The 57,671-nt window shown below is 62.7% G+C and carries 44 protein-coding genes and 2 tRNA genes (2 of these 46 cut by a window edge); 20 read left to right on the top strand and 26 right to left on the bottom strand.

Annotated elements, in window-relative coordinates:
* The 3 genes from BGK68_RS27440 to rpoD all read right to left on the bottom strand — a co-directional run.
* Nucleotides 1-48, bottom strand: partial view of a hypothetical protein gene (locus tag BGK68_RS27440; protein ID WP_143433017.1) — the start only. 159 nt of this gene lie to the left of the window's left edge; the window shows 48 of its 207 coding nt (coding positions 1-48); its start codon is at nucleotides 46-48; its stop codon lies off the left edge, out of view.
* A 1,271-nt stretch (nucleotides 49-1,319) separates the two neighbouring features.
* A tRNA-Ile gene (locus BGK68_RS10625) sits at nucleotides 1,320-1,398 on the bottom strand.
* A gap of 55 nt (nucleotides 1,399-1,453) precedes the next feature.
* Nucleotides 1,454-3,679: an RNA polymerase sigma factor RpoD gene (gene rpoD / locus BGK68_RS10620; RefSeq protein WP_233149289.1), complete on the bottom strand. Its 2,226-nt coding sequence runs from the start codon at nucleotides 3,677-3,679 to the stop codon at nucleotides 1,454-1,456.
* A 115-nt stretch (nucleotides 3,680-3,794) separates the two neighbouring features.
* Here rpoD and BGK68_RS28290 point away from each other — a divergent pair, with 115 nt between their 5' ends.
* A complete protein-coding gene (locus BGK68_RS28290; RefSeq protein WP_231944428.1) occupies nucleotides 3,795-4,025 on the top strand; it encodes a hypothetical protein in 231 nt (76 codons plus the stop codon).
* A 137-nt stretch (nucleotides 4,026-4,162) separates the two neighbouring features.
* Here the strand turns inward: BGK68_RS28290 and BGK68_RS10615 are convergent, their stop codons facing one another.
* The 9 genes from BGK68_RS10615 to BGK68_RS10575 form a co-directional block, all read right to left on the bottom strand.
* Entirely contained in the window at nucleotides 4,163-4,453 is a 291-nt protein-coding gene (locus tag BGK68_RS10615) for a hypothetical protein (protein WP_143433016.1), read from the bottom strand.
* Between the two features lie 54 nt (nucleotides 4,454-4,507).
* Nucleotides 4,508-6,304, bottom strand: coding sequence for a DNA primase (gene dnaG / locus BGK68_RS10610; RefSeq protein WP_075257069.1), 1,797 nt, complete (start codon nucleotides 6,302-6,304; stop codon nucleotides 4,508-4,510).
* A gap of 49 nt (nucleotides 6,305-6,353) precedes the next feature.
* Entirely contained in the window at nucleotides 6,354-6,800 is a 447-nt protein-coding gene (locus BGK68_RS10605) for a GatB/YqeY domain-containing protein (RefSeq protein WP_075257068.1), read from the bottom strand.
* 297 nt (nucleotides 6,801-7,097) lie between these two features.
* Nucleotides 7,098-7,310: a 30S ribosomal protein S21 gene (gene rpsU, locus BGK68_RS10600; protein WP_006462949.1), complete on the bottom strand. Its 213-nt coding sequence runs from the start codon at nucleotides 7,308-7,310 to the stop codon at nucleotides 7,098-7,100.
* 189 nt (nucleotides 7,311-7,499) lie between these two features.
* Nucleotides 7,500-8,708 carry a BaiN/RdsA family NAD(P)/FAD-dependent oxidoreductase gene (locus tag BGK68_RS10595; protein WP_075257067.1) on the bottom strand — a complete coding sequence of 403 codons (1,209 nt, stop codon included), beginning with the start codon at nucleotides 8,706-8,708 and terminating at the stop codon, nucleotides 7,500-7,502.
* Nucleotides 8,709-8,904: 196 nt separating this feature from the next.
* Nucleotides 8,905-10,134 (bottom strand): YbdK family carboxylate-amine ligase, encoded by a 1,230-nt coding sequence (locus BGK68_RS10590; protein WP_075257066.1) that lies wholly within the window; start codon nucleotides 10,132-10,134, stop codon nucleotides 8,905-8,907.
* Nucleotides 10,131-11,339: a cation:proton antiporter gene (locus BGK68_RS10585; RefSeq protein ID WP_075257065.1), complete on the bottom strand. Its 1,209-nt coding sequence runs from the start codon at nucleotides 11,337-11,339 to the stop codon at nucleotides 10,131-10,133. Before BGK68_RS10585 ends, BGK68_RS10590 begins: the two co-directional genes overlap by 4 nt.
* A gap of 357 nt (nucleotides 11,340-11,696) precedes the next feature.
* Nucleotides 11,697-15,182: a UvrD-helicase domain-containing protein gene (locus tag BGK68_RS10580; RefSeq protein ID WP_198937186.1), complete on the bottom strand. Its 3,486-nt coding sequence runs from the start codon at nucleotides 15,180-15,182 to the stop codon at nucleotides 11,697-11,699.
* On the bottom strand, nucleotides 15,179-17,968 hold the full coding sequence (locus BGK68_RS10575) for a PD-(D/E)XK nuclease family protein (RefSeq protein ID WP_075257063.1): 2,790 nt from the start codon (nucleotides 17,966-17,968) through the stop codon (nucleotides 15,179-15,181). The genes BGK68_RS10580 and BGK68_RS10575 overlap by 4 nt, the downstream gene beginning before the upstream one ends.
* A gap of 446 nt (nucleotides 17,969-18,414) precedes the next feature.
* Between BGK68_RS10575 and trxA the strand changes: the two genes are divergently transcribed.
* The 5 genes from trxA to BGK68_RS10550 all read left to right on the top strand — a co-directional run bounded on the left by trxA (nucleotide 18,415) and on the right by BGK68_RS10550 (nucleotide 24,047).
* Entirely contained in the window at nucleotides 18,415-18,741 is a 327-nt protein-coding gene (gene trxA / locus BGK68_RS10570) for a thioredoxin TrxA (RefSeq protein ID WP_075257062.1), read from the top strand.
* A gap of 131 nt (nucleotides 18,742-18,872) precedes the next feature.
* Nucleotides 18,873-20,135, top strand: coding sequence for a transcription termination factor Rho (gene rho, locus BGK68_RS10565; RefSeq protein WP_008325783.1), 1,263 nt, complete (start codon nucleotides 18,873-18,875; stop codon nucleotides 20,133-20,135).
* A 274-nt stretch (nucleotides 20,136-20,409) separates the two neighbouring features.
* Entirely contained in the window at nucleotides 20,410-20,679 is a 270-nt protein-coding gene (locus BGK68_RS10560; protein WP_008325780.1) for a type B 50S ribosomal protein L31, read from the top strand.
* A gap of 234 nt (nucleotides 20,680-20,913) precedes the next feature.
* Entirely contained in the window at nucleotides 20,914-22,638 is a 1,725-nt protein-coding gene (locus BGK68_RS10555) for an ArnT family glycosyltransferase (protein ID WP_075259778.1), read from the top strand.
* Nucleotides 22,639-22,661: 23 nt separating this feature from the next.
* Nucleotides 22,662-24,047, top strand: a complete 1,386-nt coding sequence (locus BGK68_RS10550) for an MATE family efflux transporter (protein WP_075257061.1) — start codon at nucleotides 22,662-22,664, stop codon at nucleotides 24,045-24,047.
* On the opposite strand, the gene BGK68_RS10545 is transcribed toward BGK68_RS10550, so the two are convergent.
* The gene (locus tag BGK68_RS10545) at nucleotides 24,031-26,151 is read right to left on the bottom strand and encodes a putative bifunctional diguanylate cyclase/phosphodiesterase (protein WP_075257060.1); all 2,121 of its coding nucleotides are present in this window, start codon (nucleotides 26,149-26,151) and stop codon (nucleotides 24,031-24,033) included. The two genes, BGK68_RS10550 and BGK68_RS10545, sit on opposite strands and share 17 nt — an antisense overlap.
* 971 nt (nucleotides 26,152-27,122) lie before the next feature.
* Here BGK68_RS10545 and BGK68_RS10540 point away from each other — a divergent pair.
* The gene (locus BGK68_RS10540; protein ID WP_041310197.1) at nucleotides 27,123-27,575 is read left to right on the top strand and encodes a hypothetical protein; all 453 of its coding nucleotides are present in this window, start codon (nucleotides 27,123-27,125) and stop codon (nucleotides 27,573-27,575) included.
* Between the two features lie 232 nt (nucleotides 27,576-27,807).
* Here BGK68_RS10540 and ybiB read toward each other — a convergent pair whose 3' ends face one another.
* Nucleotides 27,808-28,818, bottom strand: coding sequence for a DNA-binding protein YbiB (gene ybiB, locus BGK68_RS10535; RefSeq protein WP_075257059.1), 1,011 nt, complete (start codon nucleotides 28,816-28,818; stop codon nucleotides 27,808-27,810).
* 140 nt (nucleotides 28,819-28,958) lie between these two features.
* Between ybiB and tsaD the strand changes: the two genes are divergently transcribed.
* Nucleotides 28,959-30,023 (top strand): tRNA (adenosine(37)-N6)-threonylcarbamoyltransferase complex transferase subunit TsaD, encoded by a 1,065-nt coding sequence (tsaD, locus tag BGK68_RS10530; protein ID WP_075257058.1) that lies wholly within the window; start codon nucleotides 28,959-28,961, stop codon nucleotides 30,021-30,023.
* Between the two features lie 85 nt (nucleotides 30,024-30,108).
* Here the strand turns inward: tsaD and plsY are convergent, their stop codons facing one another.
* The 4 genes from plsY to BGK68_RS10510 all read right to left on the bottom strand — a co-directional run bounded on the left by plsY (nucleotide 30,109) and on the right by BGK68_RS10510 (nucleotide 32,773).
* Nucleotides 30,109-30,726: a glycerol-3-phosphate 1-O-acyltransferase PlsY gene (gene plsY, locus BGK68_RS10525; RefSeq protein WP_075257057.1), complete on the bottom strand. Its 618-nt coding sequence runs from the start codon at nucleotides 30,724-30,726 to the stop codon at nucleotides 30,109-30,111.
* A gap of 31 nt (nucleotides 30,727-30,757) precedes the next feature.
* The gene (locus tag BGK68_RS10520) at nucleotides 30,758-31,258 is read right to left on the bottom strand and encodes an aminoacyl-tRNA deacylase (protein ID WP_013232885.1); all 501 of its coding nucleotides are present in this window, start codon (nucleotides 31,256-31,258) and stop codon (nucleotides 30,758-30,760) included.
* 78 nt (nucleotides 31,259-31,336) lie between these two features.
* Nucleotides 31,337-32,260: a site-specific tyrosine recombinase XerD gene (xerD, locus tag BGK68_RS10515; protein ID WP_075257056.1), complete on the bottom strand. Its 924-nt coding sequence runs from the start codon at nucleotides 32,258-32,260 to the stop codon at nucleotides 31,337-31,339.
* A gap of 9 nt (nucleotides 32,261-32,269) precedes the next feature.
* Nucleotides 32,270-32,773, bottom strand: a complete 504-nt coding sequence (locus BGK68_RS10510; RefSeq protein WP_075257055.1) for a methylated-DNA--[protein]-cysteine S-methyltransferase — start codon at nucleotides 32,771-32,773, stop codon at nucleotides 32,270-32,272.
* A 105-nt stretch (nucleotides 32,774-32,878) separates the two neighbouring features.
* Here BGK68_RS10510 and BGK68_RS10505 point away from each other — a divergent pair, with 105 nt between their 5' ends.
* Nucleotides 32,879-33,529, top strand: coding sequence for a VOC family protein (locus tag BGK68_RS10505; protein ID WP_075257054.1), 651 nt, complete (start codon nucleotides 32,879-32,881; stop codon nucleotides 33,527-33,529).
* Between the two features lie 497 nt (nucleotides 33,530-34,026).
* On the opposite strand, the gene BGK68_RS10500 is transcribed toward BGK68_RS10505, so the two are convergent.
* From BGK68_RS10500 to BGK68_RS10490, 3 genes are all read right to left on the bottom strand, one after another.
* Nucleotides 34,027-35,307 carry a TRAP transporter large permease gene (locus BGK68_RS10500; protein ID WP_075257053.1) on the bottom strand — a complete coding sequence of 427 codons (1,281 nt, stop codon included), beginning with the start codon at nucleotides 35,305-35,307 and terminating at the stop codon, nucleotides 34,027-34,029.
* On the bottom strand, nucleotides 35,304-35,864 hold the full coding sequence (locus BGK68_RS10495) for a TRAP transporter small permease (protein WP_075259777.1): 561 nt from the start codon (nucleotides 35,862-35,864) through the stop codon (nucleotides 35,304-35,306). Before BGK68_RS10495 ends, BGK68_RS10500 begins: the two co-directional genes overlap by 4 nt.
* Before the next feature lie 123 nt (nucleotides 35,865-35,987).
* Nucleotides 35,988-36,992, bottom strand: coding sequence for a TRAP transporter substrate-binding protein (locus tag BGK68_RS10490; RefSeq protein ID WP_075257052.1), 1,005 nt, complete (start codon nucleotides 36,990-36,992; stop codon nucleotides 35,988-35,990).
* A 213-nt stretch (nucleotides 36,993-37,205) separates the two neighbouring features.
* On the opposite strand from BGK68_RS10490, the gene BGK68_RS10485 reads away from it, so the two are divergent.
* Genes BGK68_RS10485 through BGK68_RS10475 form a run of 3 tightly spaced genes read left to right on the top strand, consistent with a single transcriptional unit; the run spans nucleotide 37,206 to nucleotide 40,780 of the window.
* Entirely contained in the window at nucleotides 37,206-39,230 is a 2,025-nt protein-coding gene (locus BGK68_RS10485; protein ID WP_075259776.1) for a two-component system sensor histidine kinase NtrB, read from the top strand.
* Between the two features lie 53 nt (nucleotides 39,231-39,283).
* Nucleotides 39,284-39,874, top strand: a complete 591-nt coding sequence (locus BGK68_RS10480; RefSeq protein ID WP_075257051.1) for a response regulator transcription factor — start codon at nucleotides 39,284-39,286, stop codon at nucleotides 39,872-39,874.
* 15 nt (nucleotides 39,875-39,889) lie between these two features.
* A complete protein-coding gene (locus BGK68_RS10475) occupies nucleotides 39,890-40,780 on the top strand; it encodes an AEC family transporter (protein WP_075257050.1) in 891 nt (296 codons plus the stop codon).
* A gap of 12 nt (nucleotides 40,781-40,792) precedes the next feature.
* Here BGK68_RS10475 and queG read toward each other — a convergent pair whose 3' ends face one another.
* Nucleotides 40,793-41,941, bottom strand: a complete 1,149-nt coding sequence (gene queG, locus BGK68_RS10470) for a tRNA epoxyqueuosine(34) reductase QueG (RefSeq protein WP_075257049.1) — start codon at nucleotides 41,939-41,941, stop codon at nucleotides 40,793-40,795.
* A gap of 67 nt (nucleotides 41,942-42,008) precedes the next feature.
* Between queG and tsaE the strand changes: the two genes are divergently transcribed.
* A complete protein-coding gene (tsaE, locus tag BGK68_RS10465) occupies nucleotides 42,009-42,494 on the top strand; it encodes a tRNA (adenosine(37)-N6)-threonylcarbamoyltransferase complex ATPase subunit type 1 TsaE (RefSeq protein ID WP_075257048.1) in 486 nt (161 codons plus the stop codon).
* Nucleotides 42,458-43,819 carry an N-acetylmuramoyl-L-alanine amidase gene (locus BGK68_RS10460; RefSeq protein WP_075257047.1) on the top strand — a complete coding sequence of 454 codons (1,362 nt, stop codon included), beginning with the start codon at nucleotides 42,458-42,460 and terminating at the stop codon, nucleotides 43,817-43,819. The genes tsaE and BGK68_RS10460 overlap by 37 nt, the downstream gene beginning before the upstream one ends.
* A gap of 87 nt (nucleotides 43,820-43,906) precedes the next feature.
* Here the strand turns inward: BGK68_RS10460 and BGK68_RS10455 are convergent, their stop codons facing one another.
* The gene (locus tag BGK68_RS10455) at nucleotides 43,907-44,569 is read right to left on the bottom strand and encodes a VTT domain-containing protein (protein ID WP_075257046.1); all 663 of its coding nucleotides are present in this window, start codon (nucleotides 44,567-44,569) and stop codon (nucleotides 43,907-43,909) included.
* Nucleotides 44,570-44,915: 346 nt separating this feature from the next.
* On the opposite strand from BGK68_RS10455, the gene BGK68_RS10450 reads away from it, so the two are divergent.
* From BGK68_RS10450 to BGK68_RS10425, 6 genes are all read left to right on the top strand, one after another.
* Complete coding sequence (locus tag BGK68_RS10450) at nucleotides 44,916-47,924, top strand: sensor domain-containing protein (protein ID WP_075257045.1); 3,009 nt, start codon at nucleotides 44,916-44,918, stop codon at nucleotides 47,922-47,924.
* 353 nt (nucleotides 47,925-48,277) lie between these two features.
* Nucleotides 48,278-50,251: a methyl-accepting chemotaxis protein gene (locus tag BGK68_RS10445; RefSeq protein WP_075257044.1), complete on the top strand. Its 1,974-nt coding sequence runs from the start codon at nucleotides 48,278-48,280 to the stop codon at nucleotides 50,249-50,251.
* Nucleotides 50,252-50,368: 117 nt separating this feature from the next.
* Nucleotides 50,369-52,294, top strand: coding sequence for a DNA mismatch repair endonuclease MutL (gene mutL, locus BGK68_RS10440; protein ID WP_075259775.1), 1,926 nt, complete (start codon nucleotides 50,369-50,371; stop codon nucleotides 52,292-52,294).
* The gene (gene miaA, locus BGK68_RS10435) at nucleotides 52,295-53,242 is read left to right on the top strand and encodes a tRNA (adenosine(37)-N6)-dimethylallyltransferase MiaA (RefSeq protein ID WP_075257043.1); all 948 of its coding nucleotides are present in this window, start codon (nucleotides 52,295-52,297) and stop codon (nucleotides 53,240-53,242) included.
* A gap of 69 nt (nucleotides 53,243-53,311) precedes the next feature.
* Nucleotides 53,312-53,388: transfer RNA gene (locus BGK68_RS10430), tRNA-Met, on the top strand.
* Between the two features lie 166 nt (nucleotides 53,389-53,554).
* Entirely contained in the window at nucleotides 53,555-54,784 is a 1,230-nt protein-coding gene (locus BGK68_RS10425; RefSeq protein WP_075257042.1) for a tyrosine-type recombinase/integrase, read from the top strand.
* Nucleotides 54,785-54,870: 86 nt separating this feature from the next.
* Here BGK68_RS10425 and BGK68_RS10420 read toward each other — a convergent pair whose 3' ends face one another.
* The 3 genes in view from BGK68_RS10420 to BGK68_RS28280 are tightly spaced (at most 40 nt apart) and all read right to left on the bottom strand, a layout consistent with a single transcriptional unit that may run on beyond the window.
* On the bottom strand, nucleotides 54,871-56,733 hold the full coding sequence (locus BGK68_RS10420) for a GmrSD restriction endonuclease domain-containing protein (RefSeq protein WP_075257041.1): 1,863 nt from the start codon (nucleotides 56,731-56,733) through the stop codon (nucleotides 54,871-54,873).
* 16 nt (nucleotides 56,734-56,749) lie between these two features.
* Entirely contained in the window at nucleotides 56,750-57,391 is a 642-nt protein-coding gene (locus BGK68_RS28285) for a restriction endonuclease (RefSeq protein ID WP_233149288.1), read from the bottom strand.
* 40 nt (nucleotides 57,392-57,431) lie between these two features.
* Nucleotides 57,432-57,671, bottom strand: the final stretch of a protein-coding gene (locus BGK68_RS28280; protein WP_233149287.1) for a DEAD/DEAH box helicase family protein. Its footprint extends 447 nt past the window's final position; the window shows 240 of its 687 coding nt (coding positions 448-687); its start codon lies off the right edge, out of view; it ends in the stop codon at nucleotides 57,432-57,434.

Below are 57,671 nucleotides of genomic sequence, written 5' to 3'. Positions count from 1 at the left end.
CTGAATCTGATCAATGTCACTTTGATCGACACCTTCCAGAATGGACATATTATTTTCCCGGGATAACTACGGAAGCCAACGTAAGAACTGTTGCGCAGACCCTATTTGCTGCAGCAGGTCGTTATGATTGGACTCAAAGTGGGGGAAATGGGCTATACGACAGGCCATACCAAGGTCGCACCGTTCGTTTAGTGTGGTCAACCGAAGGGAGGGGGATCACGTCATGTTTTGTCAGGGAAACTAGGTCAGAAAGCGCGCAACGAGTCGCTGCGCAACAAGCTGCGGTCGTTGCCGCGCAAGCACCACAACCTAACGTACAGGCGCAATTGGGACAGCCCGCTCAAGCACCAGCGCCAATAGGGCCGCAACCTCAAGTACAGGGGCCACAACCGCAAGCACTAGCGCCAATAGGGCCGCAACCGCAAGCACCAGCGCCAATAGGGCCTCAACCTCAAGTACAGGGGCCGCAACCGCAAGCACCAGCGCCAATAGGGCCTCAACCTCAAGTACAGGGGCCGCAACCGCAAGCACCAGCGCCAATAGGGCCTCAACCTCAAGTACAGGGGCCGCAACCGCAAGCACCAGCGCCAATAGGGCCGCAACCTCAGGTACAGGGGCCACAACCGCAAGCACACGTGCAAGTGGGGCCGCAGCATAATGCACAAGTGCCGACAGCTGCACCGAACGTGCCACAGCAACAGTACATTTTTCACGCGGGATACTATTGGGCTGCGGACTACTCGTATTGGCTGGATCATCAACAGGGAAATATGGTGCGACAAAGGGTCGAATTACAAGCGAATGGCATCAGATACGACTGGCTTTACTTGCAATATGTGCCTTAGATTGTTTGGTGTTTAGATGCCGTGCTCTTATTAGGCACATTGATGTTCAAATGGCATTGATCTACCCACAGACTGACAGCTTCCAAAAGCCACTGGATCCATTCCACTTCAGCAACGAGTTGACCCTTGAGGTGCTGCCATTTGATCTGGAACAGTAGAGCTTAGATCGATTAAATCTTCCAGCTCGCCCGATCCGCCCGGCTATATAAACCGGGCAATTAAGCAGCTACTTTCGGCGAAATTAAGGCGTTGTAGCGCCTGCGCTTGATCACAAACGACCTAATTCGTCCGAAGCGGTCTAGGGTGATCCAACAAAAAACCCGGCAATATTCTGGCAATCTCACGTAAAAAAGAAAAAGGCTTTCAGCGAGATTTTCGCTGAAAGCCTTTTCAGTACTGGTAGTCATAAAGCTTACATGAGTTAAAAACAAAAAAGGGTTGCAGACCTCGTTAGTCTGCAACCCTTTCAATTAATGGTAGCCCCCCCGTGAGTCGAACACGGCACCAACGGATTATGAGTCCGCTGCTCTAACCAAGCATGAGCTAGGGGGCCAAAAAATCAGCCGGCGATTTTAACATTTCCGCCGGCTGATGATGATGCCCTTCTATCAATTCCCTTCGAGGAAACTCTTCAACTTGTCAGAGCGCGACGGATGACGCAGCTTGCGCAAGGCCTTGGCTTCGATCTGACGGATGCGCTCGCGGGTCACGTCGAACTGCTTGCCCACTTCTTCCAGCGTATGGTCGGTCGACATCTCGATGCCGAAACGCATGCGCAGCACCTTGGCTTCGCGCGGGGTCAGGGAATCCAGGATGTCCTTGACCACGTTGCGCATCGAAGCGTGCAACGCCGCATCAGCCGGGGCCAGCGTGTTGTTGTCTTCGATGAAGTCGCCCAGATGCGAATCGTCGTCGTCACCGATCGGCGTTTCCATGGAGATCGGTTCTTTGGCGATCTTCATGATCTTGCGGATCTTGTCTTCCGGCATTTCCATCTTGATCGCCAGAGTCGCGGGATCCGGCTCGGCGCCGGTTTCCTGCAGGATCTGACGCGAGATGCGGTTCATCTTGTTGATCGTTTCGATCATGTGCACCGGAATACGGATGGTGCGCGCCTGGTCAGCGATGGAGCGGGTGATGGCCTGACGGATCCACCAGGTCGCATAGGTCGAGAACTTGTAGCCGCGACGATATTCGAACTTGTCCACTGCCTTCATCAGACCGATGTTGCCTTCCTGGATCAGGTCCAGGAACTGCAGGCCACGGTTGGTGTACTTCTTGGCGATCGAGATCACCAGACGCAGGTTGGCCTCGGTCATTTCACGCTTGGCCATGCGCGCCTTCTTCTCGCCGGCGCCCATCTTCTTGTTGATCGCGCGCAGGTCTTGCAGCGGCAGCACCACGCGGGCCTGCAGGTCGATCAGCTTCTGCTGCAGTTCCTTGATGGCCGGCACGTTGCGGCTCAGCACGGCGCTGTAGTCATGGTTGGCGGCCACTTCGCCGTCCACCCAGTCCAGGTTCACTTCATTGCCCGGGAACACCTTGATGAAGTGAGCGCGCGGCATGTTGCACTTGTTGACGGCCACGTCCAGGATCTGGCGTTCCACGGTGCGCACTTCGTCCACCTGGGCACGCAAGGTGTCGCACAGCTTCTCGACGATCTTGGCGGTGAAGCGGATGCCCAGCAGCTCGTTGGAAATGATTTCCTGCGCCTTGACGTAGGGCTTGGAGTTGTAGCCTTCCTTCTCGAAGGCCTTGCGCATGTTCTCGAACTGGGTGCCGATGACGGCGAACTTGCCCAGCGCGTCGCGCTTCAACTGTTCCAGCTGTTCGGCGGAGAAGCCGGCGGCGCCAGAGCCGGTGCTCTCGCTTTCCTCTTCTTCTTCGTCTTCTTCCTCTTCTTCTTCGTCCTCGTCGTCTTCATCGGAGTCGGAAGCAGCGGCGTCGACCTGCTGCTCGCTCTCGTTGGGATCGACCAGGCCGTCGACGATCTCGTCGACCTTGATCTCGTCCTTGGAGATGCGCTCAGCCGCGGCCAGGATCTCGGCGATCGTGGTCGGGCAGGCGGAGATGGCCTGGATCATGTCCTTCAGGCCATCTTCGATACGCTTGGCGATCTCGATTTCGCCTTCGCGGGTCAGCAGTTCGACCGAGCCCATTTCGCGCATGTACATGCGCACGGGGTCGGTGGTGCGGCCGAAATCGGAGTCCACGGTCGACAGTGCAGCTTCGGCAGCGGCTTCGGCGTCGTCATCGCTGGCGACGTTGGCCACGTTGTCCGACAGCAGCAGGGTTTCGGCGTCGGGGGCGTGCTCGTAGACCGAGATGCCCATGTCGCTGAAGGTGCCGATGATGCCTTCGATGGCTTCGGGATCGACGATGTTCTCGGGCAGGTGGTCGTTGATTTCCGAGAAGGTCAGGAAACCACGCTCCTTGCCGAGCTTGATCAGGGTCTTGAGCTTCTGGCGACGGCGTTCCAGCTCTTCTTCGCTGGCTTCGGTGTCGGAGGAGAAGGCGTCTTTCAGCAGGGCCTTTTCCTTGGCCTTGCGGTCCTTGGCCTTGGCCTTGTCGGCGGCCTTCAACTCAGTGCGCTCGATGGTGTTGAGCGCCGCCACTTCGTCGCTCTCGGGCTGGAATTCCTTGGGCTTGCGGCCACGGCGGCCCGGCACCTTGACGCTGGGCAGCACATAGCCGGAAGTGTCGATGGCTGCCAGGGCAGCGGCATCAGTGGTTTGGCTTACGCTCGACGCGGCGGTCGCGCTGACGTCCTTGCCTTCGACCTTTGCTGCTCTGGTGGTCTTGGCGGTCTTGGTTTCGGGTTTCTTGGTGGTCACGGAAGTCTTCGTCGCTTTCACAGAAACCGCTTGTTCGGCGGCTTGAGGTAACTTGTTGGCTGGCGTTGCAGTCGCCTTGGGCGCTGCGGCGCGGGCCGGCTTGGCGGCAGTTGTCTTGACTGCCGTCTTTTTCGGCGTCGCTGCTGCTGCAGTCTTTGCCGTGGTTTTTACGGTATCGGCTGCCTTCGCTGTCCCCTTGACTGGCGATTTGGCGGCCACCGCCTTGGTGGGCCTGGCGGCGGCGGTCGGTTTTGCCGCCGTCACCGTCTTGCTGCTCTTTGCCGACGCTGCTGGAGTTTTCGCGGGTTTCTTCATTGCATTTGCCATAGAATCAACTGCCAATTGAGAATTCACTCATTGCGCCAATCAAGTCATGCTAATGATGCAACTCCGGTTCCGGTTTCCCGGTAGACTCCAGCTGCACGCGCAACGTTCCTTTTTACCAGGCGGCCCATCGATTGCGAAGGCAGGCAGTCTTGCCATTCACAATCCGGCAGGCGATACGCTGCTTGCCGTCACTCCATCCCAGGCGTCGGGATGAAATGCATGTTGCCGCAGGATGAGGATGCAAGAGCCATCCGACGGAACTAAAGCCCTATAGTATAGCACAGATGGGGGCCTTTTCTCCCGGATCAAGCCGCGATATTCGGCCATCGGCAGCCCATCGGGACGGCAAATGACTGCAAATTGCAACGCTTTGCCATCGCTTCCGGGCGCCTTGCCGATCCGCTCCTGCACTTTCCCCGCCATCGGCATGTGCTGCGCACGCGCCATGGCGGTCCCCATCCTCGCCTTTTGCGCCTCCCACGGGGGAGACGCAGCATTCATTCAACCCGCCGCCGCAGCAGCACCAGCCTGGCGCTTGAGCCATTCCTTGCGCTGCATCAGTTCGCGGTAGCGGTTGCGATCTTCTTCGGTGCGCAGATTGGACGTCACCAGCATCTGCATCTCTTCATCGAGGGCGCGTATCCGGGCCTGGCGGATGGCGCCACCCATCTCTGCACGCACGACATCAAATTCGGATTCCGATTCGGCGGCGATTTCGGCAATCATCGAATCGAATTCGGGGCCGCCCTCGCGCAGGTGCTCGACCAGGGCGGCGAAATTGGCTTGTTCGCCCATGCTCTGGGCCGCCCCCACCAGATGGGTGAGCATCTCGGCCTGGTCCGGGGCGATGCGGGCGATCGCTTCAAGCGCACCGGCATCGAGGTCTGCGGCCAGCTGCGGATGCGCCACCAGCAGACGCATGATCTGGCGCGCCAACCCGACCGGGGCGGTGCGCTTGCTGCGTGCTGGCGCGGCGCGCACGCGGGCGACCGGCTTTTCCAGTTCGAACAGAACTTCCAGCTCAGCCGGCGTGGACTGCGTGGCCTGGGCCACGCTGCGCACGATCTGCAGCCGCAGCGCCGAGGCGGGCAGCGCCTGCAGCAGCGGCTTGGCGGCGAACTGCGCATGGGCGCGACCTTCGGGCGTGCGCAGGTCGTTCTCGCCGATGATCTCGCGCAGCAGGAACTGCGACAGCGGCAGCGCTTCGCGGATCTGCTCTTCAAAGGCCGGCGCGCCCATCTCGCGCACGTAACTGTCGGGGTCATGCTCCTTGGGCAGGAACAGGAACTTGATGGTCTTGTTGTCGGAGGCGTGCGGCAGGCAGGCTTCCAGCGCGCGGCGGGCGGCGCGGCGGCCGGCATTGTCGCCATCGAAACTGAAGATCACCTGGTCGGTCTGCCTCACCAGCTTCTGCACGTGGATCGGCGTACACGCCGTTCCCAGCGTGGCCACCGCCTGCGGAAAGCCCAGTTGGGCCAGCGCCACCACATCCATGTAGCCTTCGGTCACCAGCGCATAGCCGGCTTCGCGGATGGCCTGGCGCGCCTCGAACAGGCCGTACAGCTCGCTACCCTTTTGAAATAGCGGCGTTTCGGGCGAGTTCAAGTACTTGGGCTCGCCGCCATCCATCACCCGCCCGCCAAAACCGATCACCTGGCCCTTGGTATTGCGGATGGGGAACATGATGCGCCCACGGAAGCGGTCATAGCGCTTGCGATGAGCGCCGCCCTCCTCGCTCTTGTCGATCACCAGACCGGACTCGACCAGGGCTTCGTTGTCGTAGTCGGGGAAGACCTGGCGCAGGCTGTCCCACTCATCGGGTGAATAGCCCAGCCCGAAGCGGGCGGCGATCTCGCCGGTCAGCCCGCGTCCCTTGAGGTAGGCGATGGCCGGCTGGGCGCTGCGCAGCTGGTGACGATAGAAATCGTTGGCGCGCGTCATCACGTCCGACAGGGCCATGCTCTTGGCCTGCTTCTCCTGGCGCTGCGCCAGGGGAATGCTGTCTTCGCGCTCGGGGACCACCATGCCCACGTTCTGGGCCAGGTCCTTGACGGCTTCGACGAAGCCCATGCCGGAATATTCGATCAGGAAACTGATCGCCGTACCGTGCGCGCCACAGCCGAAGCAGTGATAGAACTGCTTGGTGGGGCTGACGGTGAAGCTGGGCGACTTTTCGTTGTGGAAGGGGCACAGGCCCATGAAATTGGCCCCGCCCTTCTTCAATTGCACGTAGCGTCCCACCACGTCGACGATGTCGACGCGGTTGAGCAGGTCCTGGATGAACGACTGAGGAATCACCTGGGTATCTGAACTGTCGGGGCTAGGCGCAATGCCATGAAGACGCGGCTCAGGACGCCAGCGCGGCCTTGACCAGCGCGGACACGGCCGTCATGTCGGCGCGCCCGGCCAGCTTGGGCTTCAACACGCCCATGACCTTGCCCATGTCCTGCGGACCGGCAGCGCCCGTGGCGGCCACGGCCGCCTGCACCTCGGCCTTGATCTCGTCGTCCGAGAGGCTGGCAGGCATGTAGGTGGAGAGCACGGCCAGTTCGGCCTTCTCGACATCGGCCAGGTCCTGGCGGCCGCCGGCTTCGAACTGGGAGATGGAATCCTTGCGCTGCTTGACCATCTTGTCGATGATGGCCAGCACGTGGGCGTCGGTCAGCTCGACCCGTTCATCGACTTCCTTCTGCTTCATCGCGGCGGTCAAGAGGCGGATGGTGCCCAGCTTGCCCGTGTCCTTGGCGCGCATGGCGGCCTTCATGTCTTCCGTGATCTGCTCTTTCAAACCCATGGGGTACTCCGAAGATGAGGTGGATGAGTATTCTGCGATCTGGCGCCATCCCGCATCCAGTATTCCAGACGGCAATCACGCGGTCTGGTCTTAGGATCGTAGAACATGGATGGGCTTATCGCCAGTCCGGATCGCTGCTTTTTCCTTCATATGGGGCTCTAAAGAGGAAAAACCAGGAAAGCACCCTGGTCCGCAGCGACGCCGGGGATGACGCCGGAGATAAATGCGAAAACCCGCTGCGGACCAACACCGGAGCGGGTTTACACATCGGCCGCACGAATGCGCGGCGTGGAATTCTTAGTACAGCTTCTTGGGCAGCTGTTGGCTGCGGATGCGCTTGTAATGACGCTTCACGGCAGCAGCCAGCTTGCGCTTGCGCTCAGCGGTCGGCTTTTCGTAGAACTCGCGTGCGCGCAGTTCGGTCAGCAGACCGGTCTTCTCGATGGTGCGCTTGAAGCGACGCATTGCAACTTCGAACGGCTCGTTCTCTTTAACGCGAATAGTGGTCATGTAAATTCAAACCAGAAAGGTTAGGTTGGATTAGCAAAGAAAGCGATTGTAGCAGCACTGACACCCGATTGGAAGGCCAAACGTGGCATTTTTTCCACCCCTGCGGTAAAAAAGGGATAAGAATCAGGCACTTATCACAGTCAAGATGATGATTCACCTGAAGTCAAGGGCTGCCGGAGGAAAAATCCCTCACACCGCCGAACCCGCCGCCACACCGGAGGCCCAGGCCCACTGGAAGTTGTAGCCGCCCAGCCAGCCGGTCACGTCCATGGCCTCCCCGATGAAATGCAGGCCCGGCACCTTGTTGGCCATCATGGTCTGTTGCGACAGCTCGCGGGTATCCACCCCGCCCAGGGTGACCTCGGCCTTGCGGTACCCCTCGGAACCGCTGGGCAGGATCACCCAGCGGTTGAGGGAATCACCCAGTTTCTTGAGTGACTTGTCGGGCATGTCGGCGATGCGCGCGCCGGCATCGAAGCCATTGATCTTGAGCCAGCCCTCCGCCAGGCGATTGGGCAGCCACTGCGCCAGGATGTTGCCGAGGTTCTTCTTGATGGTCCCCTTGCCGTCGATGAGCGTCTCGGCCACGTCCAGTTGCGGCAGCAGGTTCAGGGTCAGCGGCGTGCCCGGCTTCCAGTAACTGGAAATCTGCAGGATGGCCGGCCCGGATAGGCCGCGATGGGTGAACAGCAAGTCTTCGAGGAAATGCCCGCGCTCCTTCTTCGCCCCCGTCTCCACTTCCACCTCCAGCGCAATGCCGGCCAACTCGGTCAGTGACTGCCAGGCCTTGCCATCGAAAGTCAGCGGCACCAGGCCGGGACGCGTCTCGACCAGCTTGAGGTCGAACTGGCGGGCGATTCGATAGGCGAAATCGGTCGCGCCGATCTTGGGAATGGACAGGCCGCCGGTCGCAATCACCAGGCTGGCCGCCTGGACCTCGCCGGCACTGGTGGCGATGCGGAAGTGCTCGCCGCTCTTGCCGACCTCCTGCACCGTGCAGGGCATGCGCCAGCTGACGTTGCCGGCGTCGCATTCGGCCTTGAGCATGGCGATGATGTCTTCGGCGGAATCGTCGCAGAACAGCTGGCCCTTGTGCTTTTCATGGAAACCGATGCGGTGGCGCTTGACCAGCCCGATGAAGTCCTGTGGCGTGTAGCGCGACAAGGCGCTGCGGCAGAAATGGGGATTCTGCGACAGGTAGTGCTGCGGACCCGCGCCCACGTTGGTGAAATTGCAGCGGCCACCGCCGGAAATGCGGATCTTCTCGGCCAGCTTGCCGGCGTGATCGATCAGCACCACGCGCCGGCCGCGCTGGCCGGCCACGGCGGCGCACATCATGCCGGCCGCGCCGGCGCCGATGATGGCAACATCAAAATGATTGGGATTGGTCTTGCTCATGCTTCCTCCGGCACGCATTCGGTGCAGCCCGAGGCCGCTTCAAAGCCGTGATTGTCCGCGATACCCACCCCAAAAGACAAGAGGCTGGCATCTCGCGACGCCAGCCTCCTGCCTTCTTCCTCCTGACTTCCCTTGCGCTCTGCAATCGCCCGGAAAGCCAAGCCTCAAGCTTTGGACCCGTGAACCTGGTGGGCGCTCACTGGAAATACGGCGGCGGTTCCACGCCCATCCACAATTCCGAGGACAGCCGCATCATGTCGTTGAGCGAACCACGCTGCGTGAACATCTGGCGCAGCCAGCCAGCATCGGAGAGGCGGTCATGCGCCATGCGGCGCAGGCGCAGAATGGTCTGCTGCTCGGCCTCGTTGGCCACATAGGGCTCCAGCAACTGCAATTGCTGCAACAGGTGCTCATAGATGGGCAGCTTGCGCGATTGCGAGGGCGTGGCGCCATGCAAGGCCAGTTGGCCATTGAGGCCGAAACGGCTGGCTTCGAAACGGTTGTACTGGTAGAGCAGGTAGAAATCATCGGCCAGCACGAAAGGCCGCTCCGTCAGTATCCAGCGCGCCAGCAATTGCGCATAGGCGCCCAGGTGGGCGGCATGCTCGATGGTCAGCGGGGTATCGCAGACGCGGATTTCCACGGTGCCGTATTCGGGCTTGGGGCGGATGTCCCAATAGAAATCCTTCATGCTGGCGATGATGCCCATCTGCAGCAGTTCATCGTAGTAAGTCTCGAACTCGGCCCACTTGGTATGCACCGGCGCGGTTCCCGACAAAGGGAAGGCGCGCACCACGTTGCTGCGCGAGGAATCGAACTTGGTATCGGCGCCCTGGTAGAACGGCGAAGCCGCCGACAGTGCGATGAAGTGCGGCACGTAGCGCGAGAAGCCGTGGGTCAGATAGAGTGCATCATCGCCGTTCTCCACGCCGATGTGGATGTGCTGGCCGAACACGGTAAAGGTCTTGGCCAGGTAGCCATACTTCTCGTGCAGGTAATGGAAGCGTTCGCTGGGCGTGATGCGTTGCTCGTTCCAGTGCTGGAAGGGGTGCGCGCCGCCGCCGGAGACGTCGATGTTGAGATATTGCGCGCCCTTGTTCAAGGCGGCGCGCAAGCCCTTCAACTCTTCGATCAGTTCATCGACGCGGGTATGGATGCCCGAGTTCAGCTCGATCATCCCCTGCGTCATTTCCAGCTTGATCTGCTTTTGCAGATCGCGCGGCTCGATCCAGTTCAGCAGGTCCACCGCATCGCTGGCCAGGTTGTAATTGCGCCGGTTGACCAGTTGCAGTTCCAGTTCGATGCCCATGGTGAAGGGCGTGGAAGAACCGAACGGCAGGATGCCGGCGCTGCCCTGCGGGCCGGCCACATGGGCGCTGCTGGCGGGGCTGTCATGTTCATTGCGGATCAGTGTCTCGGTATTCATTCGCGTCCACTCTCTCCAGATTTGATCAGGGCAAACTGCGTGGCCACCGGGCCCAGGAATTCCAGGACCACCATGCTGCCGGCCAGCAGCGGCAAGACATTGGCCGTGGTGTGCGGATACAGTGACGACACGGTCTGCATGAGGCCCACGCCGATTTCAGTCATGGGCAAGGTGCCCAGGGTCAGCAAGCCCGCCTGGCGCCAGTTCATGCGTGCAAAGCGCGCAAAGAGGAAGATCCCCAGGCCCATGGCCAGGAAGCGCGCGGCAATCAGGATCAGCACCGAGAAGCCCAACAGGCCCAGGTCCGACAGCTTCATCGATGCGCCCACGGTGACGAAGAGCATCACCACGAACAACTCGTTGGCCACGCCGAACTCCAGTTCCATCAGGTCGAACTGGCGATCCAGGTTCTTGGAGAGGATGGCGAAGATCAGCATGGTCAGCATCACCGGCAGATGCAGGGCATGCGCCACACCGATGGCCAGCGCAATCACCGAGATCACCAGCACGAACTGCGAACTGTTCTCGCGGCCCAGCAGGCGCGCCAGCGGCATCATCAGCCAGTAGGTGAGGTAGGCCAGGATGGCCGAGCCCACCAGCGAATAGAGGGTGTGCTGGATCAGCGTCCAGACCGGCGTGCCGGCCTCGTGCGCAATCACCGGCAGCAAGGCATAGGCAGCCAGCACGGCGACGAAGTTGTTGAGCGCCGTCATGGCGGCTAGGCGGCGCGTGACCTGGCCTTCAGCCTTGAGGTCGCGCAGCACCACCAGCACCACCGCTGGTGCCGTGGCAATGGCCATCACGCCGCCCAGCAGGGCCATCACCGAATCGGTGCCGAACCAGGTCAGCGCAATGCTGACGAAGCCGAAGCACAGCACCGCCGAGACGGCCACCGTGATCATCAGCCATTTTTCGCGGCGCAGCCAGCCGATGTCGACATAGCGGCCCAACTGATAGACCACCAGCGCGACAGCGATGTCAGCAAAGATGTTGGTGACCTTGAGGACTTCACCAGAGAGCAGATTGAAACCGCCGGATCCGAGCAGGAAACCGACCAGCAGATAACCCGTGATGCGTGGCACCCATGGGGACTTGGAAACTACGTAGCCCGCGATCAGCCCGAACAGCAGCAAGCCGCCGAATACCAGCAAGGCATTCCATTGCAGCGTCTGTGCGAGCGTGAAAGACGGAAGAGCCCACTCCATATCTCCTCCTGTGTAACGATTAGGTTGTTGAAACCGCGCAGGACATGGGCCATGCCCAGAGCCGCCTGCGTGGATCGCGTGAGTCCGGGTGGCGAGATCGGCGATGCGATGCGTGACTACCCGGCGAGGTCGGGGTCGAGTGTACTCACAAATCGGGATGAAGAAAACCGGCGATGCCGAAATCCTTGCTGTCCGATGGTGTCACTGGCTCGTTCATTCTTCCCGACGCGTCATGACTCTTCGCGATGCGTCTTCTTTAAATTACAACGGAATCTTTTTAATTTCCTGATCTGATGTTTTTGAATTTCTGGAATTTATCCGCAGCGCATGGAGTTGAAGAAGGAAGTTGGGGGAGCCTCAATGCTCTATGAGCGCGCCCTCTGCAGTAATCAGCGCAGACCTGATTTGCTTGTCAGAAAACACCGACATGAGGGCGCTGCGATAACGTCCCAGCTGCGCAGCATAGTCGGCGCGCTCGCTGTCGAGCAGGCGGCGCTTGTAATCGATTACCCAGAGTTCATCGTCGAACATGACCACGCGATCCAGGCGCATGAGGCCATTGGGCGTGACGATCTCCATCTCATTGCGCGCCCAGCGATGCAGGGCCGGATTGAAGAAGCGTTCCAGCTGCGGCTGCGCCAGCACTTCACGGGCCTGGGCATGGACCACCTGCGCCATCTCTGCAGAAATACCCAGCCAGCGCACCAGCACGCTGGCCGATGGCACACGCAGCGGCCAGACATTGCCATGGGTCAGCCGTTCCAGCAGGGCATGCAGGGCCACCCCTTCATCGATGGCGTCGGTGCTGACCAGGGCGCCATCTGCGGCGATGCCAGGCACCGCGTCTTCCGGGTCACCGGCGGGCGCGCCAAAGAGCGACATCGGTAGTGGCTTGGGATCGAATAGCGGCAGCGAGAAGTTCTCTTCGATGGTCGCCGCATCGGCGCCGTGGACGGCTTCTTCGCTGATCTCGCGCACCGGCGCATCGCTGGCAAAAAGCCGCTGGTACCAGCTGCCCTGCACCACGCCGCCCTCGCCCGCACCGCGCGTGCCAGCCACGCCGGACACCAGCAGCAATTGCTTGGCGCGGGTGATGGCCACGTAGAGCAGGTTCCAGTCTTCCTGGGTGCGCAGCGCTTCTTCTTCCTCGAACAGAGGATCGCGCGCGCAACCGCGTTCGCTGCGGCGGCCAAAGGCGGAGAAGTGCGTGGGCGCATCTTCATCCTGGGGCCAGGCGCAGAGGATGCCCAGGTTGTCTTCCACCGAATCGCTGTGATTGGCGTCGAGGATCGCCACCACCGGCGCTTCCAGGCCCTTGGCGCTGTGCACGGTCAGGATGCGCACGGCGTCGGCGCTGGCGTCCACGCTGGCCTCGTCCGGGGCATCGCCGCCGGCGCTGCGCTGCAAGATGCGCAGTGCATCGATGAACTTGGGCAAGCTGGGATACCGCCCCGCATCCATGTTCAGCGACAGCTCGACGAAGGCGGCGATATTGCCCAGGGTCTGGCTGCGCGTGAGCGGCGAGGCATGTTGCGCATAGCGCGCCACCAGTTCGCCCTGGTGCAGGATCATATCCAGCAGGTCATGCACCGGCAGGTGGGGCGCGGCCAGCAGCCAGCGCTGCAACAGCGTCACGGCGCGCACCAGGGCGGCCGAGGCCGCGCCTTCCTGCTGCATGGCCTGCAGCTGCCGCCACCAGTGGCCGCCCTCGGCCTGCGCGGCGCGCCGGGCGATCTGCACCAGATCGTCATCCGTGGCGCTGATGATGGGACTCTTCAATACATGGGCCAGCGCGCGCGTATCGTTGGGCGTGATGAGGAAAGTCAGCAGCGCGATCAGGTCGGCAATCTCCAGCGATTCGAGCAGGCCGCCGCGCTTGTCGGAGATGAATGGAATGCCGGCGGCGCGCAAGGCGCTCTCATAGGCGGCCAGGTGCGTGCGCTTGCGCACCAGCAGCATGATGTCGCCCCAGCGCATGGACCGCGCCCCCTTGCCCTCGACCACCGGCACTTCGCGATACGCCTTGAGCAGGGCCTGCGCCAACGCCTGCCCTTCCAGCAGGCGGCGCGCATCATCCTCTTCGCCGCGTGGCGTGGTCAGCGGATTGCGCCAGGGGATGATTTCCTGCTCGCCTTCCGCTGCGGTGCTGGCCTCATCGGCTGCAGCGCTGCTGACGTTTTCTGCACCATCGTCCGGCCGCGCCAGCGGCAAGCGCCAGACCTCGCCTCCAGCAAGGCCTAGCGTGGTCTGCTGGGCGAACAGCGGATTGCCGCCCATGACGAATGAGCGATTGAGCACATCGACCACGGCGGTGGCATTGCGGCGGGTCTGGTTGGCGCGCAGGATGGCTGCGCCCTGGGCGCGCAACATCTCGCGTGCAGCTACGAACACCCGTGGCTCGGCGCGACGGAAGCGATAGATCGATTGCTTGGGATCGCCCACCACGAACACGCTGGGCTGCGCCGCATCGCCGCCATAGGCATCGAGCCAGCAGCGCACGATGCACCATTGCAGCGGGTTGGTGTCCTGGAACTCGTCCAGCAGGATGTGCTTGTAGCGCGCATCCAGCCGGGTCTGCAGGTAGGCTGCGCTGGCCTCGTTGCGCAAGAGGCGATAGGCCTGCCATTCCAGATCGGCGAAGTCCAGCACGCGCTGCTCGGCCTTCACTTCCTGGTAGCAGGCCAGGTAGGCGCGGCCGGCGGTAAAGAGCGCGGCATTGAGTTGCAGCACGTCCCTTTCCTTGCTGCGCCCCTGCAGCTTGCGCAGCGCCTCGCCGACGGCGTTGAACTCCGCTTCGAAGGCGGTGAGTGCAGCGTCCTCGCTGGCCTCGAAGTGCCGCACCAGGGCCGCCAGCAGCGACTTGACCTTGCCGTTCTTGCGCGGCTTGTCCTTGTCGTCAAAGAACTGGCTGTAGAGTGCATCGAAATGTTCCAGCGCCGGGCCTGCCGTCAATGCCGATTCGATGGCCACGGCGCGCGCCTGGTTGGCGCTGCCGCCCTGCCCCAGCAGGAGCGCCAACTGGCGGGCGCGCGCCATCAGCGCGTGCTCATCCCACAGCGACAGCCGGGCGTCACGTTGCGCGTCCGCGCCGCACAGCGCTTGCAGCCAGCGCAGCGGGGCTGGTGCTGCGTGTTCATCTTGCGCCTCCTCGCCCTCCTCGCCATCTTGGCCATCGTCCTGGGTGGCAGCCCACCACTCGGCGCGCTTGTCGATGAAGGCATCGAGCAACTGACGCGCATTGAAGTCGCCGGCCAGCTCATAGAGTTCCAGCAGCGCTACCTTGATGTGCACGCCCTCGGGTTCGCGCAACTTTTGCATGAAGCGGCGATAGGCTTCATCGAGCAGTTCGCCATTCTTTTCCGTCAGGGTGTAGCCGTGCGGCACGCCCGAGGCCAGCGGCGCGATCTGCAACAGGCGCGCAAACCAGCTATGGAAAGTGTCGATGGACAGGCTCTGCTCGGCGGAGAGGATGCGCTCATACAAGCCCCGCGCCAACGGTAGGAGGCGTGGCAGATCGGGCTCGGCCACGCCGCGTTCGCGCAACAAGGCCGCTGCACCAGCTTCGTCAGCCAGCGCCAGTTCATGCAGCAGTTCGAGCAGCCGCTCGCGCATTTCCTGTGCGGCCTTGCGGGTGAAGGTGATAGCCAGCAGTTCCGGCGCCTGCGCCCCGGCCAGCAGCAAGCGCAGCATGCGCGCCACCAGCAGCCAGGTCTTGCCGCTGCCGGCGCAGGCTTCCACCACCACCGAATGGCGCGGATCGCAGGCGGCGCGCGTGAAGACTGCCGCGTCGACCGCCTGGCCATTGACCTCATAGGCCGCTGGTGCTCGGTCGGCGGCGCTCACAGCCAGGCTCCCTTGCGGCACAGGCCGCGCATCTCGCAATACTGGCAGACCGATTCGATGCCGTTGGCCGGCAGCGCCGCGCCGTGCGCCACGGCTTGCATGGTGGTGGTGATCTGTTGCTGGAGCATCTTCTGTCTGCGGCCGAAATCGGGGGCGGCGGCGTCGCCGGTCTTCTTGTCCGGGCCCAATTCGAGGGCCACATAGTGGGCATGTTCGATCGCGCCACCCGCCAGCAGGCCATAGAAGGCCAGTTGGTGATCATCGTCTTCCTTGACCTTCTGCCTGAGGCTGGCGGCGCTGCGGGTCTTGTAATCGAGCAGGGCGCGCTGGCCCTGCTCATTGCGGTCCACGCGGTCGAGGCGGCCATACAATTCGATGCCGCCATCACTCCACTGCAAGGCCTGCGATTGCGACTCTTCACCGAAGGCGAACTGCCAGCCCTCGGCTTCGCGTTCATTGGCCCACAGCAGATAGGCCGGCATCACCTTCTGCCAACGTGCATGGAAGGCCAGCGCGGCCGGATGGCGCTGCATCTCGCGCTGGAACACCTCTTCCGAGAACTGCGCCAGCAGCGGCGCACGGGCCGGCAAGGGCGTGTCGTTGTCGCGCAGGTGGGCGTGATACTTGTAGAGGATTTCGTGCAGCCAGCTGCCGTAGTCGCGCTTCTCGGGCATGTCCGAGAGTTCGTCCATGACGGCCACGCGCAGCATGCGCTGGGCGAAGAACTGATACGGACAAGCCAGGAAACTGCCGAAGCCGCTGGCCGACAGCCTTGACGGCAACAGGTCTGGCGCACTCGGCGCTGGCATGCAGGAGAGCAGCGCGCGCAACTGCTTCACGGGCGGCGGCAACTCCAGCCGCTGCAAGGGCGCCGCGCCCTGCTGCGCCAGTTTCAGTTCCAGTCGTTCAATCCACGGACTGACCGGATTGGGTTCGCCATCCTGGTGGGTCTGCCAGCACAACACCACTTCCGGATTTATGCACAGCAATTCAACCAGGTCACGTAACTGCTGGCGCTGGCGTGTGGCGCGGGTGGCCAGGTTCAGCTCGCGCCGCACGGCGTTGGAGAAGAACAGGGTTTCCTGCGGCGGAGACGGCAGGTGGGCGGCATCCGCGCCGATGACCAGCACCGCATCGAAGCGGCGCAGGCGCGCGCCGTTGAGCGGCAGCATCACGACCCGGCGGTCCTTGATGGGCGGCATGTAGGAGGTGGCGTCCAGCCGCAGGTTGAGCAGCGCCCGCCACTCGGCAAAAGAGAACTGATCCTGCAAGGCGCCCTGCTCGGCGGCAATCTCATCGAGCATCAGCAGACACTGCTGGCCCGCGCCATCTTCGCGCAGGGCCGCATCCATGCCCAGCGCTTCGCACAGCCTGCGCTGGGTCTCGCACCATTGCGAGAGCGTCTTGCGACCGCCGAAGCGAGCCGCCTGGCGCGCCAGGGTGAGGATGCATTGCAGGTCATCCGGATCACTGGCGTCGGCAAAGGCGGTCTGTAGCGCCTGCCAGTCGCCGGCGATATTGGCGCGGCGCAATCGCGCTTCGATACGCATGACGCGATCGGCGCGACCGGGGTCGGCGGGGAAGACGAAGGGCGACTTCAACAAATCGAGCAAGGCATTGGTCTCGCCGCGCGCCGAGACCAGGTCGTTCCAGGCCGCCAGCGCGGCGGCGGCGCGGGTGGTGGAGAGCTTCCAGCCGGTCTCGTCGGCCACCGACACCTGGGCGCGTTCCAGCAAGGCGCGCAGGCGGCGCGCGGTGACCCGGTCCTGCGCCACGATGGCGATCTCGTTCTTGCCCTGCTCCAGCCAGCGCAACACGATCTGGGCGCTCTGTACGGCGGCGTTCTCCAGGTCGCTCGCCGGGCAGAGCAAGGGCAAGGCGCCTGGTGCAGCAGCAGCGGATGCTTCGGACAGTTCGGATGGCGCGGATGCGGCGAACTCTTCGTAGGCCGGCGCCAGACCCTCATCCTCGCGCACCAGCTCGCCCCAGGCCAACAGGTAGAGCGGATACAACGGCGCCATGGCCGCACGGCTCCAGTCCAGCGTGACGATGCGCACCGGCTGGTGCTGCGCATAGGCGGCCAGGAAGGCCGCATCCAGCGGTTCCGGCTCGGTCGGGCTGACCCAGATCAGCGGCAGGCTGGCGCGTGCGGCCAGGTCCAGCATGGCGTCGAAACGCTGCACGATGCGGTCGCGCGCATCCAGCTGGATCTTCCAGATCTGCCAGACCAGCGCCGCTTCTTCGGACAACATGGCGTGCGCCGACGGCGCCAGCGGCGCCAGCAGTTGCGCCAGCGCCTGCGTCCAGCGGCCAGCGATGGCGTCTGCACCGGCGGCGCTGGCGCGGATCTCCGGTAGCAGCGCCAGGGTCAGCTCATCGGACAGGTCCAGCAGGGTATGCGCCAAGGGCAGCAGGTCGGCATTGCGGCGCGCCGAAAACATCTTCTTGAGCCAGCCGTGCTCGCGCAATTGCGCATAGAGCTGCATGAGCCGCTCGCTCTCGGAAGGTGGCGCGTCCTCGCCGGGCGGCTGCATGGCCAACAGGCCCGAGAGGGTATTGATGCGCGGCGCGATATAGGGACGGCGTAATTCGCGGCTCAACGCGGCCTTGAAATTCTGCGCATGCGAGAACGCCGGCACCATCAACTGCACACCCGAGAAATCCAGCGCCGCGCCCGCCTGCGCTTGCAAGGCCTGGCCCAGCGGCTGCCCCGGATGCAGCAACTGGCGCACGGCCTGCTGCCAGAAATCGGGCGAAGGGGGAATCGGTACGGTCGCGGACAGCATGCGTTCTCGGGCCTCAATGCGGGGGGCTGATTGTATTTTTCTCTGAGCTCAAGAGATTTTTTCAATCAGCCACAAGGAAAAACAGAGGTAAAACTGCTGCGCATTGTATGCCAGGCGCGTGCGACGCTGCCGCCTTTTTTGGCCATGGATGGCCGGCAAAGCCGCTTCCCGCCTCGTCCGTACGCCTGATACGCCGGCTGATGACGCGCGACAACAGGCTGTCCCCGCGCCATCTACACATTCGCCGAAAATGGGTTATGATTGCCCCTGTACCCCGCCGCTTACTCCTGCCGCGCTTCAAAACAACTTGAATCGGCGCGCAACGACTCCACGTAGACCTAGCAACTCCGGAAGCGTTGATGGCTCACGCCAGGCAATACGGTATTGTCCACCGGCGCTAATTATTTACTGACCACTTATACACAGCCTCCATCCGAGGAAATGCCATGAGCGACATCATCAAACATATTTCTGACGCCTCCTTCGAAGCCGACGTGCTCAAGTCCGACAAACCCGTCCTGGTCGATTTCTGGGCCGAATGGTGCGGTCCCTGCAAGGCCATCGCCCCGATCCTGGAAGAAGTCGCCAAGGAATACGACGGCAAGCTGCAGATCGCCAAGCTGGATGTGGACGCCAACCAGGCCATCCCGGCCAAGTTCGGCATCCGTGGCATCCCGACCCTGATCCTGTTCAAGAACGGCGCTGCTGCCGCCCAGAAGGTGGGCGCACTGGCCAAGGGCCAACTGGTCTCGTTCATCGACAGCAACATCTGATTCTGATGTAACATCCGACGGCGGCGCGCTCGCGCTGCCGTCCGCCCGGCACACGGTGCCTGGCTTTATCCTAGATCCACACCACGCAACTCCCTCCCCCACCTTTACTTATCCCGTCCCGGGACACTCATATGCACTTATCAGAACTAAAAGCGATGCACGTCTCTGCCTTGCTGGAAATGGCCATCAGCCTGGACATCGAGAATGCTGCGCGCCTGCGCAAACAGGAGCTGATGTTTGCCATCCTGAAGAAGCGCGCAAAATCAGGAGAACAGATTTTTGGCGATGGCGCCCTCGAAGTGTTGCCTGACGGCTTCGGCTTCCTGCGCTCGCCCGACGCCAGCTACATGGCGTCCACCGACGACATCTACATCTCGCCTTCGCAGATCCGCCGTTTCAACCTGCACACCGGCGATTCCATCGAAGGTGAAGTGCGCACGCCCAAGGACGGCGAGCGCTATTTCGCCCTGGTCAAGGTCGACAAGGTCAACGGCGAACCGCCGGAAGCCTCCAAGCACCGCATCCTGTTTGAAAACCTCACGCCGCTGCACCCCAACAAGCTCCTGCAGCTTGAGCGCGACATGCGCGGCGAGGAAAACATCACCGGCCGCATCATCGACCTGATCGCCCCGGTCGGCCGCGGCCAGCGCGGCCTGCTGGTGGCTTCGCCCAAGTCGGGCAAGTCGGTGATGCTGCAACACATCGCTCACGCCATCACCACCAATCATCCGGATACCGTGATGATCGTGCTGCTCATCGACGAACGGCCGGAAGAAGTGACCGAAATGCAGCGCTCGGTGCGCGGCGAAGTGGTCGCCTCCACCTTCGACGAACCGGCCACGCGTCACGTGCAGGTCGCCGAGATGGTGCTGGAAAAGGCCAAGCGCTTAGTCGAAATGAAGAAGGACGTGGTCATTCTGCTGGACTCGATCACCCGTCTGGCGCGCGCCTACAACACCGTGATCCCGGCCTCCGGCAAGGTGCTCACCGGCGGTGTGGACGCCAACGCGCTGCAACGCCCGAAGCGTTTCTTCGGTGCGGCCCGCAACGTCGAAGAAGGCGGCTCGCTGACCATCATCGCCACGGCCCTGATCGAAACCGGCTCGCGCATGGATGACGTGATCTACGAAGAATTCAAGGGCACCGGCAACATGGAAGTGCACCTCGAACGCCGCCTGGCCGAGAAGCGCGTCTACCCCGCCATCAACCTCTCCAAGTCCGGCACCCGCCGCGAAGAGCTGTTGATCAAGCCGGACCAGCTGCAGAAGATCTGGGTGCTGCGCAAGCTCATGTACGACATGGATGAGATCGAGGCGATGGAATTCATCCTCGACAAGATGAAGTCCACCAAGAACAACGCCGAGTTCTTCGACATGATGCGTCGCGGCAACTAAGCATTGCACTTCAGTGTGCCTGGCAGGACCGCAAACGGCATGTCCCCTCACCGGGCATGCCGTTTTTTATTGACCTGGCGGCAACAATGGCGCTGCATTTTCAACTGAAAAACCACGCCGCCCGCCGTCGGGGAGCGCCCCGCCTTGACCCAAGCCCCTGATTCCACTGTATAATTTCGGACTTTTCCAAACCGGCAAGTGATCATCAATCGGGTCAAGAAGCAAGGCGACCGACGAAGTGGCGATTGGCTACCAAACTACTCTTGAGGCAATCATGAAAGAAGGCATCCACCCGGATTACCGCGAAGTCCTGTTCCACGACATGTCGAACGACTTCAAGTTCATCACCCGCTCCACCATCGGCACTCGCGAAACCGCTGAGTTCGAAGGCAAGCAATATCCCCTGGTGAAGATCGAAGTGTCGTCCGAATCGCACCCGTTCTACACCGGCAAGCACAAGATCGTCGACACCGCTGGCCGCGTCGAGAAGTTCCGCCAGAAGTTCGGTTCCGTCGGTTCGAAGACTGCTGTCTCGAAGGCGTAATCTGTACTTCCCTCAAAAAAGGCAGCTCCGGCTGCCTTTTTTGTTTGGCCCGTCTTGTCCTGACGCACCTGCTGTCGCACTCAGAAACAACTATTTATGGTGAATTCCTGCACAATAGGGCCTGCAAAAAAATAACACCGGAAATCGCCCTCCCGAGCGATGCCGCGCAGCCAGCCCGCACGGCAAGCAAGACCACCCAACCCCGCAGTCCAGAACAAGAGCAACAAGATCTTGATGAAGCCAGTCCGTCTTCCTGCCGCAGCGACCAACGCGCTCCCGCGCATGGCCCTGCTTGCGCTCGCCCTCCTCTACATCCTGCCCGGCCTGATCGGCCGCGATCCCTGGAAGAACGAGGATGCCACCAGCTTCGGCATCATGTGGACCATGGCCCATGGCAACCTGGCCGACTGGCTCACACCCAATGTGGCCGGACTCCCGCTGCCGGCGGAAAGTCCGCTGGCCTACTGGTTCGGCGCCGTCTGCATCCAGCTCTTCGGCTGGCTACTCGGCGATCCGCTGGCCGCGCGCATCTCCACCATCGGCTGCTTCCTGGTCGGTTCGCTCTCGATCTGGTACACCACCTACCTGCTGGGCCGTCGTCCCGAGGCGCAGCCGCTCAAGCTGGCCTTTGGCGGCCAGCCCGAGCCCAAGGACTTCGGCCGCACCCTGGCCGATGGCGCCTTCCTGATCTATCTCGGTTTCCTCGGCCTGCTGCTGCATAGCCACGAGACCAGCCCCAAGACCTTGCAGATCGCCCTGGTCGCCTACGCCATGTATGGCGCAGCGCGGGTGTTCGATGCGCATCGCGTGCGCCACGCGCTGGGCCTGGGTCTGGCGCTGGGCATGCTGGTGCTGACCTATGGCTGGCTGCTGCCGGTGGGCGTGCTGCTGGCGCTGGTGCTGCTGACGGCGCTGCGCAAGGACGGTCGCGCCGCGGCGCTGGTGCTGGGCCTGGCCCTGCCGCTGGCGCTGCTCATCTGCGCGGCCTGGCTGCTGGCGCTGCATACGCTGATCCCCAGTGAGGCCGCCGGCCAGTTCGAACTCTGGATGAGCTGGAACACCTACCAGTTGAACGTCCCCACCCTGGCCACGCTGGCCTTCCTGGGCAAGTACGGCGTCTGGTTCGCCTGGCCGGCCTGGCCCTTTGCGGGATGGGCACTATACGCCTGGCGACGCCAGCTGGGGTCGCTGCATATCGCCCTGCCGCTGGCCTTCCTGATCCCCATCACGCTGCTGGTGCTGATGAACATCCACCGCGAAGAAGGCATGCTGCTGCCGCTGCTGCCGGCGCTGGCGATCCTGGCGGCCTTCGGCCTGCCGACCATGAAGCGCGGCGCCATCAATGCAGTGGACTGGTTCTCGGTGATGACCCTGACCACGTCGGCGGCCTTCATCTGGATCGGCTGGATCGCCAAGGAAACCGGCTGGCCCGCGCAGATCGCGCGCAATGCCTACAAGCTGGCGCCGGGCTTCAAGCCGGGCTTTGCGTGGATCTCGCTGGCCATCGCCATCGCCGCCACCATTGCCTGGATCGTCGTGGTCCACTGGCGCATCTCGCGCCGTCCCTCGGTGCTGTGGCGCGCCGTGGTGCTGTCCTCGGGCGGTGTGATCCTGTGCTGGGTGTTGCTGATGACCTTGTGGCTGCCCTGGGTCAACTATGGCAAGAGCTATGCGGGCGTGGCCGAGCAGATCGAGTCCAGGCTGGGCTCGGTCAAGCAGTGCGTGCAGACCAATGTCGGCCCGGCCCAGCGCGCCTCGTTCGCCTACTTCGGCAATGTGCGCTTTGCCGATGAGCACGGCCAGCGCTGCGACTACCTGCTGCTGCAGGATGACATCAGCAACCAGGACGCGGCGCTGATGCTGCGCCAGTATCCCGGCGCCTGGCGCATGGTCTGGGAAGGCCGCCGCCCCTCTGACCGCGACGAGCGCTTCCGCCTCTATCGCCGCAGCAAAGACTGAGCGGCCTTCATGATTGCCTGCGCGTGACCACTGAACTGCCCGCCCTGTCCTCCCGTCACCACGTCGGCCGCATCGCGCGGCTGGCGTGGCCGCTGCTGGTCGGCCAGCTGGCGCTCATCGCCAATGGCGTGATCGATACCGTGATGGTATCGCGCTTCTCGGCGCTGGACCTGGCCGCGCTGGCGTTGGGGGTATCGATCTACGTGAGCGTCTTCGTGGGCCTGTCGGGTGTGCTGCAGGCGCTGCAGCCGACCATCGGCCAGCTCTTCGGCGCTGGCCGTCACGACGAGATCGGCGACGAAGTCAGGCAAGGGATGTGGCTGGCCGTGTTCCTGTCGGTCATCGGCGCGCTGGTGCTGATGTTCTCGCCCCTCTTTCTCAGCGTGGCCAAGGCCTCGCCGGAACTGGTGGAAAAGGCCACGCTGTACCTGCGCATCGAAGCACTGGCGCTGCCAGCCACGCTGTTCTTCCGCGTCTATTCGGCGCTCAACACCGCCATCGCCCGCCCCAAGATGGTCATGGCCATCCAGCTCTGCGGCCTGCTGCTGAAGCTGCCGCTCAACGCCCTCTTGATCTTCGGCGGACTAGGACTGCCGGCCTTTGGCGGCCCCGGCTGCGCCATCGCCACCACCCTGATCGCCTGGCTGATGATGCTGGCGGCCTGGCTGCTGGTGGCGCGCCTGCCGGTGTATCGTCCCTTGAAGCTGTTTGGCCGCGGTTTCGTCGCCCCGTCCTGGAAGACCCTGCGCCGGCTGCTGTGGCTGGGCATTCCCATCGGCATGTCCTACTTCATCGAAGTCACCGCCTTCACCCTGATGGCCGTCTTCATCGCGCGCCTGGGTGCGGTGCCGGTGGCCGGGCACCAGATCACGGCCAATGTCGGCACGGTGCTCTACATGCTGCCGCTGTCCATTGCCAGCGCGACCAGCACCCTGGTGGCGCAAGCCATCGGCGGCAACAACTTTGCGGTGGCCAAGAAGATCGGCAATGCCGGCATCCGCCTGGCGATCTCGCTGTCGGTGCTGGTCGGGCTGGTGGTCTACTGCCTGCGCGGGCAGATCATCCGCGCCTATACGCCTGATCCGCTCATCATCGGCGCAGCGCTGCCGCTGTTCCTCTACATCGCTTTCTACCAGCTCTTCGATTCCCTGCAGGTGACTACCGCTTTCGTGCTGCGCGCCTACAAGGTGGCGGTGGTGCCGACCGTGATCTATGCCGTCACGCTGTGGGGCGTGGGACTGGGCGGCGGCTATCTGCTCGGCCTGGATCCGCTGGGCCTGACCCCGCCGAACCTGTTGGGGCCGGCTGGCTTCTGGCTGGCCAACAGCGCCAGCCTGGGCCTGGTTGGATTCGGCCTGCTCTACTACCTGCGCCACATCCAGCGCCGCTGGCTCAACGCTCAAGCTTGAGCACAACGCTCGCGCCAGCCGCCGCGCCGAACAGGTCATCGTTGCTGGCCTGCACCAGCCCCGGCACGCTGGGCGCTTCCGCCGGACGTCCCAGCAGGAAGCCCTGCACCTGATCACAGTGCAGCAGTTGCAGCTCGCGCAACTGCCCTTCGGTTTCCACACCCTCGGCCACCACTTCCATCTGCAAGGCATGGGCCAGTGCAATGATGGCGGCCACGATGGCGCGTCCGGAATGATCGTCGCCATCCAGGCGCGAGGTAAAGAAACGGTCGATCTTGATCTGGCGACAGTGGAACTGCGCCAGGTAGGCCAGGCTGGAATAGCCCGTGCCAAAGTCATCGATGGCGATATCGAAGCCCAGCGCCTGCAATTCGCCGATCACCCGCTGGCTGCGCTCCACATCCTTCATCGCCGCCGTCTCGGTGATCTCGAACATCAGCCGTTGCGGGGCAATGCCCGCCGCGCCCACCAGTTCCACGATACGCGCCACCAGATCGGTGCGCATCTGCAGCGGCGACAGGTTCAGGGCCACCTTCACCGGCTTCATCCCCGCCGCATCCCAGCGCGCGATCTGTTCGCAGACCGCCTGCAGCACCCAGTCGCCGATGCACAGGATCTGACCGGAACGCTCGGCAATGGGGATGAATTCGGTCGGGGCCATCTCGCCCAGTTGCGGATGGGTCCAGCGCAGCAAGGCTTCCAGCCCGGTCAGCTCCTTGCTCGCGCCACGGTACTTGGGCTGGAAATGCAGGCGGAACTGCTGCTCGTCGATGGCCTGCTGGAGCGCCTGGCGCACCTGCAGGTGACGCATGGCGCTGGCATGCATGGCCGGCTCGAAGAAGCGATAGGTATTGCGCCCGCTCTGCTTGGCTTCGTACATGGCGGCATCGGCATTCTTCATCAATGCATCGACGCTGTCGCCGCTATTGGGATAGACGGCAATGCCAATGCTGGAGGTCACGCGCAGGGTGGCGTCATCGATCTGGAAATCCTGGCGCAGGGCGGCAAGGATATTCTCCGACAACTGCTCCACCACATCCGGCGAAGACAGGTTGCCCACCACCACCACGAACTCGTCGCCGCCGATGCGCGCGACCATGTCTTCGCCACGCAGACATTGCCGGATGCGCTGCGCCACCGCCACCAACAGGCCATCGCCCACCGCATGGCCGAGCGAATCATTGATGGCCTTGAAACCATCCAGGTCCATGAACAGCACCGCAAAGATCTTGCCGTTGCGGCGCGCTACCTCGACCGCGTGCTGGATGCGGTCGGCCAGCAGGGCGCGGTTGGGCAGGCCGGTGAGCACGTCATGGGTGGCAAAGTGCAGCAGCTTGTCATTGGTACGGCCGACGATGCGCTTCAATACCTGGTTGCGCTGTGCGCCGCTGATCACCAGCGCCAGCGCCATTGCCAGGAAAGCCAGGAAGACGATGCCGTTGACCAGGTGCTCGCGCAGCAGGCTGGCCACCGCCAGGCTCTGCGTGTGCGGCGCAATGACCAGCGCACGCAGACCGGCCATGGCCGCAGCGACCAGTCCCAGACCCACCAGCAACGCCGCCAGCACCCGCCGCGTCTGCTGTGAATTGAGCGAGCCCGCCTTGGGCTTGCGGCCATTGCTGGCCGAAAACAGGGCCACGATGAAGACCCCGATCAGTTCGGTCAGCAGCAGGGCCAGGCCCAGCAAGACCTGCTGATACAACAGCGCCGGCAGCAATTGCATGGCGGCCAGCGCCATATGGAAAGCCGCGTTGATGGCCGCGCCGATGGACAGCCCGCCGATGGCCAGCCGGCTCGGATGGGGCCGCCGCAAGCCGGACAGGTGCATCAGGTAGAAGGCGCTGCCCAGGCACAGCAACAACGCCAGCACGGTCAGGCGGATATCGAAGCCGACCGGCATGGCCAAGCCCAGGGCCGCCACCGTCAGGAACAGCGTGGCCCACACGCCCAGGCCGAGCACGACCGCCCCGACCGACAGCCACAGGCGGCGATGCTGGGATTCCTGCATCACCATGCGCTCGGAGACTTCCAGCGCAGCATAGGCCGACAGGCTGGCCACCAGCACCGCAAAGGCCAACAGCAGGAAATGGAATGAACCTGACATGGACGAACCCGGAACGATTGCCCATTTCCTCGCGGGCGATCGCTGGGAGCCCGCGAGGAAATGCGCCTGTACGGTACCGCGGCCATTCCGTCCGGACCACCCGGGCCAGCAACAGTGGCTGGCTGGAGGGCGTGCGGACGTCAGTCGATCCACCGTTGCTGCGCAACGGGTTGCCGCGTTCCATCCCGGACCTTTCCGGTCCGGAAAAAGCACTTAAAAGTTACGTAACTGAAAAGCGATAAAAATCACTGAAACTTATCACAAGGACGCCGCTTGCTTCTTTGATTGTTCGACTTGTCCTGACTTGCAGCAAATCCGGCCGGCGATCCGCGCTCAGCGGCCAGACCCAGCCCCGTCCACATTGCGGACTGGTCTGGCTGACCCACCCCATCCTCGCAGGATGGGAAAACTTTAAGCTGCCCACCTGCAGCATCAGTGATATCCCCCTGAAGGTGCGCCGCCATTCCAACGCGCCGGCCACTGCCGAAACCGCGCTGCACCCGCTGCGGCGCTGGTTTGCGCCGCCTCGCGCTGTGTCGCTACAGACACAGAAAATAAAAAAACATCAATAAGGGCTGACGCCGTCAGTCATCTGGACTAACAATAGTCCAACCCCAACGAGGACGCCTGCAGAACAACAGCCGGTCCATCGCACGCCCCCGTCGCACCATCACGGCGCAAGTCACCGACGTACTTGAAGTGGCCTGATGACCTGACATGCGGCCCCGCGTCCGAACGAACCTGCACCATCGTACAAGGTGTTCCACCATGGCATCGGAGACTTGCGCATGGCCGCCTTTCCGCTCACTGCAAACGCTTGCCAGCCTTGCCTGGCGCAGCTTTCCATGGGGTCGTGCCGACGCCGACGGCGTCTTCATCCCAGCTGGTGAGTATAAATCACGTTTGCTGCGTAACTCATCCCAAATGCAAACGTACCCCGGAAAGCTCTACCTCAAAGTACCTTCGAAACCATGGAAACCGCCAATCAAAAATTCGCCAAGCGCTTGCGCACCGCGATGGAAAAAGCAGGATACGAACCCAAGCCCGCCGTTCTGGAACGGGAATTCAATTTGCGCTACTGGGGCAAGCCGATGACGCTGCACGGCGTGCGACGCTGGCTGCTGGGCGAGTCCATGCCCAAGCAGGACAAGCTCGAGACCCTGGCCGAGTGGCTCATCGTCACGCCACAGCATCTGCGCTTCGGCGAAGAGATCGGCAAGCGCATCGACAAGCGCCGCGCGCGCTGGGAAGAAGCCATCGGCTACCGCGAACGCGAAGCCTTCGAGGCCTTCATCAACCTCCCTGCGCCACAACGCAAGGTCGTCAAGGAAGTGATCTTCGCCTTCGCCCAGGTCGCCGCCAGCACCGTCGAGAAGGCCGCTGCTCCTGCCAAGGCCCCCACCCGACGCCGCTCCCGCGCTTGACGCGTCTGACTGATCGGACGCGTTTTCTTCGGCTCCTCTGCGCTGCACGATCCCGTTTCCTGGGATCCACGCCACCCTCTTCTTCCTGCCTCCATGCCGCAGCGCCGGCATTATTTCCAGCGTTTTTTTACTGACCAATACTGACATGGCTTGTGCGCGAAGCTGTCAATGTGTCAGCTTCCCGCACGACAGGATAGAGTGTGGTGAATCATCCACGCTGCGCAACAAAAAATCAACGTAATCGTGCTGCCACTGCCACGCAGTGCTCGACCTGCTCGGCGATGGCTTCCGGCACCGGTCGCTGGCCCTCCAGCACCTCGCGGATCCAGGCCGCGGTGGCAGCGGCATCCTGTCCCTCGGGCAGATCGGGCAGTTCTTCGGCCACGCTCTGTTTTTCCACCAGCACGGTGCGCGTACCGCCACTGAACCAGTCGATGCGCTGGGCGCGGCGCGCATTGGCGACCGTCTCGCCTTCGGTGCCGCGCATGAGGAAGGCGTCGCCACGCTCATGCGGCGCGGCGTTGCTGAAGTAGTCGGTCAGCATCTCCAGGTATTCGGGATGGGTGTACGACGTCAGACGCAAGGCCGGCCCCTCGAAGGGTTGCATGATCTTCACCACGGTGTGGGTGGAGTTGCGCACCCCCAGGATGCGGCGCATGCCCAGCAGGCGCGAAATGGCCGGGGCCAGCACGGTGATCGGCACGAAGGCCGGCTGACCGGCCGCCATCAGGGCTTGGGCCTGCTCGATGCTGGCGGCGTGCGGCTGGCCCAGGGCGGTGAAGATTTCGGCGCTGGTGACACGCTGCGGATCATGGGTGACGCCGTGCATCAGCACCGGCACGCCCCGGCGCACCAGCAGCATGCACAACAGCGGGGTGAGATTGGCCATCTTGCGCGAGCCGTTGTAACTGGGCAGCACCACGGGCGCGTAAGGCCCGGCCGGTGCGCGCAGTGCAGGCATGGAGGCCTCGGCCGCATCGAGGAAACCGGCAATCTCTTGCACCGACTCGCCCTTGATGCGCATGGCCAGGAGGATCGCCCCCAACTCCAGGTCGCTGACGCGGCCATCGAGCATGGCCTGGTACATGGCCCGGGCATCCTGGCGCGAGAGACTGCGCGCACCATCCTTGCCACGGCCGATTTCCTTGATGAACGGCGCGGCCACGAAGCGGGCATCGGAAGACAGATCGGAAGCAGGCTCGACGGCCGCAGCCGGAGCAGGGATATGGGCATCGTTTTGCATGGCCGAAGGGTACACCAAAACCGCCGCGCCCCACAGCGCGGGGGTGTGCGGCCGGGCTTTCCATTACAATAGCGCCTTTGCCGCGCCTGCCTCCCGCCTGTCAACGGGGGCAGCCCGGCCGCTTCATTGAGTCCATTCCCATGTTAGTTCTCGGCGTCGAATCCTCCTGTGACGAAACCGGCCTCGCTCTGTACGACACCGAGCGCGGCCTCCTGGCCCATGCCCTGCATTCGCAGATTGCCATGCATCAGGAATATGGTGGCGTGGTCCCCGAACTGGCCTCGCGCGACCACATCCGCCGCGCCATTCCCCTGCTCAAGCAAACCCTGGCCGATGCCCAGGTGCAGGCCCAGGACATCGACGCCATCGCCTACACCCAGGGACCTGGCCTGGCCGGCGCGCTGCTGGTGGGCGCCTCGGTGGCCTGCGGGCTGGGACTGGCGCTGGACAAGCCGGTACTGGGCATCCATCACCTGGAAGGCCACCTGCTGTCGCCATTGCTGGCGAGCAAGCCGCCGCGCTTCCCTTTCATCGCCTTGCTGGTCTCGGGTGGTCATACGCAGCTGATGCGGGTCGATGGCGTGGGCCGTTATGAATTGCTGGGCGAAACCCTGGACGATGCCGCCGGCGAAGCCTTCGACAAGTCGGCCAAGCTGCTGGGCCTGGGCTATCCGGGCGGACCGGCGATTTCGCGGCTGGCCGAATTTGGCGATCCGAACGCCTACCAGTTGCCGCGTCCGATGTTGCATTCCAAGAATCTCGACTTCAGTTTCTCGGGCCTGAAGACCGCGGTCCTCACCGTGGTCAAGCAGCAGAGCACCAATATCTGCGAACAGGACAAGGCCAATATCGCGCGCGGTTTTGTCGATGCCATCGTCGATGTGCTGGTAGCCAAGTGCATGACGGCGCTGAAGCAGACCAACCTGAAGCGCCTGGTCATCGCCGGCGGCGTGGGCGCCAATGCGCAGTTGCGCGCTGCCCTCGATGCGGCAGCGGCCAAGCGGCGCTATGAAGTCTTCTATCCGGAGTTGCAGTTCTGCACCGACAACGGCGCCATGATCGCCTTCGCCGGCGCCATGCGCCTGCGCGAGGAACCGGGTGCGGCGCGCAAGCAATACGGCTTCGGCGTGCGACCGCGTTGGCCGCTGGATGAGCTGCGGCCGCCTCAGCAGCAAGCCGTCTCTAATACCCTGGAAATCATTTAAACGATATAGACAAGAAGGGCCGCAATGCAGATTGCGGCCCTTCTTCCCTTTGCTTTCTTTTCTTCCGCTTCCCCGGCTGGCTGGCTTACTTGCCAGCCTTCTTCTTATCCCCAATCCGGCTTTCCTTGCCCGCCAGCAGATTGCCGATGTTCTTGCGGTGGCGATAGATCAGCAGCGCCGCCATGGCCACCACGGCCAGCAGGATACCGTCGGTAGTGCCGAACAGCAGGCCGTAGTAGAAGGGCGCGAACAAGGCCGCCACCAGCGCCGCCAGCGAGGAATAACGGAAGGCGAAGGCCACCGCCAGCCAGGTCGCCAGCGTGGCCAGGCCCAGCCATACGTCCAGCGCCAGCAAGATGCCCAGCGCGGTGGCCACCCCCTTGCCGCCGACGAAGCGGAAGAACACCGGCCACAGGTGGCCCAGGAACACTGCCAATGTCACCAGCGCAATACCGGTTTCATCCACGCCATAGTGCGGGCCGAACTTCTGCGCCAGCCACACCGCCAGCCAGCCCTTGAAGCCATCGCCCAGCAAGGTCAGCGCGGCGGCCTTCTTGTTGCCGCTGCGCAGGACGTTGGTAGCGCCGGGATTCCTGGAACCATAGGTGCGTGGATCGGACAGCCCGAACAGCTTGGAGACCAGCACCGCGAAGGACAGCGAGCCGATCAGGTAGGCGCCGATGGCGAAGAGGATGTTGTACATGAATGCGTTCTTTCTTGTCTCGGGGTTCTGGTCAGGCCGGGTCGGCCAGGGCGCACTGGACCGGCTTGGCCGGCAGCACCTTGAGGATCACGGCCGGGTCGATGCCGACCAGGAAGCCGCGCCGCCCGCCATTGATATAGATCTTGCCGAGTTCCAGGATGCTGGACTCGACATAGACCGGCATGGCCTTGCGGGTGCCGAAGGGCGACGTGCCGCCGATCAGGAAACCCGAGTGGCGGTTGGCCACCTCGGGCTTGCAGGGCTCGACCGACTTGCAGCCGATCTGGCGCGCCAGGTTCTTGGTCGAAACCTTGCAATCGCCGTGCATGAGCACCAGGAGCGGCTTGGCGGCCTCGTCCTGCATCACCAGGGTCTTGATGACCGCATGCTCGTCCACGCCCAGCTCGCGCGAGGACACCGAGGTGCCGCCGTGCTCCTCGTAGTCGTAAGGATGTTCGGTGAATGCCACGCCCTGCTTGCGCAGGAATTGCGTGGCCGGGGTTTCGGAGATGTGTTCTTTCTTGGCGCTCATCGGTATTCTTCCTGACGGCGGCTGACCGGCCACACAGGCCGGGCCGGGCCGTCATGGGCGCACATTATGCCGCAAAGATCAGCCGCGAGGGTGATGTGCGGCATGCAGTTGCTTGAGGCGCTCACGGGCGACGTGGGTATAGATCTGGGTGGTGGAGATGTCGGCATGGCCCAGCAGCAGCTGCACCACGCGCAGGTCGGCGCCATGGTTGAGCAAATGGGTAGCGAAGGCGTGGCGCAAGGTGTGCGGCGACAGGCGCGCCGTGATGCCGGCCTGCAGCGCATATTTCTTGACCAGGGTCCAGAACATCTGGCGCGTCATCGGACCGCCGCGCGCGGTCACGAACAGCGCATCGTCGAGCTGCCCCTGCAGGATCTGCGCCCTCGCCTCGGCCAGGTAGCGCATGAGCCAGTTGCCGGCTTCCTCGCCAAACGGCACCAGGCGCGTCTTGCTGCCCTTGCCAGTCACCCGCAGGACGCCCTCGTTCATGCCCACCTCGATGCTCTTCAACAACACCAGTTCCGAGACCCGCAGCCCGCTGGCATACATCAGCTCGAGCATGGCGCGGTCACGCAGTCCCAGCGGGGTGGACACATCAGGCGCGGCCAGCAAGGCCTCGACCTGGCCTTCCGAGAGGGTCTTGGGGAAGCGCTGCGGCTGGCGCGCCGAGCGCAGCTTCAGGCAGGGATCGGCGGCTACGTGATGCTGGCGCAGGGCCAGCTGGAAGAAACGTTTCAACACCGCCAGGCGGCGGTTGGAGGAGCTGGGCTTGGTCTGGTCGTGGCGTGCAGCAAAGTAGGCGTTGAGGTCCTCGGCCTGCGTCTCGTAAAGGGCCTTGGCGCGCTCCTGGTAGAGCCAGTGGGCGTAGAGGATCATGTCGCGCCGGTAGGCTTCCAGCGTGTTCTTGGACAAGCCATCTTCCAGCCACAGGCTGTCGCAGAATTCGTCGATGGCCTCACGGCTCACGGCCGGAGCCTCGATCTTTGGTGTGGTGCGTCCCATGCGTGTGCGTCAGTATCCGGCCACGCCTTCATGGCGCAGCAGCCAGCGCTTGACCTCCAGGTGGAAGCCATCCTCATCGTCGTGATGCGAAAAGCCGCCCAGCCCACCGGCAGCGGTCACCCGATGACAGGGAATGACCAGGGGATACCAGTTGGCCCCGCAGGCCTGGCCCACCGCGCGCGGCGCGGACTGGATGCGTTTGGCGACCTGGCCATAGGTCAGTACCTGGCCACAGGGAATGGCCGCAATGGCTTGCCAGACCCGCTGCTGGAAGGCGCTGCCGACGCTCAGCCGCGGCAGGTCGAAGCGGTAGGCGGGGTCAGCCAGATAGTGCGTGATCTGCTGTACGGCCTGCGCAGCCACGGCGTCGGTGGCGTCCTTCTCGGCGTAATGCGGCGGCAGGTAGACCATCTCGACCAGGGCCCCGGCCTCGGTGCGCACGCCCATGCCGCCGAAGGGCGTAGGCACCACGGCGGAGAACAGGGCGGTCAACGGGGAATCGGCTGGGGTCATCGGAAGGCGAGGCAAACAGGGCAAACGCGGCATGGGCCTGGGGCCCTATTGTAAGCAATTCATGCGCGGGCTTGATACCATCGGGCAAAACTTCCTGGAGACCGCATGAGCACCACCCACTTGCACACCGCCCCCGACCACCTGGTCATCACCGCCCCCACGCTCAAATCCGGCATGGCCTGGGTCGAGCAGTGCCTGGGCGTTTCCATGGCCCCGCGCATCGGTGGTCAGCATGTGCGGCTGGGTACGCACAATGCGCTGCTGTCGCTGGGCGAAGGCTTCTATCTGGAAGTCATCACCATCGATCCCAACGCCGATGCGCCAGGGCGGCCACGCTGGTTCGGCATGGATCAACTGAGCAAAGATGCCGCCCCGCGCCTGGCGCACTGGGTGGCGCGCACCAGCGATATCGCGGCTGCGGTGGCGGCCAGCCCCATTTCACCGGGCGTGATCGAACCCATGAGCCGGGGTGCGCTGGACTGGCTCATCACCATTGCCGCCGATGGTGCGCTGGCCTGCGACGGCGTGATGCCCTCCCTGATCCAGTGGCTCAGCCAGCCGCACCCGGCCAGCGCCCTGCCCGACCGCGGCTGCCGCTTGCAGCAACTGATCCTGGAACATCCCGCTGCCCAGCAACTGCAAGCAGCATGGCAGGCCATCGGGCTGGCCGATGCGCGTATCGTCTTGAAGGAAGGAAAGCAGGCAAGCCTGCGTGCTGTAGTGTTCACACCACACGGGGAGCGTGTGCTGGGCTGACGGATTCGGGAAGAGCGTAAAACATATAAACCGTATAAACGATTTACAGGCACAGCCAAGACCGCGCGGCACGAAGAAAAAAGGCGCATCCGCAGATGCGCCTTCAAAATACTCCTGATGCATTCCCGACCGTTTGAACGGTTTCAATCGAATGCACGTCTCCTCAGTTTCCCGGTATCGATACCGTTTGTTATGCACCACCCGCTTTGTATCCGGTGCCGCCCGGGTGCGCCGTTCCGATGATTCGGAAGGGTCGCCGGCCAGGCGCGTACATCAACAACAATGAACCAAAAACAAGACTGCTTTATTCGATTGCTGGGTCGGCAATGGCTTCTGCCGGTTCAGCGAAGCCCGCACTTTAGCAGTACTCTGCGCGCTTTCAAAGCACTTTTTCAGGGCAAAAACAACATGCTTTTCAGCAACTCAACAGACATCTGATGAAGCCGACCCCGCGCTGCAGTGCGAGGTCGGCGCGGGCTCGGCCCATTTCCCCCCGATCAGTTATAGATCAGGTTGGGCAGCCACAGCGACAGGGCCGGCCAGTAGGTTACCAGGGCCAGGAAACCGAGCATGGTCAACAGCCACGGCATGACCGCAATGGTCAGTTCGGTGATGCCCATCTTGGTGATGCCCGAGGCCACATACAGGTTCAGGCCCACCGGCGGATGGCACATGCCCACTTCCATGTTGACCACGATGAGGATGCCGAAGTGCACCGGATCGATGCCCAGCTTCATGGCCACCGGGAACAGGATCGGCGCCAGGATCAGCACGATCGACGAAGGCTCCATCACGTTACCGGCCAGCAGCAGCAGGATGTTGACCACCAGCAGGAAGGTGATCGGTCCCAGGCCCGAATCGGTGATCCATGCCGCCATTGCCTGCGGGATGTTCTCGCTGGTCACCAGGAACGAGAACAGCACCGCATTGGTGATGATGTAGAGCAGCATGGCCGACATCGAGGCCGAGTCCAGCAGCACCTTGGGCACCTGCTTCAACGTCAGGTCCTTGTAGACGAAGACGGCGATGAAGAAGGCATACACCGCCGCCATGGCGGCTGCTTCGGTCGGCGTGAAGACGCCCGTGTAGATGCCGCCCATGACGATGACAATCAGGAACAGGCCCCAGCCACTCTTGCGGAAGGCCGCAGCGCGCTCGGCCCAGGTGGCCTTCTTCAGGCGCGGGTAATTGTTCTTGCGCGCCAGGAACCAGGTCGTCACACCCAGCAGGAAAGCCAGCAACAGGCCCGGCACCACACCCGCCATGAACAGCTTGCCCACCGAGGTATTGGTCGAGACCGAATACATCACCATCACGATGGACGGCGGGATCAGGATGCCCAGTGCGCCGGAGGTGGTGATCACGCCCGCACCGAAGCGGTTGGGGAAGCCCTGCTTGACCATGGCCGGCAGGATGATGGAGCCGATCGCTACCACGGTTGCCGGCGACGAGCCCGACACCGCTGCAAACAGCGCGCAGGCCAGCACGCCGGCCAGCGCCAGGCCGCCATGCCAGTGGCCGACCATGGAGGTAGCGAAGTTGATCATGCGCCGCGCCACGCCGCCATGGGTGAGGAAGTTGCCGGCCAGGATGAAGAACGGGATCGCCATGATCTCGAACTTCTCGATGCCCGTGAACAGCTTCAGCGCCACCGACTGGATGGGCACGTCGGTCATGGTGAAGAGGAAAGTCAGTACCGTCAGACCCAGCGAGATCGAGATGGGCATCCCGGTCAGCATCAGGGCGAACAGCAAGACGAAAATGATCAGTGCATTCATGCTTTACCTCCGCTGGTTTCTTCGTCCAGACCTTCCACGTGGGCATGGTCATGCTTGGGCAATTCGCCGGTCCTGTGGAAATTCCACGCGACCTGGAGGAAACGGAAGCACATCAGGTAAGACCCCAGCGGCACGGCCAGGTAGACGATCCACATCGGCACTTCCAGGACCTCGGAGGTGCTGTCGTGCTGGGCGATGTCATAGACGAACTCGGCGCCGAAGGTGCCGACGATGCCGGTGAAGAGCGCGCCGGCAAACAGGCCAAAGAGCACGAACTTGTTGCGCCAGGGGGTGTTCAAGCGGTTGATCAGCACATCGACGCCCACGTGGATGCCGGTGCGCACGCCATAGGCGGCGCCGAACTTGGCCATCCACACGAACATGAAGATGCACAGCTCCTGCGCCCAGCTCATGTTGATCTGGATGAGCTGGTCTTGCAGCCAGGGGATATCCAGGCCGGAGGCGTAGCGGTGGACCACCGCGACGAAGATGATGAAGGTGGCCGCGGCCATGAGGAACGCGATCAGCCACTCTTCCAGATGGTCGAGTAACTTCATGATGTCTCCTTGCGCCAGCAGGCCGGCCCCCATCGGGACCGGCCAGTGGCTCAGGTTGTTCGGATTGTTATTGGTTCTTGTGCGCTCGCGCAGGCGCAAGCGCCCGGGGCAGCGTGGCCGTGCTTACTTCTGGCCCAGCGTTGCCGCTTCCTTGTTGACCGCGTCGATGAGGTCCTTGCCGATGCGGCTGGCCATCTGCTGTTGTACCGGCAGCAGCGCTTTGCGCCATTCAGCCTTTTCGGCGTCGGTGAGGCGGTAGACGGTGGTCTTGCCGGTCTTCTCGACGGCGGCCAGCGCAGCATCGTTTTCTTGCTGGGCGATGGCGTTGGCGTACTTGGTGGCGTCCTTCATCGCGCCTTCGAGCTGGGTGCGGATGTCAGCGGGCAGGCCATCCCAGAACTTCTTGTTGACGATGACGGCGTAGCCCAGGTAACCGTGGTTGGAGACGGTGACGTGCTTCTGCACTTCATGCATCTTCTGGGTATAGAGGTTCGAAGGCGGGTTCTCGGTGCCATCGACCACGCCGGTCTGCAAGGCCTGGTAGACCTCGGAGAAGGCCAGCACCTGCGGGTTGGCGCCCAGTGCGCGCATCTGTGCGTCGAGCACCTTGGAAGACTGGATACGCATCTTCAGGCCACGGAAATCGGCCGGATGATGCAGCGGCTTGTTGGCCGACATCACCTTGAAACCGTTATCCCAGTAGGCCAGGCCGGTGATGCCCTTGGGCTCCAGCTTCTTGAAGAGATCCTTGCCGATCGGACCTTCGGTCACGCGATACAGCACTTCCTTGGTCGGGAAGATATAGGGCAGGTCGAAGACCTCGAACTCCTTCACGCCCAGCGGGCCGAACTTGGCCAGCGAGGGCGCCAGCATCTGCACCGCGCCCAGTTGCAGGGCTTCCAGTTCTTCCTTGTCCTTGTACAGGGTGCTGTTGGGATAGACCTCGACCTTCACGCGGCCCTTGGTGGCCTTCTCGGCCAGTTCCTTGAAACGCTCGGCAGCCTTGCCCTTGGGCGTGTCATTGGCCACGACGTGGCTGAACTTGATGACGATGGGCTGTTGCGCGAAGGCGTTGGTGCTGACGATGGCTGCGGCCGTCATGGCCAGCAGGATGGACTTCAGTTTCATGCTTGTCTCCCCATTGAGGTGTAAATCGTTTATTGGATTTTCTTTATTTTTCTGTGAAGCTGGCGCGGCCAGTTGATGCCGGCGCATTTTGCCTAGCATCACCAGAATGGGGCAAGTGTGGTTAACCACAATGCCACCAGGTCTCACGGCCTGTCATTCCCATCGACCGGGATGCTGGCGCAAGCCCGGCACGGCCGCTACACTGGCGGCGTCATGAAATCCATCCCGCCGCCACCGATCGCTCCCCAGCCCAACGCCGCCTCGCAGCTGCGCGCCTCGGGCCGCAAGACCACCATGCGCTGGCTGATCCCCTTCCTGCTGGTGTGCCTGTTCCTGGCCACGCTGATCTGGCTGCCGCGCCAGGCGCAGCAGATGGAAGCCAGCGAACGGCTGGAACAGCTCATTGCCGATTCGCTCTGGGTGGAACAGGCGATCCGCTTCCAGTTGAGCCGCGACGACGAGAGCATGCGCATCATCGGCCGCGAGATCACCAATGGCCGTCTGCACCAGGAGCATTTCCGCAGCCGCCTGAACGCCCTGCTGCGCAACAACCGCGAGTTCTATCGCGTCACCTGGTTCAATGCCGAAGGCCGTCCGGTGGCCTCCACCGACGATTTCCCCATCACCCGCGCCGACCTCTCCAAGTCCTCGCTGATGACCGGCGAGCGCGCCCGCCAGATGCGCCGCCCGCTCTACAGCCCGCCGGCCGTGCCGCCGGGCATCGCCGAGCCCATGTTGATGGATTATCACGTGCCGCTGTTCCATGACAATCACTACGTCGGCAGCCTCGTGGCCAGTTATGCGGTGGCGCGCATCCTCAATGAAATGGTGCCGTGGTGGTTTGCGCAGGACAATGAAATCTCCCTCACCGACACCGACGACAACGTGGTGGCGCGCCGCACCTCGGGCGGTCCCGGCCTGAACGTCTATACCCACCGGCGCGAACTGGAATTGCCGGGCATCACGCTGGTGCTGCATACCAATAGCACCAAGAGCGCGCCCAAGCTCTTGCCCAATTTGCTGGTGGGCTCGGTGATCGTGCTCTCGCTGGGCCTGTTGTGGAGCCTGTGGGCCTTGTGGCGCGACATCAACCGCCGCACCAAGGCCGAGAAGGCCTTGCTCAACGAAGCGGTGTTCCGCGCGGCGATGGAAAACTCGCTGGTCACCGGCATGCGCGCACGCGACCTGGAGGGCCGCATCACCTATGTCAATCCGGCCTTCTGCAAGATGGTCGGCTTTGCCGCCGAAGAACTGGTGGGCAAGATCCCGCCCATGCCCTACTGGGCGCCGGAAGCCATGGATGAATACCAGGAACGGTTTTCCAACGTCTTGGCCGGACGCGCCACACCGCAGTTCGAGACCATCTTCCAGCGCCGCGACGGTGAGCGCTTCCCGGTGCTGATCTTCGAATCGCCGCTGGTGGACCAGGATGGCAAGCAGACCGGCTGGATGGGCTCCATCCTCGACATTTCCGAGCGCAAGCGCGCCGAAGACCTCAACCGCACCCAGGAAGAAAAGCTGCAGGCCAGCGCCCGCCTGGCCAGCATGGGCGAGATCGCCTCGACCCTGGCGCACGAGCTGAACCAGCCGCTGGCGGCCATCTCCAGCTATACCACCGGGGCGCTGAACCTGATGCAGCAGGGCCAGGCCGATCCCAAGGCGCTGCAGCCGGCGCTGGAAAAGATCCATGCCCAGGCCCAGCGCGCCGGCCACGTCATCCGCAGCGTGCACCAGTTCGTCAAGAAGCGCGAGCCGGCGCGCCAGCGGGTGCAGATGCGCCAGCTCATCGACAATGTCGCCCCGCTCATCGAATTGCAGGCCCAGCAGTTCTTCGTGGTGCTGCAATTGCAGGTGCCGCGCTCGCTGCCGCCGGTGCTGGGCGACCAGATCCTGCTGGAGCAGGTGATCCTGAACCTGACCCGCAACGGCATCCAGGCCATGGCGGCCGTGCCGTCGGCGCGGCGCATCCTGCGCGTGGCCGCCGAGGTGACGCGCAACGAGGATGGCGCCGAATCGGTCACGGTGTCGGTGACCGACCAGGGCCACGGCATCCCCGAGGATGTGGCGGCACGCCTGTTCTCCCCCTTCTTCTCGACCAAGGCCGAGGGCATGGGCATGGGTCTGAACATCTGCCGCACCACCATCGAATTCCACGGCGGCACGCTGACTTACACCGATAACCCGGCAGGCGGTACAATCTTCCGGTTTTCGCTGCCCGCCCAGAGCGGGTCTGACTAAACCCACAAGACAGGCTGCCGACCGGCTTGCCCGACCGCCTTCGCCCCATACCGATGCTGCACATAGTTGACGACGAAGAGATCATCCGCGATTCGCTGACCTGGCTGGCGCGTTCACGCAACATCGCCGCCACCGCCTACGACAGCGGTCCGACCTTGCTGGCCGCGCTGGCGGCCAGTCCCGGCATCGATGCCGAGGGCGAATGCCTGCTGCTGGATGTGCGCATGCCCGGCGCCAGCGGGGTGGCGCTGTTCAACGATCTCAAGACCAAGGGCCTGTTGCATCGTCGCCCGGTCATCTTCCTCACCGGTCATGGCGATGTTCCCATGGCGGTGGACATGCTGAAGAACGGCGCTTTCGATTTCTTCGAGAAGCCCTTCAATGACAACCAGTTGATGGACCGCGTGCTGGAAGCGCTGGCCAGCTCGCGCGCCGGCGGCGCCGAGGACGCAGTGCAAAGCCGCCTGGCGGCGCTCTCAGTGCGGGAGCGCGAGGTGCTGGACCTGATCCTGGCCGGCAAGATGAACAAGGTCATCGCCGATGAGCTCGGCATCAGCATGCGCACCGTGGAAGTCCATCGCGCCCATATCTTCGACAAGATGAACGTCAAGACCGCCGTCGAACTGGCGCGTCTGCTCAAGTAAAACCTGTAAAGCCAATTGGAAATCCTCAATCTCCTGCTGCCGGACTTCAGCCTCATTGCGCTGGGCGTACTGGTCTACCGCATCTCCAACTGGGGCGATGAATTCTGGGCCGGCATGGAAAAGCTGGTCTATTTCCTGCTGTTTCCGGCATTGCTGTTCTATTCCACGGCGCGCCTGAAGGTCGATCTTTCGGTCACCGGCGGGATGGTGCAGACGGGGGTGCTGTCGCTGCTGGCGGGCATTGCCCTGACCTGGCTGGGCAAGCCCTTCCTGCGCAGCACGCCCATGACCTACGAGTCCGGCATGCAGTGTGCATATCGGTTCAATTCCTATATCGCCCTGGCGCTGGCCACCCGCATGGCCGGCGAGGAAGGCGCGGGCCTGATGGCCATCCTGCTGGGCTTTGGCGTGCCCTTGTGCAATATCGCCGCCGTCCATGCATTGGCCCCGAAGAACAGCAATCTGCTGCGCGAACTGGCCAAGAACCCGCTGCTGGTGGCCACTGCGGGCGGGTTGACGTTTTCTGCACTGGGCCTGCATCTGCCGGAAGTGGCCGGCGTGGTGCTCTCGCGCCTGGGCGCGGCGTCCATTGCGCTGGGCCTGCTGATGGTGGGCGCCGGGCTGCGCCTGTCGGGACTCAAGGAAAGCAAGCCGGTGGTGGGCTGGTTCGTTTTCATCAAGCTCTTCGCGGTGCCGGCGGTAGCCTGGCTGATCGGCCAGCACCTGCAACTGCCGCCGCTGCAACTGCGCATCGTGGTGCTGTTCTGCAGCCTGCCCACCGCCTCCAGCGCCTACATCCTGGCCGCGCGCATGGGCGGCAACGGCCCGTTCACGGCATTCCTGATTTCCTTCGGCACGCTGCTCTCGGCGCTGACCATTCCCTTCTGGCTGGCGCTGGTGCATTGACGACGCGGCGACTCAGCTGACCCCGTGGCGCGCCAGCGCCCATTGCACATGCTCGACCACCAGCGCCGAGGGATGCGCCAGGCGCGCCCGCAAGGCCGCCACGATGGCGGCGTCGCCCCGGTGCGAAGGCGCATCGGCGGCATTGCCCAGCCCCACCGCGAGGTTGCGCAGCCAGCGCTCATGGCCGATGCGGCGGATGGCGCTGCCTTCAGTGTTGTTCAGGAATTCTTCTTCGCTCCAGCCGAACAGCCCGACCAGACTGGCGCTATCGAGGCCGTGGCGTACGTCGAAGTCCGGCAGGCTGGCGCGCTGGGCAAACTTGTTCCAGGGGCAATACAGCTGGCAATCGTCGCAGCCATAGATGCGATTGCCGATCAGCGGGCGCAGATCAGCGGGGATGCTGCCCTTGAGTTCGATGGTGAGGTAGGAGATGCAGCGTCGCGCATCCAGCTCGTAAGGCGCGACGATGGCGCCGGTCGGACAGGCCGTGATGCAGGCGCTGCACTGGCCGCAATGCGGGGTGACGGGGTCATCCACCGGCAGCGGCAGGTCGGTCAGCATCTCGCCCAGGAAGAACATCGAGCCGGCCTCCCGGTGCAGCAAGAGCGTATGCTTGCCGCGCCAGCCCAGGCCGGCCTTTTCGGCCAGCGCCACTTCCATGACCGGCGCCGAATCGGTGAAGACACGGTAGCCGAAGGGACCGATGCGGCCTTCGATACGCGTGGCCAGCTGCTGCAGGCGGGCGCGCAAGACCTTGTGATAGTCGCGGCCACGGGCATAGATCGAGACCTGGGCCGCACCCGGATCGGCGCTGCGCGCTTCTTCGCGGGCGCGCCAGTCAGGCTCGGCCGGGCCGGTTGCCTTGGGCAGATAGGGCATGCGCACGCTGACCACGCGCACCGTGCCCGGCACCAGTTCAGCCGGACGCGCCCGTTTCAGCCCGTGGCTTGCCATATAATCCATCTCGCCGTGGTAGCCCTTGTCCAGCCAGGCCTGGAAGCCGGCCTCGCGGTGCGACAGGTCCACATCGGCAATACGCACGTCGGCAAAACCCAGCGCGCGCCCCCAGTCCTTGATGGCGGCCGCCAGCGCCGCCAGGTAGGCGGGGTCGGCCAGATCATTGGCGGTAGCGGCGGCGGCGGGGACGGCGTTAGCGGTCATGAAGCAATTGATGTAACTGATGTTGATGTAACTGATAACGTACTGATAACGTAACAAACAAGATCGTATGCAAGCACACCATCTCCACCTGCCCGACGAAGCCGCGACCGCGCACCTGGGCGCCGACCTGGCGCGGGTGCTGGCGCCTGGCCTGGCGATCTACCTTCATGGCGACCTGGGGGCCGGCAAGACGGCGCTCACGCGCGCGCTGCTGCATGCGGCGGGCTATCAGGGGCGGGTCAAGAGCCCTACCTATACCCTGGCCGAACCCTATGAAGTGATGCTTGCAGGGCGCATGGTAACAGTCATCCACTTCGACCTGTACCGCATGGCCAGCCCGGAAGAATTCCTCGATGCGGGTTTTCGTGAACATTTCAACGAAAACTCCGTCTGTATCGTCGAATGGCCCGAAAAGGGTGATCCGGTGTTGCCGCCACCGGACATCCACGTCAACCTGTCGCTTGCAGGTGACGGTCGTGATGTAGAATTGCGTGCGTTGTCCGACAAGGGTCATCAATGCCTCGCTCGCCTGAACTTCGCTCCAAACCTGTGAAATCCAAAAGCCGCCGTACCATCCTCAAGGCCGGTGGCGCACTGTTCGTCTCCGTCATCACACCCCTGCCCGCCCTGGCCTCGCAGATCCTGGCCGTGCGTGTCTGGCCGTCCGACGACTACACCCGCGTCACGCTGGAAAACGACAGCGACCTCAAGGTCACCCACTTCGTGGTCAAGAATCCGGAGCGCCTGGTGGTGGATATCGAGGGCATTGATCTCAATAGCACCCTCAAGGACCTGGTCGCCAAGATCCAGCCCAACGATCCGTATATCAAGCAGGTGCGCGTGGGCCAGAACCGGCCCAGCGTGGTGCGCCTGGTGTTCGACCTGAAGGACGAGATCAAGCCGCAGGTCTTCACCCTGGCGCCGGTGGGCGAGTACAAGTACCGCTTCGTCATCGACCTCTATCCGGCCAATCCGCCGGACCCGATCGCCGCCCTGATCCAGAAGGGCGACTGGAACAAGGAAAGCCCGGCCAATCCGCCGCTGGCCCAAGGTCCGGTCGCGCCGCCCAAACCCGATCCCGCTCCGCTGGCCGAGATCAAGCCGCAGCCGGAAGACAAGAACGAGCGCAACCCCAAGGTCGCGCCGGACGAACCGCGCATGCAGCTCACCCGCATGATCACCATCGCGCTGGACCCCGGCCACGGCGGTGAAGATCCCGGCGCCACCGGCGCGCGCGGCAACCGCGAGAAGGACGTGGTGCTGTCCATCGCCAAGCGCTTGAAGCGCAAGATCGAGCAATACCCCAACATGCGCGTCATGCTCACCCGTGACGCCGACTTCTTCGTACCGCTGGGCCAGCGCGTGGTCAAGGCGCGCAAGGTGCAGGCCGACCTGTTTGTCTCCATCCACGCGGACGCCTTCGTGCAACCGACCGCGCGCGGCTCCTCGGTGTTCGCGCTGTCGGAAAAGGGCGCCAGCTCCACGGCGGCGCGCTGGCTGGCCAACAAGGAAAACTCGGCCGACCTGATCGGCGGGGTCAACATCAAGACCCATGACCGCCAGCTGGCCAGCGTGCTGCTGGATCTGTCGACCACGGCGCAGATCAACGACAGCCTGCGCGTGGGCAATGCGGTGTTGAAGGAAATCGGCGGCATCAACAAGCTGCACAAGGGTGCGGTGGAACAGGCCGGCTTTGCCGTGCTGAAGGCCCCGGACATCCCCAGCATCCTGATCGAGACCGCCTTCATCTCCAATCCGGAAGAAGAAGCCAAGCTCACCGACGAGCGCTACCAGGAGCAGATGGCCGACGCCATCCTCACCGGTATCCGCAACTACTTCGCCAAGAATCCGCCGCTGGCCAAGAACAAGCTGACGTAAGGGCTCCATTCCGGACGGCGATAAAAAACCCGGCGCTGGCAACAGGCCGGGTTTTTCTTTATCGATGCCGGACTCAGGACCTCAGTCTCAGGCGTTACTGACCTTGCGCTTGCCGCGCAGCTTGCGCCAGATCTGCCACAGTGCGCCCAGCACGATGGGAAAGACGGCGGCGACGATGCCGATGAGCACCAGCGTATTGAGATTCTGCTGCACCACCGGGATATTGCCGAACAGGTAACCCAGCACCACCAGTCCCACCACCCAGAGGAAAGCGCCCAGCACGTTGAAGAGCTGGAAGCGCGCGAAGCGCATGGCCGACACGCCGGCGATGAACGGCGCGAAGGTGCGCACGATAGGCGTGAAGCGGGCGATGACGATGGTCTTGCCGCCGTGCTTTTCGTAGAAGGCGTGGGTCTTGCGCAGGGCCTCGGGATTGAGCCAGCGATAGTTGTGGGTATAGACGCGCTGGCCGACCCAGCCGCCTATCCAGTAATTGAGGGTGTTGCCGGCCACTGCCGCCACCACCAGCAGCGTCATCAGCAGCCAGATGTCCATGGCGCCGGTGGCGCAGAAGGTGCCGGCAATAAACAGCAGCGAGTCGCCCGGCAGGAAGGGCAACACCACCAGGCCAGTCTCGCAGAAGACGATCAGGAACAGCACCGCATAGATGAGGGTGCCGTACTGCTCAATGAGGACACCCAGGTATTTGTCCACGTGCACCAGCACGTCCAGCAACTGCAAATAATCCATAACACCCAATCGTCCGTGAATCATCGATGCCGGGGCTCCCCATCGCCACGCGGCAAGAATATTTCATGCCAGAAATATTACGCAGGGACGGCAAGGCGTCGTTGCGCCGGCTCATCATACACCATGGCATCACCGTCTCCCGCTGTCTCCCGTTGACTTCGTGTGGCAATTTGATCGCCGCATTGCCGCTGCTCGCATCGAGCAATGGCACAAGGGACAGGTTTTGGCATATGATCAAGTCAGGTTCTTTACATCTGACATGCAAAAGGTGAAGCGTTATGTGCGCTCCCTGCATGAGGGCAAGACGCCTGGCCAGGCGTCATCAACGGCGACAGGAGGGGGCCGTATGGGGAGCCAGGACTCGTTCACGGGCGAAGTGGATCACCAGCGCCTGTCCGGCAGCGAGCGGGACGCGCTGCTGGCGGCCTTATGGCGTTCCATGGCCATCCTGGAGTTTTCCGCTGATGGCACGGTGCTGGAGGCCAACGACAACTTCCTCGCCATGCTGGGCTATCGCCGCGACGAAGTGGTCGGGCAGCACCACCGCATGCTGTGCGACCCGGCCTACGTCCAGACCGATGCCTACCAGCAGTTCTGGGAACACCTGCGCAAGGGCGAACTGATCGCCGGCACGCTGCAGCGGCGCCATGTCGGCGGCGCTACCGTCTGGCTGGAAGCGCTGTGCAGTCCCATCCTCGATGCCCAGGGGCAACTGCTGAAGGTGATCTCGGTGGCGGCCGACATCAGCGCGCACATCGACGATTCGCGTCACAGCAACAGCATCCTCTCGGCCCTGAATCGGTCTTTGGGCGTGGTCGAGCTCTCGCCCGAGGGCATCATCCTGGCGGCCAACGGCAATTACCTCAAGACCATGGAATACCTGGCCGAAGACCTGCTGGGCCAGCCGCACAGCATCCTGTGCGAGGCCGACTATGCGGCCAGCGAGGAATACACCTGCTTCTGGCGCGACGTCAGCCTGGGCCGCTTCTTCTCCGGCCGCTTCCCGCGCCGCACCCGTAGCGGCCGCACCATATGGTGGGAAGCCACCTACTCGCCCTTGCTCGATGCGCATGGCAAGGCCGAACGGGTGATCTGCATCGGCACCGATGTGACCTACCGCGTCACCCGCGAAAAAAGCGACCGCGAACACCTGCACCTGCTCTCGCTGGGCATCAATGAAACCGACAATGCGGTGCTCATCACCGACGACCAGAACCGCATCGTCTTCCACAACACCGGCTTCACCCGCATGCTGGGCTTCGAGAGCCAGCAGGTAATCGGCCGCCTGCCGGGCCAACTCTTCGCCAGTCGGCCTACCTTCGTCAAATCGCTGGAGCGCTGCCACGGCGAACTGGTGCAGGGCCACAGCTACCATACCGAAGAACTGATCCACGACATGCACGAGCAGCCGGTCTGGATCTCGGCGGTGGTCAATCCCATCCTGGACGGTGCGGGCAAGCTCATCCATGCGGTGTGCGTGATGACCGACATCACCAATACCAAGGTGCATGAGGTGCTGCAATACCGCGTGCTCAATGCCATGGCACGCGACTCGTCGCTGAGCGAGCAGATGAATCTGCTGTGCGAAGAAGTGGAGCGGGTCGCTCCCGAGGTGATTGCCTCGGTGCTGCGCGTGGATGAACACGGCTGCCTGCGCACCCTGGCCGGGCCCAGCCTGCCGGAGGCCTATATCAAGTCGATCGAAGGAGTGCAGATCGGACCGCTGGTAGGCTCCTGTGGCAGCGCCGCCTATACTGGCGAGACCGTGATCGTGGAAGATATCCAGACCGATCCCCACTGGAACGACTACAAGCACCTGGCCCTGCCTCACGGCCTGCGCGCCTGCTGGTCCACGCCGATCAAATCGGCCGATGGCAAGGTAATCGGCACTTTTGGCTTCTATTACCGCCATCCCGCCCGGCCCAGCCTCTTCCATCACCTGCTGGTGGAAGCCGGCCTGCACCTGTGCGCCCTGGCCATCGAGCGCGAGGACGCCCGCGCGCGCATCCACCAGCTGGCCTTCTACGATTCCCTGACCGGCCTGCCCAACCGCAGCCTGCTGCTGGTGCAGGCCGGCCAGGCCATTGCCGCCGCCGAACGCAACTGCAGCACGGTGGCGGTGATGTTCATCGACCTGGACCGCTTCAAGCAGGTCAATGATTCACTGGGCCACCAGGCCGGCGACGAGCTGCTGCGCACGGTGGCCACCCGCCTGCAATCGCAGGCGCGCCGCTCCGACATCGTCGGCCGGCTCTCCGGTGACGAGTTCGTGGTGGTGCTCACCCAGTACGACACCCAGCACCTCACCGAAGTGGTCAAGCGCATCCAGGAGCGCCTGGCCATGCCCTGCCACATCAACGGCACTCCGCTGAACCCCTCAGCCAGCATCGGCGTGGCCATCTTCCCCGACAACGGCAACGACATCGAGACCCTGCTGCACCGGGCCGACATCGCCATGTACCAGGCCAAGGCCGTCAACCGTGGGCGTTTCAGCTTCTTCAGCGAAGAGATGAACAGCATGGCCCAGGAGCGCCTGGCGCTGGAAAGCGCCCTGCGCGACGCCCTGCGCGGCGGCGACCTGGAGCTCAACTTCCAGCCCCAGATCAACCTGCACGACCAGAGCCTGCACGGGGTCGAGGCGCTGGCGCGCTGGCTTCATCCGCAACTGGGACAGATCTCGCCAGGGCGCTTCATTCCCATCGCGGAAGAATGCGGACTGATCGGCGAACTGGGCAAGTGGGCGCTGGAAGAGGCCTGTTTCCAGCTGTCCGACTGGCGTCGGCGCGGCATCCAGGTACCGTCGATCTCGGTGAACCTGTCGGCCACCAATTTCCACGATCTGGACCTGCCGCAATTCGTCACCGGCCTGCTGCGCCGCTACGCCCTCGAACCCAGCGACCTGACCCTGGAGATCACCGAAACCGTGCTCATGGACACCAACCCCAGCACCAGCCAGACCATTGCCGCCGTGCATGCGCTGGGCATCCGGCTGGCCATGGACGACTTCGGCACCGGCTATTCCAGCCTGGGCTACCTGCGCAAGCTGCCCGTCTCGGAACTGAAGCTGGACCAGAGTTTCGTGCGCGACATGGCCAAGGACCCCGCCGTGAGCGCCCTGACCAATGCCGTCATCCGCATCGGCGAGAGCCTCAAGCTGACCGTCGTGGCCGAAGGGGTGGAAGACGCCGAGCAATATGCCTTGCTGATGAGCCAAGGCTGTGATGTGGCGCAGGGCTACCTGTTTTCGCGGCCGATGTCAGCCGATGCGCTGGAAAACTGGGTGCGCGATCTGCACGCCGGGCGCGGACATACTGGCGAATGGACGCCCCAGTACCAGTCCGCCGTACCAGGCTGAAGCATCGGCCTGCATCAATACGATGCAAAAAGATTCACTTTCCCAGTGGAAAAACAACAGCACAGTTAAATGTGGGCGCAAACATTCGAAGTATTTTGATGCAGCGCAATAAGCTGACGATATACTGACGCATTCCCCAGCAGATACCGCGATTTGACATCCGCGCCCGGAGCAATCCAGGGCGCAGGGCTAGTGCGTTCTTCGCTTTCGTTGCCTCTTCGGCAACAAAGGAAAACAGATTGGATTCAAGCTCGCCGATCGGGGCGAGTCGCTAGCGTCGCCGAGGTGACCTGAACCGGTCCCGTTCGGTATTTGCATTTCCACATTATGCGTTTCAAAAAAGAACAACAGCCATGGCTAATTCGACGTCTGCTGCGCGTAGCGCATCCCTCTTCCATCGTTCGGTGGGAGCCAAACTGACCGCCCTGACGGTGGCCCTGGTGGGCATCGTCTTTGTGATCGCCTTGCTGCTGATCACCTATTCGGCCTCACGCATGATCGAGCAGCGCTCAGTAGAACAGATGCGCAACGATACGCGCGGCATCGCCAACATGGTCGGCCTGTTCGACCGTTCCGTGAACAGCCAGGTCGATCGCTTCTCCACCATGTTCGATAGCGAATTCGGCAAGCTGAACCTGGATGAAACGCGCACGGTGCAAATCGGCGAGCGCGCCACCCCGGTGCTGCAGAACGATGGCCATGAACTGAACCTGGACTTTTCCATCCCCGACCGCTTCACCGCCAAGACCGGCGTGACCGCCACCATCTTCGCCAAGACCGGCGAAGACTTCGTGCGCATCTCCACCTCGGTGAAGAAGGAAAACGGCGAGCGCGCCATCGGCACCCTGCTCGACCGCAGCCATCCCGGCTACGCGGCGCTGAAGTCCGACAAGGCCTATAGCGGCCTGGCCACCCTGTTCGGCAAGCAATACATCACCAAGTACGTGCCAGTGAAGAACAATGCCGGCCAGATCATCGCCGCGCTCTATGTGGGCATCGACATCTCCAGCGACATCAAGGCGCTCAAGGACCAGATCAAGGCGCTCAAGATCGGCGACACCGGCAATTTCTTCGCACTCAACGCCCGTGAAGGCAAGGACCAGGGCGTGATGATCGCCGGCGCTGCGCGCGAGGGCAAGGAAGAAGGCAGCAGCCTGCTGGAACTGAAGGACGCCGCCGGCGACACCTACATCAAGACCATGCTGCAACAGAAGGACGGCTCGCTGGCCCATACTGCCGCCGATGGCCGCAAGAAGATCCTGGCCTTTACCTACTACCCGGGATGGCACTGGGTCATCGCCGGCGAGGCAGCGGTCGACGAGATCACCCGCGAAGTCAGCTCCATGCGCAACCTCTACATCGGCCTGGGCCTGCTGTTCCTGGCGGTGCTGGCGGCGATCCTGACGGTGATGGTCAACCGCATGGTCTCGCGTCCGCTGGATGCAGCGTGCCAGGCCGCCGACCGCATCGCCGGCGGCGACCTCACCACTCGCCTGCACGTGCACAGCAGCGACGAGATCGGTCGCCTGATGGGCGCCTTCAACGGCATCAGCATGGGCTTGAGCGACGTGGTCTCCAGCGTGCGCGCCGGCACCGAAGAAATCAACACCGCCGCCAGCGAGATCGCCTCGGGCAACCTCAACCTGTCGGTACGCACCGAACAGCAGGCCGGCGCCCTCGAAGAAACCGCCTCGGCCATGGAAGAGCTGACCTCCACCGTCAAGCAGAACGCCGCCAACGCCGAGCAGGCCGACGAACTCTCCAGCGCCGCCTCGGAAGTGGCCAGCCATGGCGGCGAGGTGGTCGGCCAGGTGGTGCAGACCATGGACGCCATCAACAGCTCGTCGCAACGCATCGTGGACATCATCAGCGTCATCGATGGCATCGCCTTCCAGACCAATATCCTGGCGCTGAACGCCGCCGTGGAAGCAGCCCGCGCCGGCGAACAGGGGCGCGGCTTTGCCGTCGTGGCCACCGAAGTGCGTACCCTGGCCCAGCGCAGCGCCGCCGCCGCCAAGGAAATCAAGGAACTCATCGACGCTTCCGTGCAGACGGTGGCCGGTGGTGGCCAGTTGGTCACCCAGGCCGGCAACACCATGAACGACGTGGTCTCCAGCGTGCAGCGCGTATCCACCGTCATCAGTGAAATCACCACCGCCAGCCGCGAGCAGAGCGAAGGCATCGACCAGATCAACCGCGCCATCGCGCAAATGGACGAGAGCACCCAGCAGAACGCCGCCCTGGTCGAACAGGCCGCCGCAGCCGCGCAATCGCTGCAGCAGCAGGCCGAACGCCTGGCGGCCGCCGTGAGCACCTTCCGCATCTGAGGGGTATTTCCGGGCAGACCATCCCTGAGCAAACCCGCCTTCGAAGCCGCCCACGGGCGGCTTCGTCACATGGGCGGCGGCGGCCAGGCGGCGCCGCTTGGACGGTATAATCCCGCCATGAACGCACCGCACTCCCCTTCCGCTTCCGACCCGGCCGCAACGCCGTCCTATCGCCCCATCCAGGCCCTGCCCGATCAGTTGATCTCGCAGATTGCCGCCGGCGAGGTGATCGAACGTCCCTCCGCCGTGGTCAAGGAATTGCTGGAAAACGCCCTCGACGCCGGCTCCACCCAGATCACCGTGCGCCTGGAGCAAGGCGGCGTCAAGCGCATCGCCATCACCGACAACGGACGCGGCATTCCACCTGAGCAATTGCCGCTGGCCCTGGCTCGCCATGCGACCTCCAAGATTGCCTCCCTGACCGACCTGGAAAACGTCTCCACGCTCGGTTTTCGCGGCGAAGCGCTGGCCTCGATCGCCTCGGTGGCGCAACTGACCGTCACCAGCCGCACCGCCGATGCACCGCACGCCTGGGAAATCACCGGCTCCCAGTTTGGTACCGTCGCTCCCGCCTCGGGAGCGCAGGGCACCACCATCGACGTGCAAGACCTCTACTTCAACACGCCGGCGCGGCGCAAATTCCTCAAGTCCGAACAGACCGAATACGGCCACTGCGCCGAAGTCGTGCGCCGCATTGCGCTGGCGCGTCCGGACGTGAGTTTCTCGCTGTCGCACAACGGCAAGACGGTGGATCACTGGAACGTCGGCGAATTCGCCAAGCGCAGCGCCCACATCCTCGGCGACGAATTCGCCAACGCCCGCCTGCCGCTCGACGAGAGCGCCGGCCCCTTGCGCCTGCACGGCTTCGTCGGCCTGCCCACCGCCTCCAAGGCGCGCGCCGATGGCCAGTACTTCTACGTCAATGGCCGCTTCGTGCGCGACAAGCTGCTCACCCACGCCGTGCGTGCCGCCTACCAGGACGTGCTGCATGGCGACCGTTATCCGGCCTACGCCCTGTCGCTCACGCTGGACCCGGCGCTGGTGGACGTCAACGTCCATCCCTCCAAGATCGAAGTGCGCTTCCGCGATAGCCGGGCGGTACACCAGTTCGTCTTCCATGCCGTCTCGCGCGCACTGGCGCAGACCTCGGCCGTTTCTTTCGGCACCCTGCCTGGCACCGCGCCCCAGTCCGACGACAGCGCCGGCGCGCCACCGCCGGCCGCCAATGCACCGCTGCCGTGGATACGCGAACAGCAGCAGCAAAGCTTTTCGGCGCAGTTCGCCGAAGCCCCGCGCCCCTTCTCCTTCGGCGGCAACAGCGGCTTTGGCGTACGCCAGAACACCGAAGCCTACGGCAGCATGTTCCGCAGCGCGCCCGCCAGCGGCGAGCCTGACGGTGCCGCCCCGGCGGCCTATGGCGCTGCGCCCGCCACCGCCCCGGCCACGCTGCCCGAGGGCGATTTCCCACTCGGCTTCGCCCTGGCGCAACTGCACGGCATCTACGTGCTGGCGCAGAACCAGGCTGGCCTGGTGGTGGTGGACATGCACGCCGCCCATGAACGCATCCTCTACGAACAGCTCAAGACTGCACTGGACGGCAACGAGATGTTCGTGCAGCCGCTCTTGATTCCCGTGACCTTCTACGCCGACCCGGTCGAAGTCGGCACCGTGGAAGAACATCAGGAAACGCTCTCCGCCCTAGGCTTCGACATTGCCGTGATGTCGCCCACCACGCTGGCGGTGCGCGCCGTGCCGGCGCTGCTCAAGAACGCCGACGCCCAGACCCTGGCCCGCGACGTGCTGCGCGACGTGCGCGAATATGGCGGCTCACGCGTGCTGCTGGAGCGCCGCAACGAACTGCTCGGCACACTGGCCTGCCACACCGCCGTGCGCGCCAATCGCAGCCTGACCCTGCCCGAGATGAATGCGCTGTTGCGCCAGATGGAAGCCACCGAGCGCTCCGACCAGTGCAACCATGGCCGCCCGACCTGGACCCAGATGGGCCTGTCGGACCTGGACAAGCTCTTCCTGCGCGGCCAGTAGATGACAGACCAGACGCTTCCCCTGGCCGTCTCCATCATGGGCCCCACCGCCTCCGGCAAGACCGCGGCGGCGCTGGAGATTGCCCGCCATCTGCCCTGCGAAATCATTTCCGTGGATTCGGCCCTGGTCTACCGCGAGATGGACATCGGCACCGCCAAGCCCACGCCCGCCGAGCTGGCCCAAGTGCCGCACCACCTGATCGACATCATCGATCCCACCGAAGCCTACTCGGCCATGCAATTCCGCCAGGACGCGCTGCGCCTGACGCAGGAGATCATTGCCCGCGGCAAGCTGCCCTTGCTGGTCGGCGGCACCATGCTGTATTTCAAGGTCTTGCGCGACGGCCTGGACGAACTGCCGCAAGCCGACCCAGCCCTGCGCGCGCAGCTTGACGAAGAAGCGGCGCGCGTCGGCATGCCAGCCATGCATGCCCGGCTGGCCGAGCTGGACCCGGTCACGGCCGCGCGCCTGAAGCCCAACGACAGCCAGCGCATCCAGCGCGCCCTGGAGATCAGCCTGCTGACCGGCCAGCCGATGTCAGCGCTGCTGTCGCAAAAGCCGGCCGAAGCGCTGCCCATGCGTTTGCTGCCGCTGGCGCTGGAGCCTTCCGAGCGTGCCGTACTGCACGACCGCATCGCCCTGCGCTTTGACCTGATGCTGCGCGATGGCGGCCTGGAACGCGAAGTCCGCGCCCTGCGCGCCCGCGGCGACCTGCACCTGGGCCTGCCCTCGATGCGCTGCGTGGGGTACCGGCAGATGTGGGAATACCTGGACGGCAGCATCGACGCGGCCACCATGCGCGAGAAAGGCATCGCCGCCACCCGCCAGCTGGCCAAGCGCCAGCTGACCTGGCTGCGCTCCATGCCGGAGCGCATCAGCATCGACTGCAACCGGCCCGAGGCCACGGCAGAGGTGCTGGCGCGAGTGCGCGAGGCTGTGGATAACTAAAACCCGTGGATACGCAGAAAAATGTTGACAGCAAGCCTTCTGACCATTATAGTCTCGGGCTTGCCTCCTGGTGATATAGCTCAGCTGGTTAGAGCACAGCACTCATAATGCTGGGGTCGGTGGTTCAAGTCCACCTATCACCACCAGATACCGATTCGAAGAAGTCCAGTAGAATCCTGAAACCCGCTACAGGCCTAGTGCTTGAGCGGGTTTTTTGTTTTTCAACGTCCAAAACGGTGCGTTGACAGCCAATGGGGGGTAGGGGTAGTTTTAGGGGTAACCGCACATTACCCAAACATCGCTACCCCTAAAATGCCTAGAATCATTGAGCCCCTCAAGGATCTACAAGTTAAGAATGCCAAGCCGAAAGACAAGTCGTACAAGCTAGCCGACGGCGGCGGACTCTACTTGCTCGTCACGCCCACTGGCAGCAAAGGGTGGCGACTCAAATACCTGTTCTTGGGGAAAGAAAAGCTGATCTCCTTAGGCACCTACCCCGAGGTCAGCCTGCAAGAAGCTCGTAAGCGACGTGACTCCAATAAGGAGCTCGTGTCCGATGGGGTTGATCCTAGCGATAACAGAAAGGCCGCAAAGCTAGCAGGCGTTGAGCGCGCTGCAAATAACTTTGAAGCCATTGCACGAGAATGGCTGGCCAAGCACAAAGAAGAATGGGCAAAGACCCACTACGAGAAAATAGTCGGCCGACTTGAGAACGACGTTTTCCCCTACCTCGGGAAGAAACCAATTTCCGGCATTACGACATCTGAACTGTTGAGCGTCATTCGCAAGATTGAAAGTAGAGGCGTACTAGAAACAGCGCACCGAGCTCTTGCAAACTGCGGACAGGTTTTTCGGTACGCAGTCGCCACGGGGCGGACGGAGCGCGATCCAACTGGAGATCTTCGCGGAGCGCTCGCTTCTGTGAAAAGTCGCCGCACTCATTTCGCGGCTGTCACCGAACCCAAAGAGGTTGGCAGCCTTCTTCGTTCCCTCTACGGATATGACGGCACTCCAACAGTCTGTGCGGCGCTGCGTCTGGCGCCTTTGTTGTTTGTAAGACCTGGAGAGCTACGAGCAGCGGAGTGGGCACATATCGATCTAGATGCCGCTGAATGGCGCTACATAGTCACAAAAACGAACACACAACATATCGTGCCACTCCCCAGCCAAGCGGTTGAGATTCTAAAGGACCTCCAACCGCTAACCGGTAGTGGGAAGTATGTTTTCCCCAGCCCGAGATCCAAGACTCGCCCGATGAGTGACAACGCGATTTTGTCAGCTATGCGTCGCATGGACATCGGCAAAGATGTCATGAGCGGCCACGGCTTCCGGGCCATGGCGCGCACTATTCTCGATGAAGTCCTTGGAGAGCGAGTCGATCTTATTGAGCATCAATTGGCGCACGCGGTCCGGGATCCCAACGGGCGCGCCTACAATCGGACTTCTCATCTTCCAGAACGCAAGCGAATGATGCAACGCTGGGCAGATTACCTGGATTCGTTACGTGTAGGCGCTGAGGTAATTCAACTGCGCGAAGCTTAATACCAAGTGGCCTTAACTAGCCGCAGTAATGACGCATATCGCACCGAACCTCCGCCTTGACTTGATCTCCAGCGCTCAAGCGCTGTTCACGCGACTGGCGAAATGACTTGCTGCTGATCGCCTTCATCCTCTTCGGCATCGCCAAGTTCAGATCCGTCCGCAACAGCCGCCGCCGCTTTACCCATGGCCCGTTCTACCAGTTTGACCAGACTAGCCTTTCGGTTTTTGTAGAAGCTGTCAAAGTCGTCAGCCCGAAGCGCGGTCGTATCGATGAGATGCGAGCCGACAATGGCGTTCATCTCAGCATCCGCAAGCTGAACCTGCGTATGAGATTGCAATTTTGACAAATAGATCGATGGCGCATGCCCGCCGATCATTCGGTTTGCCTTGTAGGAAATCGGGGTTTTATTGACGACCGTGTTGTAGACCGCGCGCTTAATACCGTTCTTCTCGCACCAGTCCTGCGGGAAGATGTGATGAATATCAAGCGCAAGTTCCTCGTCGTCGAGTTCCTGGATCTTTGCCTTCCAGAAAAAGTCTTGCGCGCCTTCACGAAGCACCAGCACATTCAGGCCTTTATACGCGGCTGACAGGCGCGACGTCATCGTGTCCAAGCGGTCCGGGCTAAACGCCGCATCTGCAATGGTTCGAGGTATTGCGCTGTCACTCTCGATCCACTGTAATAGATCCTCGACATCGTTTGCGATTCGGGTCTCGATGGCGCTGCCATAGAGTTCGCCGAGAACACCACTCCAGTACCAGTGAGAAAGTTTTTGGTAGATGCGCGGCTCAAGCCAGCGTTCGCGCAGGTGCGCGAGTACCGAGGCGAGCGGGGCCAGTTGTGTTCGATACGGCAATTCGCGTGGGCTTTTCACGCACTCCTTGCGCAGAAACTTGGCAGCGAGCAGAAAGCCCACTTCGACCTCTTCTGCCCATTTGGCATACGCACTCAAGGGCATTGCAAGTATCGAGACACGTTTTGCGCTCACCGGTTGTATAGACTTTCCTATTTTCCCAGACGCCACATCGGCGCGGCGCAACTCCAATGTGTGCAACATCGATACCGCCTGCAGGAAATCCGTAGACTCCACCTGTGACAGTAGCGCCTCTTTGCATAGGCGTTGATACCGTCCCGAAACATTTCTGGTGGCGTTGCCATGCCAGTCATCACGCAGATTGAAGCCGTCAGCTGCGTAGGTTGCAGTGACCAGTTCAAAAACGTTGAGTGGGACGCCACCGGTGTTTACTTTCTCGAAGACCAGGCAGACGGCTTCCTTCGTCGTGGCCTTGCCGAGCTGGATCACAGGTAGCTGGTAGTTACGGAAGGCATTCAGTACCTGTCGACGGAACTGCATGTACAGGCCGAACTTTTCGGCAGCGTACTCCTGCAAGGCTTCTTCCCATGCATCCGAGTTCAGGATCTGATCGCATGGAAAGTACAGCTGCTCGCACTCCTTCTGCGTCGTAGTCAAATCAAGATCGATCTGGCGGCCAAAGTTGGAGCGCTTGATCTTGTCCTCTTCGATGGCCTCAATAGCGTCCTCCAGGCGATCCCCACCTTCCAGTGCTACTTCAATGTTCCAGTAGTAGTGCCTTCGAATAGGCTTGCCCTTTTCGGTGCGGGTCTTCACCGCGTCCTTCGTGGCCAAGACTTGCGTGAGGGTGGTAAGGCGTTGTTGCCCGTCGAGAATCAGCAGCTCCGCATCTGATTCGCCCGATGGGAGCGAAACCCCCTCCACTGGCCGTACCTGAAACTTGGCCTCGCCACCGGTCTCCAGCAGCATGACTGCCCCGACCGGGAATGACCTGGCAATGCTCACCAGCAGACTGCGGATGTGCTGGTCATCCCACACCCATCCACGCTGAAAATCAGGTAACTGGATCTTCGCCTTGACGATTTCGGCAAGGATTTCTGGCAATAGCCGCTTGGTGCTATCGAAAGTGCTCATTGTTTTACCTTCATCATTACTTCACCAAATCCATCAACTTGTCGAAGCTCTTCACCACGTCGTACTTGACGTTTTCAGGGGCGTACTTCCGGTTCATTTCGTCGAAGAACTTGCGGGCACATTCGATCTTGGTTTCCTCGATCTTCGTCAATTGCATCGTTGACATGGACCCTTTGGTCTCCGCAACGAAATAGACATGCTTGACGGCCCCCTCTTTGAACGAAATTGCCCAGTCAGGGTTGTAGTCACCCACCGGCGTCGGGATCAGAAAGCCACGGGGCAACTTGGCGTACACGATCACTTCGGTGCAGGTGTCGAGGGTCTCGACGAATTTACGCTCGATACCGGAATCCGTGATCACGTAATCGTAGATGTGCCGCTTGAGCTTGTCACCGGCCTTGCTGAAGTCCTGCTTGGCCTGCCCTGCGGTGAAGATGTCGATATCGAACTTGTCCTCGACCGGGTCGTAGGCTAGATGTTCGATGATCATCGTTGCCTTCTGCTCGTTGATCAGTCGCACGGCTTCCGCGATAAAACTCTCGGGATTGGTACGGAACTGTGCAAACACTGCGACGCTAATTCCTTTCAGGATGTCTGCTGTCGCGCGTCGCGTCAGTTGCGTACCGTCAGCGATCTTGCCGATGAGGTCGTACTTCACTGCGGAATGAATCGACTGCTTGTTGTACTCGACTGTCGTTTCAGCGAGCTTGAAGCCGTCCCCACTCTTCAGTGCGTCTGCCGTTAAACCTTTGTTTTCGCCTGTCTTGGCAATACTTGGATCGACATCGCGCTTCGTCTTCTTGTCGATGGAGAAATAGCCGCTGCACGTTGATCACCATCACGTTGATGCCCGCGTCTGACGAGAAGCTCTCCAGATGGTGCAACTGCTTGGAGTTGTAAATGAAGAAGCGCGCCTTCTTGTGATACGTCTCCAGAAA

Source organism: Herbaspirillum camelliae, assembly GCF_001929405.1.
Classification (GTDB): domain Bacteria; phylum Pseudomonadota; class Gammaproteobacteria; order Burkholderiales; family Burkholderiaceae_D; genus Herbaspirillum; species Herbaspirillum seropedicae.
Note: the sequence above shows the minus strand (reverse complement) of the source record. Positions and strands in the feature narration are given on the sequence as shown.

Coding starts and splice junctions, on each gene's coding strand:
- trxA (WP_075257062.1), top strand. CDS start 18,415: ATGAGCGACATCATCAAACATATTTCTGACGCCTCCTTCGAAGCCGAC.
- BGK68_RS10480 (WP_075257051.1), top strand. CDS start 39,284: ATGCTGCACATAGTTGACGACGAAGAGATCATCCGCGATTCGCTGACC.
- BGK68_RS10615 (WP_143433016.1), bottom strand. CDS start 4,453: ATGGCGCGTGCGCAGCACATGCCGATGGCGGGGAAAGTGCAGGAGCGG.
- BGK68_RS10590 (WP_075257066.1), bottom strand. CDS start 10,134: ATGAATACCGAGACACTGATCCGCAATGAACATGACAGCCCCGCCAGC.
- BGK68_RS10595 (WP_075257067.1), bottom strand. CDS start 8,708: ATGAGCAAGACCAATCCCAATCATTTTGATGTTGCCATCATCGGCGCC.
- queG (WP_075257049.1), bottom strand. CDS start 41,941: ATGACCGCTAACGCCGTCCCCGCCGCCGCCGCTACCGCCAATGATCTG.
- BGK68_RS10505 (WP_075257054.1), top strand. CDS start 32,879: ATGAGCACCACCCACTTGCACACCGCCCCCGACCACCTGGTCATCACC.
- BGK68_RS10540 (WP_041310197.1), top strand. CDS start 27,123: ATGGAAACCGCCAATCAAAAATTCGCCAAGCGCTTGCGCACCGCGATG.
- BGK68_RS10605 (WP_075257068.1), bottom strand. CDS start 6,800: ATGGGTTTGAAAGAGCAGATCACGGAAGACATGAAGGCCGCCATGCGC.
- BGK68_RS10510 (WP_075257055.1), bottom strand. CDS start 32,773: ATGACCCCAGCCGATTCCCCGTTGACCGCCCTGTTCTCCGCCGTGGTG.
- BGK68_RS10520 (WP_013232885.1), bottom strand. CDS start 31,258: ATGAGCGCCAAGAAAGAACACATCTCCGAAACCCCGGCCACGCAATTC.
- BGK68_RS10420 (WP_075257041.1), bottom strand. CDS start 56,733: ATGAGCACTTTCGATAGCACCAAGCGGCTATTGCCAGAAATCCTTGCC.
- BGK68_RS10500 (WP_075257053.1), bottom strand. CDS start 35,307: ATGAATGCACTGATCATTTTCGTCTTGCTGTTCGCCCTGATGCTGACC.
- mutL (WP_075259775.1), top strand. CDS start 50,369: ATGAACGCACCGCACTCCCCTTCCGCTTCCGACCCGGCCGCAACGCCG.
- BGK68_RS10555 (WP_075259778.1), top strand. CDS start 20,914: ATGAAGCCAGTCCGTCTTCCTGCCGCAGCGACCAACGCGCTCCCGCGC.
- BGK68_RS10585 (WP_075257065.1), bottom strand. CDS start 11,339: ATGGAGTGGGCTCTTCCGTCTTTCACGCTCGCACAGACGCTGCAATGG.
- BGK68_RS10455 (WP_075257046.1), bottom strand. CDS start 44,569: ATGGATTATTTGCAGTTGCTGGACGTGCTGGTGCACGTGGACAAATAC.
- BGK68_RS10460 (WP_075257047.1), top strand. CDS start 42,458: ATGCCTCGCTCGCCTGAACTTCGCTCCAAACCTGTGAAATCCAAAAGC.
- BGK68_RS10490 (WP_075257052.1), bottom strand. CDS start 36,992: ATGAAACTGAAGTCCATCCTGCTGGCCATGACGGCCGCAGCCATCGTC.
- tsaE (WP_075257048.1), top strand. CDS start 42,009: ATGCAAGCACACCATCTCCACCTGCCCGACGAAGCCGCGACCGCGCAC.
- ybiB (WP_075257059.1), bottom strand. CDS start 28,818: ATGCAAAACGATGCCCATATCCCTGCTCCGGCTGCGGCCGTCGAGCCT.
- BGK68_RS10560 (WP_008325780.1), top strand. CDS start 20,410: ATGAAAGAAGGCATCCACCCGGATTACCGCGAAGTCCTGTTCCACGAC.
- miaA (WP_075257043.1), top strand. CDS start 52,295: ATGACAGACCAGACGCTTCCCCTGGCCGTCTCCATCATGGGCCCCACC.
- BGK68_RS10445 (WP_075257044.1), top strand. CDS start 48,278: ATGGCTAATTCGACGTCTGCTGCGCGTAGCGCATCCCTCTTCCATCGT.
- plsY (WP_075257057.1), bottom strand. CDS start 30,726: ATGTACAACATCCTCTTCGCCATCGGCGCCTACCTGATCGGCTCGCTG.
- rho (WP_008325783.1), top strand. CDS start 18,873: ATGCACTTATCAGAACTAAAAGCGATGCACGTCTCTGCCTTGCTGGAA.
- BGK68_RS10450 (WP_075257045.1), top strand. CDS start 44,916: ATGGGGAGCCAGGACTCGTTCACGGGCGAAGTGGATCACCAGCGCCTG.
- BGK68_RS10575 (WP_075257063.1), bottom strand. CDS start 17,968: ATGCTGTCCGCGACCGTACCGATTCCCCCTTCGCCCGATTTCTGGCAG.
- BGK68_RS10425 (WP_075257042.1), top strand. CDS start 53,555: ATGCCTAGAATCATTGAGCCCCTCAAGGATCTACAAGTTAAGAATGCC.
- tsaD (WP_075257058.1), top strand. CDS start 28,959: ATGTTAGTTCTCGGCGTCGAATCCTCCTGTGACGAAACCGGCCTCGCT.
- BGK68_RS10495 (WP_075259777.1), bottom strand. CDS start 35,864: ATGAAGTTACTCGACCATCTGGAAGAGTGGCTGATCGCGTTCCTCATG.
- rpsU (WP_006462949.1), bottom strand. CDS start 7,310: ATGACCACTATTCGCGTTAAAGAGAACGAGCCGTTCGAAGTTGCAATG.
- xerD (WP_075257056.1), bottom strand. CDS start 32,260: ATGGGACGCACCACACCAAAGATCGAGGCTCCGGCCGTGAGCCGTGAG.
- BGK68_RS10485 (WP_075259776.1), top strand. CDS start 37,206: ATGAAATCCATCCCGCCGCCACCGATCGCTCCCCAGCCCAACGCCGCC.
- BGK68_RS10545 (WP_075257060.1), bottom strand. CDS start 26,151: ATGTCAGGTTCATTCCATTTCCTGCTGTTGGCCTTTGCGGTGCTGGTG.